This is a genomic window from Litchfieldia sinesaloumensis, from assembly GCF_900156865.1.
Taxonomy (GTDB): domain Bacteria; phylum Bacillota; class Bacilli; order Bacillales; family Bacillaceae_L; genus Ferdinandcohnia; species Ferdinandcohnia sinesaloumensis.
Genome location: NZ_LT732529.1, coordinates 1,266,504 through 1,324,174 on the forward strand (window position 1 = coordinate 1,266,504; position 57,671 = coordinate 1,324,174).

The 57,671-nt window shown below is 37.9% G+C and carries 60 protein-coding genes (2 of these 60 cut by a window edge); 13 read left to right on the forward strand and 47 right to left on the reverse strand.

From position 1 onward, the window contains the following. Positions 1-18, forward strand: the end of a protein-coding gene (locus CZ490_RS06175; RefSeq protein WP_077618081.1) for a cupredoxin domain-containing protein. 429 nt of this gene lie to the left of the window's left edge; the window shows 18 of its 447 coding nt (coding positions 430-447); its start codon lies off the left edge, out of view; the stop codon is at positions 16-18. Between the two features lie 54 nt (positions 19-72). Here CZ490_RS06175 and CZ490_RS06180 read toward each other — a convergent pair whose 3' ends face one another. The 5 genes from CZ490_RS06180 to CZ490_RS06195 form a co-directional block, all read right to left on the reverse strand. After that, on the reverse strand, positions 73-504 hold the full coding sequence (locus CZ490_RS06180) for a hypothetical protein (RefSeq protein WP_234987176.1): 432 nt from the start codon (positions 502-504) through the stop codon (positions 73-75). A gap of 98 nt (positions 505-602) precedes the next feature. Continuing rightward, positions 603-2,519, reverse strand: a complete 1,917-nt coding sequence (locus CZ490_RS06185) for a vWA domain-containing protein (RefSeq protein WP_077618083.1) — start codon at positions 2,517-2,519, stop codon at positions 603-605. Between the two features lie 10 nt (positions 2,520-2,529). Next, positions 2,530-3,414, reverse strand: coding sequence for an ATP-binding protein (locus CZ490_RS06190; protein WP_142255339.1), 885 nt, complete (start codon positions 3,412-3,414; stop codon positions 2,530-2,532). A gap of 263 nt (positions 3,415-3,677) precedes the next feature. Then, the gene (locus CZ490_RS23085; RefSeq protein ID WP_223254366.1) at positions 3,678-3,764 is read right to left on the reverse strand and encodes a putative holin-like toxin; all 87 of its coding nucleotides are present in this window, start codon (positions 3,762-3,764) and stop codon (positions 3,678-3,680) included. Between the two features lie 114 nt (positions 3,765-3,878). Further along, entirely contained in the window at positions 3,879-5,117 is a 1,239-nt protein-coding gene (locus tag CZ490_RS06195; RefSeq protein ID WP_077618084.1) for a DHH family phosphoesterase, read from the reverse strand. Positions 5,118-5,300: 183 nt separating this feature from the next. Between CZ490_RS06195 and CZ490_RS06200 the strand changes: the two genes are divergently transcribed. After that, the gene (locus CZ490_RS06200; protein ID WP_077618085.1) at positions 5,301-6,665 is read left to right on the forward strand and encodes an MATE family efflux transporter; all 1,365 of its coding nucleotides are present in this window, start codon (positions 5,301-5,303) and stop codon (positions 6,663-6,665) included. 183 nt (positions 6,666-6,848) lie between these two features. On the opposite strand, the gene CZ490_RS06205 is transcribed toward CZ490_RS06200, so the two are convergent. Next, positions 6,849-7,682 (reverse strand): deoxyribonuclease IV, encoded by an 834-nt coding sequence (locus tag CZ490_RS06205; protein WP_077618086.1) that lies wholly within the window; start codon positions 7,680-7,682, stop codon positions 6,849-6,851. A gap of 94 nt (positions 7,683-7,776) precedes the next feature. On the opposite strand from CZ490_RS06205, the gene CZ490_RS22795 reads away from it, so the two are divergent. Then, complete coding sequence (locus tag CZ490_RS22795; protein WP_268762031.1) at positions 7,777-7,905, forward strand: hypothetical protein; 129 nt, start codon at positions 7,777-7,779, stop codon at positions 7,903-7,905. 47 nt (positions 7,906-7,952) lie between these two features. Here the strand turns inward: CZ490_RS22795 and CZ490_RS06210 are convergent, their stop codons facing one another. The 3 genes from CZ490_RS06210 to CZ490_RS06220 are packed head-to-tail and all read right to left on the reverse strand — an operon-like array spanning position 7,953 to position 9,344. Continuing rightward, entirely contained in the window at positions 7,953-8,237 is a 285-nt protein-coding gene (locus tag CZ490_RS06210) for a hypothetical protein (RefSeq protein WP_077618087.1), read from the reverse strand. Positions 8,238-8,283: 46 nt separating this feature from the next. Then, positions 8,284-8,949 (reverse strand): bacillithiol biosynthesis deacetylase BshB2, encoded by a 666-nt coding sequence (gene bshB2 / locus CZ490_RS06215; RefSeq protein WP_077618088.1) that lies wholly within the window; start codon positions 8,947-8,949, stop codon positions 8,284-8,286. A gap of 44 nt (positions 8,950-8,993) precedes the next feature. Then, positions 8,994-9,344 carry a YojF family protein gene (locus CZ490_RS06220; RefSeq protein ID WP_077618089.1) on the reverse strand — a complete coding sequence of 117 codons (351 nt, stop codon included), beginning with the start codon at positions 9,342-9,344 and terminating at the stop codon, positions 8,994-8,996. A 168-nt stretch (positions 9,345-9,512) separates the two neighbouring features. On the opposite strand from CZ490_RS06220, the gene CZ490_RS06225 reads away from it, so the two are divergent. After that, positions 9,513-9,749: a hypothetical protein gene (locus CZ490_RS06225; protein WP_077618090.1), complete on the forward strand. Its 237-nt coding sequence runs from the start codon at positions 9,513-9,515 to the stop codon at positions 9,747-9,749. A 41-nt stretch (positions 9,750-9,790) separates the two neighbouring features. On the opposite strand, the gene CZ490_RS06230 is transcribed toward CZ490_RS06225, so the two are convergent. From CZ490_RS06230 to deoD, 5 genes are all read right to left on the reverse strand, one after another. Then, complete coding sequence (locus CZ490_RS06230) at positions 9,791-10,057, reverse strand: phosphocarrier protein HPr (protein WP_077618091.1); 267 nt, start codon at positions 10,055-10,057, stop codon at positions 9,791-9,793. Between the two features lie 72 nt (positions 10,058-10,129). Further along, the gene (mutM, locus tag CZ490_RS06235; RefSeq protein WP_077618092.1) at positions 10,130-10,939 is read right to left on the reverse strand and encodes a DNA-formamidopyrimidine glycosylase; all 810 of its coding nucleotides are present in this window, start codon (positions 10,937-10,939) and stop codon (positions 10,130-10,132) included. A 96-nt stretch (positions 10,940-11,035) separates the two neighbouring features. After that, positions 11,036-11,275, reverse strand: a complete 240-nt coding sequence (locus CZ490_RS06240) for a hypothetical protein (protein ID WP_077618093.1) — start codon at positions 11,273-11,275, stop codon at positions 11,036-11,038. 83 nt (positions 11,276-11,358) lie between these two features. Continuing rightward, positions 11,359-12,171 carry a hypothetical protein gene (locus CZ490_RS06245; protein ID WP_077618094.1) on the reverse strand — a complete coding sequence of 271 codons (813 nt, stop codon included), beginning with the start codon at positions 12,169-12,171 and terminating at the stop codon, positions 11,359-11,361. A 63-nt stretch (positions 12,172-12,234) separates the two neighbouring features. Next, complete coding sequence (gene deoD / locus CZ490_RS06250) at positions 12,235-12,939, reverse strand: purine-nucleoside phosphorylase (RefSeq protein ID WP_077618095.1); 705 nt, start codon at positions 12,937-12,939, stop codon at positions 12,235-12,237. Between the two features lie 131 nt (positions 12,940-13,070). Here deoD and CZ490_RS22800 point away from each other — a divergent pair, with 131 nt between their 5' ends. Together CZ490_RS22800 and CZ490_RS22475 are read left to right on the forward strand one after the other, a co-directional pair. Further along, entirely contained in the window at positions 13,071-13,205 is a 135-nt protein-coding gene (locus tag CZ490_RS22800; protein WP_268762033.1) for a hypothetical protein, read from the forward strand. 15 nt (positions 13,206-13,220) lie between these two features. Continuing rightward, a complete protein-coding gene (locus tag CZ490_RS22475) occupies positions 13,221-13,367 on the forward strand; it encodes a hypothetical protein (RefSeq protein ID WP_010281467.1) in 147 nt (48 codons plus the stop codon). 41 nt (positions 13,368-13,408) lie between these two features. Here CZ490_RS22475 and CZ490_RS06255 read toward each other — a convergent pair whose 3' ends face one another. Together CZ490_RS06255 and CZ490_RS06260 are read right to left on the reverse strand one after the other, a co-directional pair. Then, entirely contained in the window at positions 13,409-14,179 is a 771-nt protein-coding gene (locus CZ490_RS06255; RefSeq protein ID WP_077618096.1) for a sporulation protein, read from the reverse strand. Positions 14,180-14,284: 105 nt separating this feature from the next. Beyond that, complete coding sequence (locus CZ490_RS06260) at positions 14,285-14,452, reverse strand: YozD family protein (RefSeq protein WP_077620958.1); 168 nt, start codon at positions 14,450-14,452, stop codon at positions 14,285-14,287. A 145-nt stretch (positions 14,453-14,597) separates the two neighbouring features. Here CZ490_RS06260 and CZ490_RS06265 point away from each other — a divergent pair, with 145 nt between their 5' ends. After that, complete coding sequence (locus CZ490_RS06265) at positions 14,598-14,795, forward strand: hypothetical protein (protein ID WP_077618097.1); 198 nt, start codon at positions 14,598-14,600, stop codon at positions 14,793-14,795. On the opposite strand, the gene CZ490_RS06270 is transcribed toward CZ490_RS06265, so the two are convergent. The 12 genes from CZ490_RS06270 to CZ490_RS06325 form a co-directional block, all read right to left on the reverse strand. Continuing rightward, on the reverse strand, positions 14,792-15,484 hold the full coding sequence (locus CZ490_RS06270; RefSeq protein ID WP_077618098.1) for a hypothetical protein: 693 nt from the start codon (positions 15,482-15,484) through the stop codon (positions 14,792-14,794). The genes CZ490_RS06265 and CZ490_RS06270 overlap by 4 nt on opposite strands. A 304-nt stretch (positions 15,485-15,788) precedes the next feature. Next, the gene (locus tag CZ490_RS06275; RefSeq protein ID WP_077618099.1) at positions 15,789-16,007 is read right to left on the reverse strand and encodes a YozE family protein; all 219 of its coding nucleotides are present in this window, start codon (positions 16,005-16,007) and stop codon (positions 15,789-15,791) included. Between the two features lie 77 nt (positions 16,008-16,084). After that, positions 16,085-16,357: a YokU family protein gene (locus CZ490_RS06280; protein ID WP_077618100.1), complete on the reverse strand. Its 273-nt coding sequence runs from the start codon at positions 16,355-16,357 to the stop codon at positions 16,085-16,087. Between the two features lie 15 nt (positions 16,358-16,372). Continuing rightward, positions 16,373-17,785 (reverse strand): lysine 2,3-aminomutase, encoded by a 1,413-nt coding sequence (gene kamA / locus CZ490_RS06285; protein WP_077618101.1) that lies wholly within the window; start codon positions 17,783-17,785, stop codon positions 16,373-16,375. A gap of 83 nt (positions 17,786-17,868) precedes the next feature. Beyond that, on the reverse strand, positions 17,869-19,236 hold the full coding sequence (locus CZ490_RS06290) for a sigma-54 interaction domain-containing protein (RefSeq protein WP_077618102.1): 1,368 nt from the start codon (positions 19,234-19,236) through the stop codon (positions 17,869-17,871). A 51-nt stretch (positions 19,237-19,287) separates the two neighbouring features. After that, a complete protein-coding gene (ablB, locus tag CZ490_RS06295) occupies positions 19,288-20,142 on the reverse strand; it encodes a putative beta-lysine N-acetyltransferase (RefSeq protein WP_234987177.1) in 855 nt (284 codons plus the stop codon). A 2-nt stretch (positions 20,143-20,144) separates the two neighbouring features. After that, positions 20,145-21,425: a peptidase gene (locus tag CZ490_RS06300; RefSeq protein WP_077618104.1), complete on the reverse strand. Its 1,281-nt coding sequence runs from the start codon at positions 21,423-21,425 to the stop codon at positions 20,145-20,147. Between the two features lie 20 nt (positions 21,426-21,445). Next, a complete protein-coding gene (locus CZ490_RS06305; protein ID WP_077618105.1) occupies positions 21,446-22,108 on the reverse strand; it encodes a 3-oxoacid CoA-transferase subunit B in 663 nt (220 codons plus the stop codon). After that, complete coding sequence (locus CZ490_RS06310; protein ID WP_077620959.1) at positions 22,093-22,785, reverse strand: CoA transferase subunit A; 693 nt, start codon at positions 22,783-22,785, stop codon at positions 22,093-22,095. Before CZ490_RS06310 ends, CZ490_RS06305 begins: the two co-directional genes overlap by 16 nt. Before the next feature lie 20 nt (positions 22,786-22,805). After that, entirely contained in the window at positions 22,806-24,161 is a 1,356-nt protein-coding gene (locus CZ490_RS06315; RefSeq protein WP_077618106.1) for an aspartate aminotransferase family protein, read from the reverse strand. A gap of 1,057 nt (positions 24,162-25,218) precedes the next feature. Next, positions 25,219-26,130: an NAD(P)/FAD-dependent oxidoreductase gene (locus CZ490_RS06320; protein WP_077618107.1), complete on the reverse strand. Its 912-nt coding sequence runs from the start codon at positions 26,128-26,130 to the stop codon at positions 25,219-25,221. 157 nt (positions 26,131-26,287) lie between these two features. Further along, positions 26,288-26,416: a YjcZ family sporulation protein gene (locus tag CZ490_RS06325; protein WP_077618108.1), complete on the reverse strand. Its 129-nt coding sequence runs from the start codon at positions 26,414-26,416 to the stop codon at positions 26,288-26,290. A gap of 211 nt (positions 26,417-26,627) precedes the next feature. Here CZ490_RS06325 and CZ490_RS06330 point away from each other — a divergent pair, with 211 nt between their 5' ends. Further along, a complete protein-coding gene (locus CZ490_RS06330) occupies positions 26,628-27,794 on the forward strand; it encodes a M20 family metallopeptidase (RefSeq protein ID WP_077618109.1) in 1,167 nt (388 codons plus the stop codon). A 217-nt stretch (positions 27,795-28,011) separates the two neighbouring features. Continuing rightward, complete coding sequence (locus CZ490_RS06335) at positions 28,012-28,710, forward strand: cell wall hydrolase (RefSeq protein WP_077618110.1); 699 nt, start codon at positions 28,012-28,014, stop codon at positions 28,708-28,710. 133 nt (positions 28,711-28,843) lie between these two features. Here the strand turns inward: CZ490_RS06335 and CZ490_RS06340 are convergent, their stop codons facing one another. From CZ490_RS06340 to CZ490_RS06400, 13 genes are all read right to left on the reverse strand, one after another. Continuing rightward, positions 28,844-29,596, reverse strand: a complete 753-nt coding sequence (locus CZ490_RS06340; protein ID WP_077618111.1) for an ABC transporter permease — start codon at positions 29,594-29,596, stop codon at positions 28,844-28,846. Further along, positions 29,593-30,321: an ABC transporter ATP-binding protein gene (locus tag CZ490_RS06345; protein WP_077618112.1), complete on the reverse strand. Its 729-nt coding sequence runs from the start codon at positions 30,319-30,321 to the stop codon at positions 29,593-29,595. Before CZ490_RS06345 ends, CZ490_RS06340 begins: the two co-directional genes overlap by 4 nt. Before the next feature lie 230 nt (positions 30,322-30,551). Continuing rightward, positions 30,552-31,106 carry a hypothetical protein gene (locus tag CZ490_RS06350; RefSeq protein WP_142255340.1) on the reverse strand — a complete coding sequence of 185 codons (555 nt, stop codon included), beginning with the start codon at positions 31,104-31,106 and terminating at the stop codon, positions 30,552-30,554. Between the two features lie 174 nt (positions 31,107-31,280). Next, positions 31,281-32,846, reverse strand: coding sequence for a DUF3435 domain-containing protein (locus tag CZ490_RS06355; protein WP_077618114.1), 1,566 nt, complete (start codon positions 32,844-32,846; stop codon positions 31,281-31,283). 15 nt (positions 32,847-32,861) lie between these two features. Further along, positions 32,862-34,703: a glycoside hydrolase family protein gene (locus CZ490_RS06360; RefSeq protein WP_077618115.1), complete on the reverse strand. Its 1,842-nt coding sequence runs from the start codon at positions 34,701-34,703 to the stop codon at positions 32,862-32,864. A gap of 13 nt (positions 34,704-34,716) precedes the next feature. Beyond that, positions 34,717-36,294: an FAD-dependent oxidoreductase gene (locus CZ490_RS06365; RefSeq protein WP_077618116.1), complete on the reverse strand. Its 1,578-nt coding sequence runs from the start codon at positions 36,292-36,294 to the stop codon at positions 34,717-34,719. 148 nt (positions 36,295-36,442) lie between these two features. Beyond that, positions 36,443-37,417, reverse strand: a complete 975-nt coding sequence (locus tag CZ490_RS06370; protein WP_077618117.1) for a Gfo/Idh/MocA family protein — start codon at positions 37,415-37,417, stop codon at positions 36,443-36,445. Position 37,418: 1 nt separating this feature from the next. Further along, positions 37,419-38,423, reverse strand: a complete 1,005-nt coding sequence (locus tag CZ490_RS06375) for a Gfo/Idh/MocA family protein (RefSeq protein ID WP_077618118.1) — start codon at positions 38,421-38,423, stop codon at positions 37,419-37,421. A 124-nt stretch (positions 38,424-38,547) separates the two neighbouring features. Then, positions 38,548-40,431 (reverse strand): beta-N-acetylhexosaminidase, encoded by a 1,884-nt coding sequence (locus CZ490_RS06380; protein ID WP_077618119.1) that lies wholly within the window; start codon positions 40,429-40,431, stop codon positions 38,548-38,550. 54 nt (positions 40,432-40,485) lie between these two features. Then, on the reverse strand, positions 40,486-41,643 hold the full coding sequence (gene nagA / locus CZ490_RS06385; RefSeq protein WP_077618120.1) for an N-acetylglucosamine-6-phosphate deacetylase: 1,158 nt from the start codon (positions 41,641-41,643) through the stop codon (positions 40,486-40,488). A 39-nt stretch (positions 41,644-41,682) separates the two neighbouring features. Continuing rightward, positions 41,683-42,687 (reverse strand): zinc-dependent alcohol dehydrogenase, encoded by a 1,005-nt coding sequence (locus CZ490_RS06390; protein WP_077618121.1) that lies wholly within the window; start codon positions 42,685-42,687, stop codon positions 41,683-41,685. A 21-nt stretch (positions 42,688-42,708) separates the two neighbouring features. Next, positions 42,709-43,764, reverse strand: a complete 1,056-nt coding sequence (locus CZ490_RS06395; protein ID WP_077618122.1) for a dihydrodipicolinate synthase family protein — start codon at positions 43,762-43,764, stop codon at positions 42,709-42,711. Beyond that, positions 43,764-44,780, reverse strand: a complete 1,017-nt coding sequence (locus CZ490_RS06400; protein ID WP_077618123.1) for an NAD-dependent epimerase/dehydratase family protein — start codon at positions 44,778-44,780, stop codon at positions 43,764-43,766. The genes CZ490_RS06395 and CZ490_RS06400 overlap by 1 nt, the downstream gene beginning before the upstream one ends. Positions 44,781-45,004: 224 nt before the next feature. Here CZ490_RS06400 and CZ490_RS06405 point away from each other — a divergent pair, with 224 nt between their 5' ends. After that, positions 45,005-46,360 (forward strand): helix-turn-helix domain-containing protein, encoded by a 1,356-nt coding sequence (locus CZ490_RS06405; protein ID WP_077618124.1) that lies wholly within the window; start codon positions 45,005-45,007, stop codon positions 46,358-46,360. A gap of 64 nt (positions 46,361-46,424) precedes the next feature. On the opposite strand, the gene CZ490_RS06410 is transcribed toward CZ490_RS06405, so the two are convergent. The 5 genes from CZ490_RS06410 to CZ490_RS06430 all read right to left on the reverse strand — a co-directional run bounded on the left by CZ490_RS06410 (position 46,425) and on the right by CZ490_RS06430 (position 51,852). Further along, positions 46,425-47,324: a Gfo/Idh/MocA family protein gene (locus tag CZ490_RS06410; protein WP_077618125.1), complete on the reverse strand. Its 900-nt coding sequence runs from the start codon at positions 47,322-47,324 to the stop codon at positions 46,425-46,427. Positions 47,325-47,356: 32 nt separating this feature from the next. Next, positions 47,357-48,163 carry a carbohydrate ABC transporter permease gene (locus CZ490_RS06415; RefSeq protein WP_077618126.1) on the reverse strand — a complete coding sequence of 269 codons (807 nt, stop codon included), beginning with the start codon at positions 48,161-48,163 and terminating at the stop codon, positions 47,357-47,359. 30 nt (positions 48,164-48,193) lie between these two features. Continuing rightward, positions 48,194-49,150, reverse strand: a complete 957-nt coding sequence (locus CZ490_RS06420; protein WP_234987178.1) for a carbohydrate ABC transporter permease — start codon at positions 49,148-49,150, stop codon at positions 48,194-48,196. 99 nt (positions 49,151-49,249) lie between these two features. Further along, entirely contained in the window at positions 49,250-50,512 is a 1,263-nt protein-coding gene (locus CZ490_RS06425; RefSeq protein WP_077618127.1) for a sugar ABC transporter substrate-binding protein, read from the reverse strand. Between the two features lie 269 nt (positions 50,513-50,781). Then, positions 50,782-51,852 (reverse strand): GNAT family N-acetyltransferase, encoded by a 1,071-nt coding sequence (locus CZ490_RS06430; RefSeq protein WP_077618128.1) that lies wholly within the window; start codon positions 51,850-51,852, stop codon positions 50,782-50,784. A 169-nt stretch (positions 51,853-52,021) separates the two neighbouring features. Between CZ490_RS06430 and CZ490_RS06435 the strand changes: the two genes are divergently transcribed. From CZ490_RS06435 to CZ490_RS06445, 3 genes are all read left to right on the forward strand, one after another. Beyond that, positions 52,022-52,681, forward strand: a complete 660-nt coding sequence (locus CZ490_RS06435) for a YesL family protein (protein ID WP_234987179.1) — start codon at positions 52,022-52,024, stop codon at positions 52,679-52,681. 231 nt (positions 52,682-52,912) lie between these two features. Next, positions 52,913-54,508, forward strand: a complete 1,596-nt coding sequence (locus CZ490_RS06440; protein WP_077618129.1) for an FAD-dependent oxidoreductase — start codon at positions 52,913-52,915, stop codon at positions 54,506-54,508. A 33-nt stretch (positions 54,509-54,541) separates the two neighbouring features. Beyond that, a complete protein-coding gene (locus CZ490_RS06445; RefSeq protein ID WP_077618130.1) occupies positions 54,542-56,548 on the forward strand; it encodes an NHL repeat-containing protein in 2,007 nt (668 codons plus the stop codon). Between the two features lie 144 nt (positions 56,549-56,692). Here the strand turns inward: CZ490_RS06445 and CZ490_RS22480 are convergent, their stop codons facing one another. Then, on the reverse strand, positions 56,693-57,671 hold the end of the coding sequence (locus CZ490_RS22480; RefSeq protein WP_200801554.1) for a carbohydrate binding domain-containing protein. It continues 2,438 nt past the right edge of the window; 979 of the gene's 3,417 nt are visible here — the last part of the coding sequence; its start codon lies beyond the right edge, outside the window; the stop codon is at positions 56,693-56,695.

Sequence of the window (57,671 nt, forward strand, 5' to 3'; positions counted from 1 at the left end):
TATATTGTCGTAGATTAATTTTTAGTGTAGCTAGGAAAAATGCCAAACAGGAGAATTTCTTCTCCTGTTTTTTTAGATTTTTTTTACTGTAATGGCATTCGTTGTTTTTTTGACAATACAATCTTCAATATCTGCTTGTCCAAGGAGACCAAGAGTTATGGCGGCTTCTATTTTCTGTTGGTCGGGCTGCTTTGTAATTTGAATGCAGTCAACAAGATTTAATTCTTCTAATCTCTGAACCATCTTCTCGTTGTGATAGCCTTCTGAGGAACGAATAATGCGTTGAATTTTGTAATCCCCTACTACTGATTCCCCTTTTTCATGCTTACCAACTGTTTCATCGAAATACGAATTAAAAGCCTTTTTTAATTCCTTCAGTTCCTTCTCAATCTCCTTCGCCTTTTCACTTAATGTGAAATATCTTGTAATCAGTTCTTCTCGTAGCTGTGTAAAAGACGTTGAATCTTGCATATGGTTCACCCCATTTTTTTTTTGATACTTCATCATATGTTTGGGGATGGAAGAACATTCTTTTCACTAATATAGAAAAAACAAAGGAGCAAGACTTTATGCAAGCTTTGCTCCTCCCTTTTGGCCACTCTTTATATGCTCTTGTATAACAGCTTCTTCAGTAATGGAAATAGTACATCTGGTAATTGCTCGATGTTTGGAACTAAGATGCTGTATTTTCCATAGATATTTTGGATTGTTGTTTGTTGGCCTTCATCAATCTCTCCATTTGATAAGAAGACATTGATAACTTCGATGCCATGTTTTCTTGCTTTTAGAACCGCTTCGTGTGTGTCTATAATTCCATTTTGCTCATAATCAAATGCTGCTGGTTCGCCATCTGAAAAGACGAGAAGGAATTTTTGTTTTTCGGTTCGTTGTAATAATTTTTTCGTTTGCAAGCGGATTGAAAAACCGTCGCGGTTGTCCTCCTCAGGCTCGAGTTGCATCATTTCCGCCCCGTAGTTTCTCTTTAAGCTTGAATCAAAATCAATAACGGTTTGCATGTAGTTTGGTTGTTTCGTACTATCTGCATCATTTGTATCTTCCCAGAAACCTGTAACATCATGAGGAACCTGGACGGACTTTAATGCTTCATGAAAAAGGGCAATCCCGAGCTTTGTTTGATCCATTTTATCGTACATTGATGCCGAGCAATCGACTAACAGTGAGAACACAGCATCAATCTGATGGGATGGCTGCTCTTTTTTATAAAAGAGTCTGGGATTGTCGTCCGTAAAAATGCGTAACAGTTTTTTATTTAAGCGTCCAAAGTGCAAGTCTCCTCTGGGGAGGTTCTTTTTATGCTCCAAGGTTTTTAGAATCATTTGCTTTAATTTTTTTTGATAAGGAGCAATGATAGCTTTGTTCTTTTCGTACTGAATAACCTCAGCATCCGTTGGTTTTCGAGCTTTCTTAAAGACGGGATAAGCAAAACGATTTTCTTTTCCAAATTCGGATTCTGCAGATCCTTCTTTGTCCGTATGGACTAATTCCATCGCTTCAAGCTTTGAATAATCGCTGTTTTTACTTTTTCGAGACGAACCTTGGGCAATTCCTAGCGCTTGGTCACCCTCTTCGCCTTCTCTCGCGCCCTCGCCCATTAGATTAGTTTTAGAGCCTTGTTCTAAATCAAATTGTAAAAAGCTTTTGGTAGGTGTGCTTGTTTCTCGATGCCACGTCTCGAATTTTTCCTCATGGATGTCCTCGTCGCCTTTTTTTACATCATCAAGCTCATCGTTATTTTTCAGTTTATCTTTCCGTTTCAGGTCATCAATTGTTAAGCCTTCCTCAAGCCGTTCATAATCCAGCTCAGGCAAATGAAAATACGTATTTAACATGTCTTCGTCAAGGACATCTTCTAAAACGTCAACAATCTCTCGACAAAGAGAACCAATCTCTTTTGTTGATTTTGCGTCGAATACTTTTTCAATTTGTCTTCGAAGAAACGGAACCACAAGATCAATCTTTTCCTGAATCGGAGGAATATCTTCAAGTGGTGATTGTGCTGTTAAAAGTATAAATAGCGCATTAAATAAAGCATCCGTTGGTACACTTTTGACCATATTTACATGGAGTTGGTCTTGATAGTACTTACGGTATATACGACGTCGCTCCGTAAACGATTTTCGAGTTCCTGGACGTTCTTTAGTGCAAAGCTCTTCGAGACGAAAGTCTTCAAAAAGCATCAATAATTGCTTTGCAAACTTCGGTAGTTCAGAGCTTTTGCAGAATGTTAAATATCGGTCGATTTCTTTAAAATCCGTGTATTTTATACTGCCAATTGTTCGTAAAAACACATCGCTAAGTAATCCGTTTCGTTTGTCATTCGCTGGTCGATTATCCCAAAAATGGCTAATGATGATTTTTTGTTGAATCGGGTCCAGGTATGACTTGTAGCCTAACTCAATTTCAAGTTCGGGATTTTTTGAGATTGTTTTGGCAAGGTCTGATAACTCCATGAACAAGAAGGAGTCTACCTTCTTATCATTAAATTGAATAAATCTCATTGTTAAAACCTCACTCAAACAGTGTTTCTGCTATATTTTTAACCGCTGCTTTCTCCCGATCGTCCTCAAGTTTTTCAATAATGCCACGTTCGATTGCTCGTAGTGGCGGCATGTACATTGCCAAATCACATGTGTCAATTAATGCACGTATTGACGCAGCTTCTTCTGAAAGCATACCCCCACGCACCTGGGTAATTAAATCGGATGACAAGGATACAAATTTATTGATTAAATTCTCATCCTGTAATTGGGTTTGTGTATGAAGAACTTCCCTCAGCGTTTCGCCTTGAATATAGGGAACATCAATAACGACAAAGCGGTTTTTAAGTGCTTCATTCAATGGAACAGTTCCTACATAGCCTTCATTGATAGCGGCAATAACACCAAAGCCATTTTCTGCACGAACGACTTCAGCTGTAAACGGATTTGTAATCATTTTCCGGTAATCAAGAACTCCATTTAAGATTGGAAGTGTTTCCGGCTTCGCCATATTAATTTCATCAATGTAAAGCAAGTAGCCTTTCTTCATTGCATTGATGACAGGGCCTGACACAAATTCAATTTTCATTTTCCCATCATGTTCTTGGATCGTTTTATAGCCTAGTAAAGCTTCAGCATCCAGGTCGACTGAACAGTTGATGCTGTACATTGGTTGTGCAAATAATTGGGAAATGGTTTCGGCAAGCTTTGTTTTTCCAGATCCAGTTGGACCTTTTAGTAGCACATTCTTTCCGATACTTAATGCAATGACCGCATCACGAATAATATTGATATCAGAAGGAGTGTACCCTCCTTTACCGATTAATAACTCATCACCCGAAACGCGGCTCTTTCTATTTGAAATATCTGTTTGTATAGTAGCTGGTAAGTTTAAATCTTCAAGTTGAATTGTCATGAAGCATCAAATCCTCTCGTATATATCTAATATCCACCCGTATTTTACAGAAGTTTGAACGGCGTCGCAATGAATTCACCTTAATTTCATCTATTTGTGACTTTTTTGGTGAAGATATGGTATGATTATTGTAAATACTCGTAAAATACAAATAGACCGCAGATGTTGGCAGCATCTACGGTCTAGCAATAGATTGGTCCCACTAAGAGGATCAGCCTAAGATGAAATAGACCTCACCCGATTTTTAGCGGAAAAAGGGAGGTCTATTTTTTATTGTTGTCAAAAGATAAAATCGCAACAACAAGCGACGCGAACGAAAGCATAATCACTAGACTTTCATAAATCGTCATATAGGCATCACCCCCTTTCTCTGGGAGCTTAGCCGACCACCCTTATGGACAACCTATTGCATATTAATTATAGCACATTTTACCATACGAACACACGTTTCATTTTGAGAAACACTAAAATTGGTTCTTTATACTCATAAGTGCACCATCAAGATTGGCTTTAATAGCATCCTCTTTCTTATTGAGATGATCACCAATATACGATACAAGTTCATTATCGAAAGCTAAACCACTTGCAAATTGACGTTTGATAAAACGCTCAGCCTCTTCAAACGATGAAAACTTTGCATCCATTGTTTTCTTATCATGGTGAATCACCCATTTGTCCTCTTTCTTAAATACAAATGACTTTTCCCCTTTACGATTCACAAAAAGTGTTCCGTTTTCGTTTTCTTTTACGTTCAGCTGATTTTCAGGAGCGTCATGTCGAATTGCATATAATGGGAATGTGTTCTTTACAAAAAGCTCAAAAGCAGAATCGCCTATTGAACATCCAGATGCCTTTGGATGTCCCCCACCACCATACCGTTTCGCAAATTCTGAGACATCTACATCATCGTGTATTGTACGAAGCCCGATTTTTTTTGTGCCCACATTCAGAATCGCAATTAAGTCCAGATGTGGATTTAGTTTTCCAAGCGCATTTCCTAGTTCAGAAATATATTGCTCCGCATGGACTACTCCAACACAATATTCTTCAACAAACGTTTGTACAATCTGTCGATTCTTTGAATTAATGTAGCGCTCAATTTTTTTATCCTCAGTATCTAATAGGAATTCTTCGCCCTCTGTTAACTCAAAGGAATCACGATTTTTTTGAAGTCTATCAAGCATTTTAGCTTCGAATTCTTCAATCCCAATGATAAAAAATAAATCATTTAATCGCTTCGCACGGACTTGGTTTTCTGACTCCCATTCCCACGTATCATAAAGTCTAACTAGCTCAATAAATTCTTCTAATCCTTTATGTTCGGCTATCAGATTTTTTTCCCGAAGAAACTCATAATATAGGGAAGTTGCACATGTTTTCTTACCTGAATCATATTCAGCTTGTACAAAACCCCAATCATATTTATTAAAATGCATCGCCGTTTTATGATGGTCAACCATCTGTATGTAGTGCCCTGCTTTATGACGCTTTTCTAATGCTTTTTCATTTTTGTCATTAACAGCCAAATCAGTTATGTAGATCTTTGCTTGATTGTGTTCAGTATTTTCAATATATTTTTCTACACGCTCGTTTAAATTACGATAAGAGCAATAGGAAACATCAACTTCTTCACCAAAAGCAAGTTTGGCTACTAGTCCACATCCTACTCCATCTAAATCACTATCTGAAAATAACTTTATCAAGTCGAATTCCCCCTTTACTCCTAGTTTCGATTACAATTACGTTTTTCATACACATTTACTACTTTACACTAAAAAGGTAAAAAGAACGAGTCCCCAATTCTACTGATAAAATTTCGCATTCAACGTGGTCATTTTTGTGATATAATCCATTAATCTAAGATGGAAGGTAAAAGGAAAGATACTATGAATCAAACATTTAATCTAAAAGAGAAAAATAAGTTATTTTTTCAAATTCTCTTCCCGATTCTCGTAACCCAAATCGGATTAAATCTAATGAATTTTGTTGATACAATGATGTCAGGTCGTGCTGGCGCATATGATCTTGCTGGCGTTGCAATAGGTTCAAGTTTGTGGGTTCCGGTGTATACAGGCTTAACGGGAATCCTATTGGCAATTACACCGATTATTGCGCAATATGTTGGTGCAAAACAACGGGATAAGGTTCCGTATTCCGTCATGCAAGGAGTCTATATTTCAGTCGTTATTGCATTAGTTGTTACTGTAATTGGTGGATTTTTGTTAAATCCGATATTAGATTTAATGAAGCTTGAATCAGAGGTTCGTGAAATCGCAAAAGAATACTTAATCGGACTGTCATTTGGAATTGTGCCACTTTTTATTTATTCTGTATTGAGGTCATTCATTGATGCCCTTGGTCATACTCGTGTAACGATGATTATTACGCTGTCTTCACTACCGATAAATGTGATATTCAATTATCTATTGATTTTTGGAAAGTTTGGCTTTCCTGAACTGGGTGGTGCTGGGGCCGGCTATGCAACAGCCATTACGTACTGGCTCATTGTGGTATTATCCATTTGGATTATTTTAAGTAGGACACCGTTTTCGGAATATCGTGTTTTCGGCAAACTCTATTCAGTATCGTTTTCAAGCTGGGGCGAAATCTTAAAGCTCGGGTTACCAATTGGATTTGCGATCTTTTTTGAAACTAGTATTTTCTCTGCAGTGACGTTGCTAATGAGTGAATTTAGTACAATTACAATTGCTGCACACCAAGTAGCGATTAATTTTTCGACTTTACTCTATATGATACCATTAAGCATTTCAATGGCACTTACAATCGTGGTTGGTTATGAGATTGGTGCAAAAAGGTTTAATGACGCTAAACAATACAGTTTACTCGGTATTTGTATTGCGGTGGTGATGGCACTAGTTTGTGCATCAATTATCATAGTTCTTCAAGAGCCAATCGCAAAAATGTATTCGACGGATACTGCTGTAATTGAATTGACAACGCAGTTTTTAATTTATGCCATCTTCTTCCAACTATCTGATGCAATTGCTGCACCTATCCAAGGGGCACTTCGTGGATATAAAGATGTGAATACCACTTTCGTAATGACACTTATCTCTTATTGGGTAATTGGCTTGCCTGTCGGGTATGCACTAGCAAATTTGACGACTCTCGGAGCGTTTGGATATTGGATTGGATTAATTGTTGGTCTAGCAGCTGGCGCAATTACTTTATCGGGTCGATTGCTAAGCGTACAGAGAAAAACTGCAAGGTTGGATTTGGGTACGGAGTAAATGAAACGGGGATGGCCACTATTTGTGGGCATCCCTTTTTTGTTTAAAATCAAACTGGTTATACTTATTAGGAGCTAAACGATATAGCACGCCACCGTGAAACGATAAATGGTATCCCGATTAGGAGCCAAATGATATAGTACGCCACCCCTAAATAGGTATACCGATCACCCCAGTCAAGCGTTACTCCCCCATCAACTCATTCAGATAAGCTATCTCATCCTGGTGGGAGAATCTACTCTCGTGGGGAGTTTCTAGTACAAATGGAATTTCACCAAATATAGAACTCGAGAGGAGCTCTTTAATTTGCTCTACCTTAATTTCTCCGTACGGAATATTGGCGTGGCGGTCCTTCATTGATCTTGTTGGGTATGCAGAATTATTTAAGTGTACGGCTTTTAGATGTTCAAAATACCCAAGCTCTATTCCTTTTGCTTCGACATCACTCCAATTATCACCGGTCCATACACCACTAGCGAACACATGACATGTATCGAGGCAAAAGCCTATTTTATCAGGATAGTCTGTTAGTTGTCTGATTTGGACGAGCTCCTCAATTGTTGTTCCAGTCGGTCCGCTTTTTCCTGCATTATTTTCTAACAACGCCAATGCTTCTCCATCCCACCTCGATAGAACATCATTTAAGGTTTGTATCATTCGCTGATAGCCTTCGAGAGGATTTTCAGTGTTCTTTAAGACGCCAAAATGAACGACTACGCCTATGGATCCGCACTCATTTGCGATCTCTAAATCATTTAGTAGAGAGTCTTGAACAAGCTGAATTTGTTTCTCATCTGCGACTAGGTTTGTTGGATAAGGAGTGTGTGCGATTGTTAGTAAATCGTGTTCCTTGCAAAACTCTGCACATTCTATTGCATCACGTCTATCATATTTTTTTACAGATAAACTTCGAGGATTCTTCGGAAAATATTGAAAAGAGCGTGCACCTATTTTCGTTGCGTGCCGTGCCGCACCTAAGTAGCCATCACGTATACTGATATGACTTCCAAATCTCATATATTCGTCTCCTAATTTACATATACACTTAGATTTTTCAAACAACGTAGGAAATATTCAGTTAGTGGGCATACTAGATTTTGAGGTGGGAAAATTGGAAAAGTTTACATTCAAGGATGAAGTTGTTTTAAATAAGTCAATTGAAGAATTAGAAGAGGAAATGGGTTTGTATATTGTATCCCCAGAAAAGCTTAGTTCAATAGCAGAAGATGATGAACAATAAACAAAGAGCGAAATCCATGTTTCGCTCTTTGTTCTAAATGTATGAGTTTACACGTTTTTTACCTTTTCCATTTCTTCTAGGTAAATGTGCTGGAGACTTAGCTTCTCTTCAATCGGTAAGCTAGAGTCGAATATTCGTTTACATGCCAAAAAAAATTTTTCATATGGCGTTTTGCGGAGTCTCGGGTGGGTTAATTCATCAAGCAGATCTCTTCGAATAGTAAACCGAAGAATATCTTCACTACTTAAGTCCTTTTGCCAAAGTCTCCGATTATTCCAAAGAGACTGATAAGCTTTTAAGAGCTGATCAAAACCTACAGGATAATTCTCCATATTTGTAAGAGCCCCTTTTGTCTAAGAGCCAAACGAGCTCCAAGTATTAATCATCAAATTTATATGTCCAATAGACTTCTTTTCGTAGCCACTCAATCATTTCACTGTCATGACCTTCGACTTTTTGAAGTAAGTTCCCCATTAAACCTTCTGTTTGGGAGCGATGTGCTTTTAATGTTGCAATTTTCTTTTCGAGTACTTCACTTACGTCAAATTCAACATCGTGTTCACCGATTTTTTCGACACGGTTATGGGTAATTGCCTTACAATAAACGACTGGTCGATTTTCTTTCGGAATGCGCTTAACAGCACGGATTGTAGCCTCTCCTGTCGCATCATGGTCTGGATGAACACCGTGACCTGGATAGAACGTAATGACAAGTGAAGGATTCACATCTTTAATGATTTCTTCGATGGTGTCTGCAATATCTTCTGGATCTAAGAATTCCAATGTTTTATCGCGGTAACCTAACATACGTAAATCAGAGATACCGCAGGCTTTACATGCATCTCTTAGCTCTTTTTTGCGTATTTCTGGCAAGGTCTCCCGGGTTGCGAAAAACGGATTACCAAGATTTCTACCCATTTCACCAAGTGTGAGGCAGGCATATGTAACTGGAACCCCTTTTTCTGTATTTAAACTAATTAAACCTGACACACCAAAAGCTTCGTCATCTGGGTGTGGAAGCACGATTAATATATGTCGTTCCATTTTATTACTCCTTTGTTTAAGTGTCTCTAAGCGAACAAGTGACACTAAATTTTAAATGGGGTTGTGCTAATCTGAAGGGCAACAGCCAGCTTTCCTTCTTCATCATGGCCAGCTAGTAATAAACGATCCTCTTCATCTAGTTCCCAATCTGTTAATCCCTCAGCATAAATCCAGCCGATATCCATCTTAAGACCTACACGATACGGGTCGTTACCAACAATTTTCCCTTCTGAATATGTAACAAGGGCATTTCGAATGAAAGCACCTGCAGATGTTTTGCGTGCGCCTGAATGAACAGCATATGCGCCATTTGTTGTTTCAAGGTGAATATAAACGTTTTGATTTGCAAAACGGTTGATTAAATTTTGCACATCTTCTTTTTCAATCGGTTTCAAATGTGAATCCTCCAAACTCTAAAGTATCATATTTAAATATTACCGATTTTATCGATAAAATTCCAATATTGCGTACTACAAATTGAAAATACAACTAAAAAGTGACGAATATGGTATGATTTTCTATGTATTGGGTATATTACCTATGTGAAGAAGGTGGTGAACAAATTGGCTGCTAGAGAAAATATTGAATTAGTGAATAATATGGAATTCGGCATTACGTCTAAATTCGTTCCAAATTTATGTGAAGCAAAGACTTTAAAAGTTGTTGAGATAAATAATACATCTGTCCGTATTGAACTAGAGTCGAAGCAAAAAGGGGTTTTTCCACTCTCCCATTTTCAATACTTAATTCGTCATGGGGCCTTAGTCGTTTCCAAGGATGAAGGAGAAGAAACGGCCTAATAAAAAAACAACCATCACGAGGATGGTTGTTTTTTGTTGGATTATTCCCCTAAGTTTTCTTCTTTTAATACAGATTCAAGACCTTCGATTGCTGCATCAGCATCGTTACCTTCAGCTTGAATTACGATTGAAGAACCTTTTGGTACGCCTAGAGACATTACGCCCATAATTGATTTAAGGTTGACTGACTTAGAATTGAAAGTAAGTGTAATTTCTGATTGGTATTGGCTTGCTTTATGTACTAACTTGGTAGCCGGTCTTGCGTGTAATCCAGCATCGCTTGTAATAGTAAATGTTTTTTCTGCCATTAGTATCCCTCTTTCTATTATTCTTCTTCTATAGAATAGCCATTAATGCCCATGATAATCAAGTATATTTTTTTAGATTTGGCAATTTGGACAAAAAAAAGTTTTCCTCGATGACACATCTTTCTTAACAATAGTCGAACCACAACGTACACAGGGTTCACCTTCACGGTCATAGATTTTGCACTTTTCATCATAACCACCAGTTAATTGATCGTCCTTAAAAAGGGGCTGCTCCATATATCCACCGAACCGAAGCGCTTCTTGAAAAACATTTTGTATCGACTGATATAAGCGTTGAATTTCCTCGCCGCTAAGAGTATCAAATGTTTGAGTTGGTAGAAGCTCTGCAGCAAAGCAGATTTCATCGGAATAACAATTTCCGATACCTGCGATGAAATGTTGATCGACTAGAGTTGTTTTGAGCATTCCCCTTTTGTTGTCGACTAATCTTTCAAACTCCTGAAGTGTAAAATTAGGTTGAAGTGGTTCAGGGCCTAAATCTGCTAATTCGGCTTCAACTTCCTGAGGGGTAAGCAGGTGGAGATAGCCTAATCGGAGACCGATAAAGCAAAGTCGATGCCCTCCAAAATTAAGAATTACTTGCTTTGTCCTTGATATAGTCGACTCATCAGTCTCAATATACATTAGACCACCGAGCATAAGATGAAGTAACAATTGTTTTCCGCTAGCAAGTTCAAAGATAAGATGCTTTCCTCTACGTTGAATCTGAGTAATCTTATTTTCAATAAGCTCCTTTGTAAACTCGGAGACCGAGGTATTGATCGATTTTTCGCGGTTAACCTCGACGGACTTAATTGAGTATCCTGCAATTTTTAATTGGAGTAGATTTTTATAGGTTTCCATTTCAGGTAGTTCCGGCATGATGAATCCTCCGCTAAATGTTTTCGTTTAGGATAAACATTTAGCGCACAAAACATGTATGTAAATAGCCACGAAGGATTTCCTCCGTGGCCAGTGTTAATGTAATTTTTCAATTTCATTTTGTAGTTGTTTGGTTCGTTTTGCATTACCTTCTGCGAAATTCGCTAGTCGTTCTTTGAGGTCACCGTCATGATGAATTCGTTCAGCAGTAATCAAATATCGTCGCATTAACTCGGATTCGGCATTATAGGCTGTCTCGAGTATTTCTCTTAACGTAGTATCAGTGAGCATATCTTCACGATCTTGATCACGGTCATAATCCTTCTCATGATTCATAGTTCATCACCTCTTTAAAAGTATCTTCTTTTTAGGGGTGTTTAAACTGTAAATATCAGTAAAATCTATTTTTCATGAACAATTTATTTATATTCGTATACTTTTATTTCAAGTTTGTCTTTATCTGATTTAAATCCGACAAGCTCTTCACCATCAAATAAAAATTTATCACCACTAAACTTTTTGATTTGAGTGGTTTCATTCGTAGCTAATTGATGAACATATGCTGATACTTTGCCTTTTTCTTTAATCGTATAAACAAGATATTCAAGCTCTGGATTTGCGTCAACCCAGTCAATCGAGGCATCTTTAGATGGAAGGTCGACCTTAAGCAAGATCGTTTGAGAGTTGAATTCTGGTGTATTAAAGATGATCTGACCAATATGCTCTTCCCTACTTGTTTTAGCGTATAGCATACCCTCCATATAGCCATTTTTAAATTTAATATTGCTAATTTCTGCTGCATTCTCGAAGGACATTTCAGACAATTTTTGTTTTGTCGCGATATTAATAAACTCAATAAAATTGCTGTCATCTTCTTTTTTTCCATATAAATATAATAAGTGCGCATCCGGATTGACCTCAACACCCTGATATCTTTTGACAGAGCTTTTAGGCACTTGAAAATCAGCCCATGGCTTTAAATTATCAATAGTTGCTTGTTGATGGTCACCAATATAAAGCTTTCTCTCTCCTTCTTCCTCAAGTAATGCAAGAACTTGATTCCCATAAAATGTGATTCCTTCCATCTTAAAACCATTTACAATTAACTCACCTTTAAGTTCTTCATCCGTGTTCGTGTACTGTTCTGTTGGTGTGAAAAATTTCGAACTATAAAAAACAGCAAACAATACAATTGCGAACGTCACGCCATATCTTGCAATTCGACTCATCATCATTAATCACCCTAATAAAAGAGGAAAAAATCTCGAAAACCGAAATCTTTTCCCCCTTTTGCTTTACTCTTTTAATGCTGCTTCTAATGCAACCTCAATCATCTCATTAAATGTTGTTTGACGTTCTTCAGCTGTTGTTTCTTCCCCAGTTAAAATATGATCACTTACCGTTAAAACGGATAATGCATTGCGACCAAATTTAGCTGCCAGTGTATAGAGAGCAGTTGTCTCCATTTCCACTGCAAGTATTCCATACTGTGCCCATTTCTCTAATTCGGCATTTTCATTGTAAAACACATCACTTGTAAATACATTACCTACTTTTAATTTAAGACCTTTTTCAGTTCCAGCATCGTATGCTTTTCGAAGTAAATCAAAAGATGCAGTCGGTGCGAAGTCGACAGTACCAAAGTTAATGCGATTCATTTGGGAGTTTGTTGATGATGTCATCGCTAAGATAACATCACGAACCTTAACATCCTTTTGAATAGCACCACATGTACCAACGCGTATTAAGTTTTGGACACCATACTCATTCATTAATTCATGTATGTAGATTGAAATGGAAGGAACCCCCATTCCTGTACCTTGTACAGAAACACGCTTTCCTTTATATGTACCAGTAAATCCAAGCATTCCACGAACTTCATTATAGCAAGTTACATTTTCAAAAAAGTTTTCAGCAATATATTTTGCACGTAATGGGTCTCCTGGAAGTAATATTGTTTCAGCGATATCCCCTTGTTTGGCACCAATATGTGTACTCATTTATGATCCTCCTATGTAGTAAATTACACCAATTTTATGTTACCACAATTATATTCTACTTAAAATCGTTCATTAACGCAAAAATATGGGGAAAGCTAAGTCTGTAACATTTCTAAGGGAGGTGTTCGTCCATGGCTAAAGAAAAGATGAGTAAAAAATTAAGACAAGCTGTTGACTATGCAAATGCAACTAACACAACAAAAGGTGTTGGAAACCCACCAAATACATCGAAAACTGAAAAAGATGGCTTTATGCAGCCTAAATAAGAGGAGTGAATAAAAATGGGTAAGAAAAATCGTAATCGTATAAATGCACCTAAAAAAAATAACCATACACCACCAGAAGCAATTGAAGCAGAACAAATCGCGCATGGAAAAGAATTCTCTGCAGCCGGTGGCCGTAAAAACGGACCCGGGCATAATGAATAAAGAAACGAAGGGGCGTCCTATAACAGGACACCCCTTTTCAATCAGCTATAACGGCCAATGATTTGATTTATTTTAGATTTTATATTCGGTAGATCATCAGTAGTAATCGTGAAATTAACAAAGGATTCATCCATGTCTAATGCCTCTGCTAAGAAACTACTTAATCCTCGGGCACGTCTATCCACTTGCATCATGACTTCCATGCGATTTGTAGATTGCGGAAAGAACATGACCTCAACCTCGTCTAATCGTCCACGATACTCCCCACTCGTTGGCACAAACTCAAATTCCTGAACAAACGGTAATCGTTTTCTTAGTCGATATGGCGCAGCCTCACATTCAACTTTACGAAGGCTGAATCCTAAATCATATATCGCATTTAATACACCTGCAGCTAATGGCGATGGTGCTACTGAGATATAATCTTTATCCGATGGATCCACAGCATTTTTAATATCTAAGCCAGTTTGAATCCACACTCTTGTTTTCCCAAGGGTAGCCGGTGTATCAATTGGTAAAACAAATGAAAACGGAATTTCTCGTTTTTCGTTGTTTCCAATCGTAAAGCGTTCTACAATTTTAACTTTTTCAATCGTTACTTGTCTGCTCACTTTTCTGTCGTTCACTTCTTTTAAATAATTCGTAACCAAGGAAAGATAGATTTCATCAATTTGCTGTTCTGTATTTCCACCAATTATCTCGACAACGCCAGATACTTGTTCTCCTGCTTTTAACTTATCTGTTGTAAGCTTTGTATCCACTCTTGCACTGCCAATTCCAATACTCGAAAAAATTTTATTGAATAAAGACATCGTAAAATTCCCCCTAAAGGTTGATATAGAAATATACGAGTTAGGGTACAAAAAGTTTCTTTTTTTACGAAAAAAACGACGGGGGTTTCCCGTCGCCATATGTACCTATTCGTTCTCTTCGTCGATGACGCATTTATAGAGTAAGTATTCGAATGTGATATCCGCTAGTTCCTCTAGCTCTTCCTCACCTGGGGCAAATCCCCTTTGGACAAGTTCGTTATAGAAAAACTCAGCAATTTCCTCCGTATCGATAACAACCTCAATTTCCTTCAGCATGATCGCCCCCTTTACTTAAGTTTTATGTTCATAGAACTCCACCTATGTCAATTTCATATGTATTTAATTTTTTGGTCATGAAATGAAAAGTTCATACATAGGATGGTTATAAATAGTGGACAAGCCTAATGGAGGGGTTCTCATGACGAAGCAAGCCGTAATTGTAAAATTTCCAGTAAAAGAACAAGTTAATCAGACAAACAAAATCCTCGAGTTTGTTGATGGAGACGGGTTTGACAAAGTATTAGGAAAAGTAACAAAAGGATTATTTTCTGCTATTTTGTTTTTTGGGATCCCATATTTCATTTATGTGTTAATCCAAGCTCTATTCATTGGTTAGTCGTTACCTTTCCTAGACTCAAGTTTTTGTAAGTTTTTCATTGCTAAATCCATCACTTCTTTATATTTAGGGTCCTGGAACATTTCGTACAGGATCTTATAGTCGTTGTACACATCAAGTAAGCCATCTATAATTTCTTGTTTTTCTTTTTTGACACGCATTTGATCTTTCTCGGATTTACGATAGATATCCATATTTTCATACATCCCCACGTTTTTGTTTTTCTTATTGACAAAATACTTCAACGAATATTTTTGAAGGAATGTTTCGGCTTGATCAAAATCTGCAAGTAGAGTGAGCTCATCTTCTCCCGCTTCGAGCCACTCACCGTCTGTCACTCGCGCTAGTTCGTAAATCACATCCTCCCATGCACCCTCTTTATATCTCCATATTTCCGTGTGTATGCCGACAATTTTAAATACATCATTGTCATATCCTTGCACAAAGACAAGGTCCCCGAAATAATACTTATATTCAATATCTATTCGTTCAACTTCCATCGGCTTTGCTTTGTACTCGGCAAGCAAAGTTAGTGCGGATTCTGAGTAAAATACCTCGCCTTTATTTACTTTATATAGGTAATTTCCGTCGAGTTGGCGGATATCCGATATTGACCCTACTGTTCCATATAACGTAACGACAACGATATCACCAATCTTGTATTTGGGCTTCTTCCGTTTACCATCCATATTGTCATCCCTCTGCTTTGCTGTCGATTTAAAGGGTGTGAAATAGTATATGCAAGTCTTTTGCAAAACGGCATTGGTTTAAGGCGTGTGAAGAAAGAAAAATTGAGGAGTGCCGAGCCTAAAGTTTATGGGGGTAGAGTGTTCGATTTAAAGGTCTATTTTGATTTTGAAGAGTGGAGTTTTTATGTTAGTGGCAGTAAATCGTTCTAGTGACAGTATTTTCGAATTAGCGACAGTATTTCTACCTATTACTAGTCAAAGTGTAAAATACCACCGAGAATTTGCGTCTCGGTGGTAAAAAAAGCTAGGCTTCGTTTTCGTATAGCTCCCAAGCTTTGTCAAAAATACTCATGCTTTTTAAATAATGCCCGTTAAGTTCCAAATATGAACTTAATTCGTCATAGTCTTTCGAGTAAATTGGAAAGCTGTGATCCAAATACATATCATTCGCTAATTGACTGATCTCATCCTTCGCTTTAGCTGCACGAAACTTCACAATATAATGATAAAATGACTTCCCCAAAACAACCACATCCTAGTCTTATGAAGCGTTTTTAGGTCATTTTATCACGTAATGAGGACATGTCAAATGGAAAATAGTTAGAATCGGAAGTAGTTTTGCTTTAAAAAACGAGGAATCTCCATGAGTTTCTTGTACTCAATTGTTTTTAGCAGTTTTTTTGTATCAATTAACAAAAGCTGATCCTCAATTTCATTAATGATTTGCTCTTCTTGATATTCCATCCCGCATTCTTCACACTTGATGCTGGGTGTATCTATTATTTCAATTGCGCGTGTTCCATCTGGCAACTCCCAAAATACACTGTTCCTTGCTTCATGCGCTTTATCAGAATCACACCACATACAATTCAACCTTAATACCTCCCCTCAATTTGGTTTATCGTCTTCGTTCTTACCTTGCATTTTTTTCAAAGTCGATTGAAACTTTTTCTCTTTTAGTTCATCACGTTTATCTCGTTTGTCTTTCAATGTGCTGTGAGTTGGATCTTCATTGTACTTCTTTCTACGTGAAATACGGTTAATCCCCTCTGGTACTAGGTTGAAGCCATCACCAAGTAGGCCAGCAATACCCGCTGTTGATTTTTTATCATCAAGAGAGCCAACATGCTCTGTAAAGTAAGCATCCGCACGACCAGGTATATAGTTCTCTGGCTCTGGGTAGGTCGTAATCACACCTTCAAAGTTACGCAACACCACTTTTTCCGGACTTTGTGAAATCAGATAATTCGGCTGAACGGCAATTTTTCCGCCTCCACCAGGAGCGTCGACGACAAAAGTTGGAACAGCATAGCCCGATGTATGACCTCGCAATCCTTCGATAATCTCTAACCCTTTTGAAACTGGCGCTCTAAAATGGCCGATACCCTCTGATAAATCACATTGATATATATAATAAGGACGTACTCTGATTTTGACTAAATCATGCATGAGCTTTTTCATGATTTCAACGCTGTCATTAATACCTGCTAAAATAACAGATTGGTTCCCTACAGGAACACCACTATTGACAAGCATTTCACACGCTTCTTTCGCTTCTTCAGTGATTTCTATCGACGTGTTGAAATGAGTGTTTAACCAGACGGGATGATACTTCTTTAAAATAGTACAGAGATTTTCCGTAATCCGCTGTGGAAATACAACTGGCGCTCTTGTTCCAATACGGATGATTTCTACATGCGGGATGGCACGTAAATTTTTCAAAATATACTCAAGGATGTTGTCGTTGATGAGCAACCCATCACCTCCAGAAATTAAAACATCACGTACTTCTGGAGTATTCGCGATATAATTGATTGCTGCATCAAGTTGTTTCTTCGGTACACCCATTCCAATTTGTCCGGAAAATCGTCTCCTTGTACAATAGCGACAATACATCGAGCATTGGTTTGTAACTAAAAAAAGAACGCGATCAGGATAACGGTGGGTTAACCCTGGCACTGGTGAATCCTCATCCTCTTCAAGTGGATCCTCAAGATCATACTTTGTTTTATAAATTTCTTTACCAATTGGTACCGATTGCATCCGAATCGGGCAACGTGGATCATCTGGATTCATTAACGACGCATAGTAAGGCGTTATATTTAAAGGGATTGTCTTTGTTGAAATTAAGACACCGTCTTCTTCCTCTGGGGTTAGGTTGATTACCTTACGCAAATCATCAATAGTCCGAATGGTATTGGTTAACTGCCAAATCCAATCATTCCATTGTTCTTCTGTGACATCTTTCCATAATTCGATATCCTTCCAATGACGCTTAGGTTTATATAAGTTCATCTGCATAATAAATCTCCTCCCTACTTAATTAACATGCAAGTCGCATGCCAACATTTCAATAGAGAGGAGATTTTAGCAAAAATGGGCTATTATTTTATTTTTTGTAGTTTATATTGTAGAGTTTGACGTGGTATTTCTAGGAGTTTTGCTGCTTGATTGATATTTCCACCTGATTGCTTCAATGCAGTCATAATTAAGGCATTTTCAGTCTCCTGTACGACTTGGCGTAATGGCCTTAATCTATTGGTTGATGTTGCCTTATTCTCATTTAAGTGTTGGGGAAGTAAGTCCTTTGTAAGGGAATCTCCTTCTGCCATAATCATCGCATGCTCAATAATATGCTTTAACTCACGTACATTCCCTGGCCAGTGGTAGCTAGAAAACAAGTGTAATACCTCATCATCCACCGTTGAGACATTTTTTTGAAAGCTGCGATTATAGACAGCTACCAAGTGTTCCACTAAATATGGAATGTCATCAATCCGGTCACGCAATGGTGGGATTGCCAACGAAAAAACATTCAATCGATAATATAAATCGGGCCTTAGTTCGCCGTCTTTCACACAATCTGATGGATATTTATTTAAAGCCACAATCACGCGAACATCAACCTGAAGTGCCTTTGCACTGCCGATTCTTCGGACCATGCCATCCTCAAGCACACGTAACAATCTGGATTGAAGTTCAAGCGGCATCGAATTAATCTCGTCTAAAAAAAGAGTTCCCCCATGTGCAATTTCAAATAAACCAGCACGATCAACGGCACCTGTGTAGCTTCCTTTTACCGTTCCAAATAAAATACTTTCTAATAAACTTTCCGGTAGTGCCCCACAGTTTTGGGCAATAAAAGGTGCCTTACGGCGTTGCGATGCATTATGAATTGCTTGAACGAGCAACTCCTTTCCTGTTCCAGTTTCTCCGTATACTAGAACAGTTGACGATGAACTCGCCACCTTCTTCGCCTGCTGTTTAACAGCCTTGAAGCGCTCATTTTTCGTCAGGATGTCATGGAAGGTGTATTTAGCACCGTAAATTTCGTGAGGTTTTTTCGACACACTGCGCACCTTAGATTGTAGGTCCATCAGTTTAGTTGATAAATCTTTTATCTTTGAATAATCTTTTCCGATCTCAACCGCACCAATGAAAGTTCCATTTATCGTTATCGGAAGTGTCGTATTCACCGTATCAATAAGCATTCCCCATTTATTTTTATAGGTTTGGGGAAGATGGTAAATCGGCTGTCTTGTGCGTATGACCTTTAAAAGTGTACTTGAATCCTCATTCAAAGAGGGAAAAACCTCGAGAAGGTGCTTTCCAAGGACCTCCTCTCTTCTTAGTCCATCATGCTCTGCTGCAACCTGATTATAGAAGATGGTGATGCCTTCTTTGTTTACAACATGTATGGCTTCATCAATACTGTCTAAAATGGCAATAACTAATTCTTCACCGATTTGCACCTATCTCCACCTCCCAATCATGATAAAAATTCGGCGGTTGCTGCCGAAAATTCAGCACCTTGATAAATCCTTCATCCATACATTCATATCTTCAATCTTATCAAAAATATAGCAATTGTTTGTCAGTCTGCCAGAATACGAGTATCCTAACTGATAAAAGCTTTTGTTCATTCCATATGAGAGCGCCCTTGCAATTGAAAAAGCACAATAGATGCCATTTGTAACAAGCTCTTTTTCGAGCTCAATCAGAAGCTTTTTCATTAAGCCATGCTTTCGGTATGCATCTAAAGTTGCACAATCGGTCAACTCCGCATGAAAAAATGTATAATCTATGTCTGCTGAAGCGCTACTGACAATCACATCATCATCAACAGCAACATAAAATATCGTCGAATCCAGCATCACTTTCTTGATATAATCGGGATCATTCAATGGAGTTGGATAAATTTGAAACACGGAATCATATAGAGTTGCAAGCTGCTGTGCATCCTCTGGTGTTGCTTTTCGAATTAAAAATGTGGTGTCAGTTGGTTGACTGTCTTGTGGACCCTTAAAAATGTCACTGATAATTTTATCTTCTTCCATCCATTTTTCACTATTTCTTCTTTCGTTTGTAAAATATTTCGTGACAAAATAAGCATCACTACCATTAAAGTATTTCTCAATCATCGCTTCAATCATGTAACCACGGGCCATGAAATGGACAAGATCTTCATATTTCGCCATGCAAATTATTTTTTCGAATGAGTGTTGTACGGCAATCTCGTTTACTTTATCTAGCAATGAAAATAGATTTCCTCGGTATGCTAGCATTCTTAATCGTAGGTTGAAATAATCGACAACGATGGTTGCTTGATATGTAGCTGCTTGTAATTGTATTTGTTCACTGTATGGTTGTTTTGGCAACATCACTCCTCCTCATCTTCTGACACTTCACACCATGTTAAAATCGTTTCGGCAATAATTTCCGCCGCTTCAAATAGTTTATCAAGCTCTACATATTCATTCGGATAATGAGCAACCTCGGTTGTACCAGGTCCAAATACAATGGTTGGAATATTGCCAACTGCTGTTAACAGTCCACCATCCGTCCCCCAAGGTGATGCCTCAATCACCGGTTCTTTCCCTTTCACCTTTTTAAAGCTATCTTTTAAAATATTCATAAGTTCATGGTCTGGATCAATTGTTCCAGGTACCCAGCGTGCCCCAAACCATTCTAATCCAACAGGATGTTCCTCAAACCATGGATCCTTCTCAGGCAATTTATTAAGCCATTGTTGCATTTCAGATTTTGCGTGCTCGATGGTTTCATCCGGAGCGACACCCATTCTTCCTTCTATCGTAACAACGTCTGGAACAGATGAAGGCCATGTTCCACCGTTGATTTTTCCAATATTTATTGGTACCGGGATTGGGGTGTTTTTATAGAGTGGATCATTAATTGCACCGTTGCGAATCATTTCGAGCTTTAACAGATGTTCGATGACGATCATGCTTTTTTCAATTGCACTCACACCTTCATATCTTGTACCACCATGTGCAATCCGACCGTAAATCTCAATTTTGAACCACATTGAACCTTGCTGTTTTGGGAAAATTTTCATACCTGTCGGCTCTGGAATAATCGCCCCGTCTGCTTTATAGCCTTTTAGAATTGTAGCGAGGGTTCCTGCCCCACCACTTTCTTCTTCTATGACACTTTGAAAAATAATGTCTCCTTTTAACTTAATACCAGTTTCCTTAATGGCCTGTATCGCCATAATCAGTGCGACATTCCCACCCTTCATATCGGTGGAGCCTCGTCCATATAACCTTCCATTCTTTATTTCAGCAGAGTACGGGTCCATTTCCCACTGTGTTATATCTCCTTCTGGAACGACATCAATATGACCATTTAAAAGAAGTGATTTTCCTCCCCCTGTACCCTTTAGAACAGCAACTACATTAGGACTGTCTGTGAAATTCGTTCGTGGTGAAACGAAATAAGGATGCTTAAGGAGCTCGGTTCCATTTGGTTCCCAAATATCAATTACCATTCCGAGTTGTCGACACTTTTCAATGACTATCGCTTGTGAAGATCGTTCGTTGCCCTGAAGGCTGGGTTCTTGGACAAGTTTTTTCAGTAGTCGAATGCCCTTATTTTTGTTTGCTTCTATCCAGCTTTTTATTTTCGTCGTATTATCACTCACACACTTCCCCTCCCTTAAAGTTAAGATAGTTGAGTAATCGTTTTATCCCATTTCAATTCAGCGCTTGTATTAGTAAGGATATCTTCCACTGTAAAGGGACTCATGACTTCTAACAGGTGAAGCCCATCCTCCATCACCTTAATGACTGCCATATCCGTAATAATGAGATCCACACAGTTTTTTGAAGTTAACGGTAGTGTGCATTCTTTTACAATTTTGGAGTTTCCATGTTTGTCGAGATGATTCATCAACACAATTACCTTTTTTGCTTTTTGCGCAAGCTCCATCGCGCCACCCATGCCAGGGACGCGTTTACCAGGAACAATCCAGTTGGCAAGGTCACCTTTTTCACTCACTTGAAGGGAGCCAAGTATTGTTATATCGATATATCCGCGGCGAATCATTCCGAAAGCTATTGAACTATCAAAATAGGACGAACCTGAAACCGTTGTTACAGGATAGCCAGCTGCATTGCAAAGATTTTCGTCCTCTTTTCCTTTTCCTGGGCTTGGTCCGATTCCGATAATTCCGTTTTCTGCATGAATCATTACATTTATCCCATCTGGAAGGTGATTTGGAACAAGGGATGGGATGCCAATACCCAGGTTCACAATCATCCCATCATTGATTTCCTGTGCAGCACGTCTCGCAATTCGATTGCGTATATCTATTCCCATACCCATTTCCAATTCACCCCTTTAGTCTTAACGATCATGTCAACATAAACCCCCGGTGTAATTATTTCTTCTGGGTCAAGCTCTCCTAAAGGTACAATCTCTTCTACTTCGGCAATCGTAAATTTCCCTGCCATTGCAACTAGTGGGTTCATGTTTCGCGCGCTCTTGTCATAGACAAGGTTTCCAAATGGGTCTGCTTTTTTAGCGAAAATAATCGATATTTCTGCTGTTAATGGTTTTTCTAAAAGATATTTAGTTCCATCCACTTCAATAATTTCTTTTCCATTCGCTACAATATCATTATCAATTCCTACATCGACTAAAATACCACCTAGGCCAACGCCACCTGCGCGTATACGTTCAGCAAGTGTTCCTTGTGGGGAAAATTCAATTTCCATTTTTCCTTCTGTCATCAACTGTCCTGCTACGGGGTTAGAACCAATATGGGACACGATACATTTTTTTGCATGACCACGACTTACGAGTTTTCCGATTCCAATGTTCGGAAAACCTGTATCATTTCCTATTAAGGTTAAATCTTTTACATTTTTCGCTATTAATCCATCAATTAGAGTTGGGGGACTTCCTATCCCACCGAATCCCCCAAACATGATCGTTGTGCCATCATTAATCCGTAAGAGTGCCTCGTCTAGAGTTGAAATTTTATGATAACGATTTTCTATCAATCTATTACACCTCCACATCAAGCAGTAATAATACCTTTATTTCTCAGCACTGTTTCAACTTCTGTTAATGTTTGGTCTAGAAGAACAATAACTTCATCAATTTGCTGAGGTGTGATGGTTAATGGAGGAGCTACTAAAATCGCGTCTCCTCCTACTCCTTCAATTCCTGCTGCAGCCGGATAGAGTAAGAGACCATTTTTTTGCGCCTGACTCACAACAAGTGAGGTTAGGTCAATTTCCTTTCTAAAAGGAAACTTTGTGAACCTATCGGATATAAATTCGACCCCACACATCATCCCTTTTCCACGAACATCTCCTATGATGGTGTGTCCTTTTTGCAATTCTTGTAATTTAGTAAGAAGATAGTTTCCGTTTTTCTCAGATTTTTCAACGAGATTATGAGTTTCAATATAATCAACGACCGCCAACGCAATTGCTGCCGATTGAGGGTTTGCACTATATGTGTGTCCACTCATAATTAGTTTAGACCCTTGTTGAATAGGTTCCATGACCTTTTCGCTGACAAGTGTCGCGGCTATTGGAGTATATCCAGCACTCATCCCTTTTCCAAGGGCAATGATATCAGCTTGTGTATCCCAATGTTCAAGGCCAAACATTTTGCCCGTTCGCCCCAAACCCGTCATCACTTCATCCGCGATAAATAAAATTTGATACTTTTCACAGATTTTTTTAATAACCTGGTAATAGCCCGGTGGCGGGACAATCGCACCACCTGCTGCACCGATAATGGGCTCAGCGATAAAGGCCGCAATATGTTCTGCCCCTATCCGGTTGATCGCTTGTTCGAGCTCTGTAGCACACATATGTTTACAGTTAGGATAAGAGGCGTTAAACGGACATCGGTAACAATACGGCGGTTGAATGGTTGGGTAGTCCTCTAATAATTGAACAAATCGCGCTCTTCGCCCTGTATGACCAGACATTGAGAGTGCACCAATTGTGATCCCATGATAGCTCATCCAGCGCGACAGAATTTTATTTTTACCTTTAATCCCTTTTTCTTGCCAATGTTGAATGGCGATTTTCATAGCGGTTTCTGTTGCTTCAGAGCCGCTATTCACAAAAAAAGACCAGTATTCACCGCCTTTTGCTAGGTCACTTAGTTTTTTTGCTAATTTCTCAGCAGGCTCACTTGTGAATTGCGACCTGTATACAAACGAAATTTTATGAGCTTGTTTCTCTATGGTTTGAACGATTTCTTTTACGCCATGCCCAATGCTTGCGGTAATTGCTCCAGAGGAGCCATCGATGTACTTTTTTCCGTCGGTATCATATAAATAGATTCCATCCCCATGGCTGATCATTGGATAGTCCTTATCCAATAAAGGTTTAATTAAGCGGGTTTCGTCCAATGCGAACCCCCTCCTCGCCAAATTGGTAGTAAGGATGCTTTCTAAGGCAATCCAGATCTGAGGTATATGTGTGTGTGTTCGGTTTAAAAGTGACACTGAAAATAGGCTTATGTTTGTTACATGAAGGACCGAACAAAGCGGGATTTGCTTCGTTTGGTTCTTCATAGCGCTGATGAAGGACTGAAACAGTCGGAATCAGCTTCATATAGGTCTTCATAGCATGGGTGAAAACCTGAAGCAGGTGGAATCGGCTTCGTACAGGTCTTCATAGCAGTGATGAAGGCCCGAACGAATTGGAAACTGCTTCATATGGGTCTTCATAGTACCGATGAAGGCCCGAACCAATTGGAAACTGCTTCGTATGGGTCTTCATAGCAGTGATGAAGGTCCGAAACAGTTGGAAATTGCTTCATATGGGTCTTCATAGTACCGATGAAGACCTGAAACAGTTGGAATCGGCTTCGTACAGGTCTTCATAGTACCGATGAAGACCTGAAACAGTTGGAATCGGCTTCGTACAGGTCTTCATAGTACCGATGAAGACCTGAAACAGTTGGAATTGGCTTCGTACAGGTCTTCATAGCGCCGATGAAGACCCGAAACAGTTGGAAACTTCTTCGTACAGGTCTTCATAGCGCCGATGAAGACCTGAAACAGTTGGAAACTTCTTCGTACAGGTCTTCATAGCGCCGATGAAGACCTGAAACAATTTAAATCTGCTTCGTATGGGTCTTCATAGTGCTGAAGTGCCGATGAAAAGGAAAACTCCTTAAACTCCTCGCCTGAATCCCCTTCATAAGCATGATGAAGAGGAAAACTCTTTAAACACCTCGCCCGAATCCCTTTCATAGTCGTGTTGAAGAGGAAAACCGCTTAGAATCTTTGCCTAATTCCTCTTCATTCCCCGAAAAGAGTAAAATAATGTACACCGTAACGACATGAACTTTATGCCTGTAAAAAATCTAGAAATAATTTAAAAATGTAAATTCTTCAAACTTAAAAATGCCTACTATTACATCATATGTATGTAAAGAATAATATTTTCGTTATTCGTAGGTTATTTTTCATCTAAGAGGCTTTTGTGAATCCAAATGGCTGCCTGCATTCCATCTCCCATCGCAATCGTGGTTTGTTCAGAATGCACTGCAATATCTCCTGCCGCCCATACATGTTCAACATTCGTCCTCTTTGTCCGAGGATCTACAATGATATGTTTGTTTTCTGTTCGTTCAATCCCAAGTTGTGTGGCCAGCTCTGAACGTACTTCGTTTCCACCAAAGCCTAGAAATCCCCGATCCCCATCGATAATTTCTCCAGTTTTTAATCGTACACCTTTAAAATCTTCGGAATCCTCTCTAAGTAAGACCTCTTCTACATCATCCTGAATATAAGTAATTCCCTTCTGTTTTAACTTTTCCATCGTTTCACTATCAAGCTGTTTCCAATCATGATTGATAAGCGTTATATTTTTTGTAAAATAAGAAAGTGTCAATGCCATATTAGCTCCAGGCATACTTGAACCAATAACAATCACATGTTTGTCAACAACTTCGTAACCATCACAATCAGGACATACATAAATGGTTAAGCCGAGGCATTTATAAATATTTTTAATAGCGGGGATATTGTCCTTCACACCTGTAGCAAGTAGTAAACGTTTTGCAGTAAATGTGTCCCCACCACGACAATACAATGTAAATCTAATTTCCGCTTTTTCAACCTTAATCACTTCATTTTGAATAAAAGAAACTCCATAACGTTCGGCATGTTGTTTTCCTAACTCTCGTAAGGTTTGTCCACTCACACCATCAGGCCAGCCTAGAATATTGTGATAGCATCTGCATATTGTGGATCGACCGTCATTTGAATCAATCACACCTATCTTGTGTTTGTAGCGCCCAAGTTGAATGGCTGCTTGTAAACCAGCAATTCCTCCTCCGATGATAATGACTTCAAATTGATTACTCATACATTCACCTCATTAAAGACATATACTTTATAGGATTTGTTTTTTAGGATGAGTTCTATTCAGAATTAGCATAAGTTAACATAATAAAAATTACGATAAACAAAAGGGGCTCCCTTCACACGAATTGTGAAAGAACCCCTTTGCTTTGTATTATTATTTATCGAATGTAAGAAGCACCAACAATGATTAATAAGATAAACAGCACAACGATTAATACAAAGCTGTTGTTATATCCAAATCCACCGCCATACCCATATCCGCAATGATCCTGATATCCGTAATGCATAGTGTCATCTCCCTTTCTTTTTCATTACACTGTTAAGATATGAGCCTATGGGTTGTACTGTATGTGCTCTTGCCTATTTTTTGAGTTTTTTTATTTTCCCTTTACTTATTATAGAAATATAGTATCGCAGACTAATAATTTGATTGAATTTTTATACATATTCATTTATAATAATTCAATATAAACGTATAAAATGAAAGCAGGGTTAAGTATGAAAGCAGAAATACTGGCAGCAATTGAAGATTATAAAGAACGCTTTTACGAAATTAGTACATATATAGGAGCAAATCCAGAGCTAGGTCATGAGGAGTTCAAAGCTTGTAAAATATTAACGGATGAGCTTAAAAACCACAATTTTAATGTTGAAATTGGAACAGCTGGGCTTCCCACAGCATTTGAAGCTACGTTTGACAGCGGAAAACCTGGTGCAACGATTGGAATCATGTCAGAGTATGATGCTCTACCGGAGTTGGGACATGCGTGCGGACATAATTTAATTGGAACCATGGGGATTGCAGCTGGAATTGGATTATCGAAAGTTCTTTCTTCTACTGGTGGAAAAGTAGTCGTTTATGGTACACCCGCCGAGGAAACAAAAGGTGGAAAAGTTACCATGGCGGAGCAAGGCATCTTTGACCACCTTGATGTAGCGATGATGGTCCATCCGCTTAGCCAATATGAAAAAAGTGGTAAATCGCTTGCGATGGACGCGATTCAATTTGAATTCTTTGGTCGAGCGGCACATGCAGCGGCATCTCCACATGAAGGAATCAACGCTCTTGATGCCGTTATTCAAACATTTAATAGTATCAATGCTTTAAGACAACATATTACACCAGATGCACGTATTCACGGGATTATTTCTGAAGGTGGAAAAGCCGCCAACATTGTTCCCGATTTCGCAGTAGCTCAATTTTATGTCCGTGCTGCTTCTCGTTCTTACTTGAACGAGCTCTTGGAGAAGGTGAAAAAATGTGCACAAGGCGCTGCCCTACAGACAGGTGCAACGATGGAGTGGTCTTTTTATGAATTCTCCTATGATGATATGATCACAAATGAGTCTTTATCGAATGCTTTTAATGATACATTAATTGAACTGGGTGTTAATTCGGAAGACATCAATGAACGTTCAGAAGGAACGGGTTCACTTGATATGGGAAATGTTAGCCAGGTGGTCCCTTCTATTCATCCCTATGTAAAAATATGTGATGAGCCATTTGCATGTCATACTCATGGTTTTCGTGAAGCTGCACTGAGTGATCAAGGAAAAGAAGCTATGATCTTGGGTGCTAAAACAATGGCATTAACAGGTTATAAAATCCTAACAGATTCCCAATTACTAGAAAAGATTAAAGAGGAATTTGCTGCAAATAAATAAGATATGCTAGAGACGGTTTAACTCAAATGGATGAGCAAACCGTCTATTTTTGTGTTCATAGCTACTCTATCTTCTATCCTATTTTTTCCATTTATATAACAAAGGACATGTGTAACCAAGCTGTAATATAACTGTAATACTATTCTATTTATTTTTTTCATAGAAATGAGTCATAGAGAGTTACCCAGAACTTAAATTGACTAGGAGGACTATTACGATGAAAAAAATACTATTTGGAATAGCGATTTTTATAGCATCTCTATTTTTTGCGGATTCGGCGTTTGCTTATACAGTTCAAAAAGGTGACACTATGTCAGAAATAGCTCGAAAGCACAGTATGTCATTACAGGAACTAGCAGGTATTAACCCACAAATAGATGATTTAGACCTGATTATCGTCGGTCAAGAAATAAATACAGAAATGAATCATAATGCCCCAAAACTTACTGAAGGATTGAATGTAGTTAAGCAAGAAAAGGTCGAGGTTGCAAGTGTAGAAACTGTAAAAGAAGAGAAAGTTGTTACTGAGGTTAAAAGTGCTTCAACAAATCATCAATTATCAGATGCTGACTTTGACTTGTTAGCAAGAATTGTACGAGCTGAGGCTCAAACAGAACCATTTGAAGGAAAAGTAGCAGTTGCAGCTGTTGTGTTAAATCGAGTAGAAAGCCCTAAATTCCCTGATACGATTCGAGGCGTTATCTATCAACGTGGCCAATTTCAACCTGTAATGAATGGTCAAATCAATAAAGCGGCGGATGAAGAGTCTAAAAAAGCGGTGAGTGCCGCACTTACCGATATGAGAGAAATTGCGAAAGATGCATTGTTCTTTTATAATCCAACTATTGCCACAAGTCGATGGTTAGATTCAAGAGCCACTGCCGTACAAATAGGCCGACATGTGTTTAAATATTAAAAGATAATGCGAGGCTTCACTAACTTTGAAAATAATAGAGGTAACTAATCACTTATGATTGGTACCTGTGAAAAATATAATAAATGCCTGAGCCCTTAAAAATATGGGTTCAGGCATTTTTGATTTTTGGTTCTTACCTTATCTTAAAAAACTGCATACGTTGGTTGAATAGTGTTGGATAGGATAAGAATCCAAGCATGATGCTAGTAACGGCTGCAGTTGTTAAAAGTAAAAAGAGTACGAGTAATTGGAATTGAACAGCTTGAACTGGACTAGCACCGGCAATGATTTGACCACTCATCATGCCTGGGAGTTGAACAAGACCGATTGTCTTTTGACTCTCAATCGTAGGAATCATACTTGCCTTGATTGACGTAATTAACTGCGTATGAATCGCTTGTTTTGGTGTCCCTCCTAAAGAAAGGATGAGCTCGGTCTGATCTTGATGTGTATCAACCTCAGCTGTAAATCGATTTAAAAATAAAATCGAAAGCACCATGGAATTACCAACAACCATCCCACTGATTGGAATGATATACTGCGCTGTTGCTGGTATAATCTGAAATCCAAGTAAGATTGCTTGGGTGAGCACTTCCATAAAAATCAATGTTAATGCGATTTTCCATGTGATGCCTTCGATTGCCTTCCCTTTTTTCCTTGCATTTAATGTAGCTGCAATTATCATTACCGCAACCATTAGAAATATATAAATAAGACTTTCCGCATCAAATACAAATTTTAATATATAGCCTACTGCAAATAACTGAATGATGGATCGAACGACCGCAATGGTTGTGTCCTTTTCCAGACCAAGTTTAAATGTTTTAGATAAAAAAATAGGTATCAAAACAAAAATAAGTGCAATGGCTAGCGCAAATGTACTCATTCCATCTCCCCCTTCACAAAATGTTTGACTCGTTCATGAGTAGGAGATTTCAATAATGTACTTTTTCCTGTTTCAACTAATTCCCCTTCCATCATCACCCACACTAGATGACTGATATCAATTGCTTGTTGTAGGTTATGGGTTATCCAGACGATTGTCACCTTGTATTTCTGGTTTATTTTAACGATAAGCTCTTCGATTTCGTGCATTGAAACACGATCAAGTGCAGACGTGATTTCGTCCAGTAACATGATTTTGGGATGGTTAACCAGTGTACGAGCAATGGATACCTTTTGACGTTGACCACCTGATAAATCACGAACATCTCTATTCATATATTCCTCTTCTAAACCAACATCTTCTAATAAATCCAGTGCTGTCTTTTCTTCTAGTTTTTTCCCTTGAAGTGTCATAGGTAAAGCTAAATTTTGAAAGACAGTTCCGTTTACCATTGGTGCGTTTTGTAAACCAATTCCAACCGCACGTCGTAATTCAACAGGCTCGTATGTATTGATGTTTTTGTCTTTTACATAAATCTCACCGGAACTAGGTGATAATAGGCCGTTACATAGTTTCAGCAGTGTTGATTTACCAGCTCCTGATGGTCCAACTAATGACGTAATTGTTCCTTCATAAAAAGAACCTGTTATATTTTTTAGAATATGTTTGTCATCCGCACGAAAATGAACTCGGTTAAAATGAATGGCTGGACTTAGAGTTTGCATATCTTCACTTCCTTTAACGCGATACCTACAATTTACCATAACAATTCTGTTCGTAAATACAATTTGATTTGCTTTTGTATATTATGTACTGATTTTACGATAGTCATTTTAAAATTTTTTAGGTAGGAAAATTCGCTTGTAGCTAGAGGATAGGTAGCTACACAGCTGATGAAGGAAATTGAAGGTTTAAGAAAAATGGAGGTTGTAATAAAATCACAACCTCCGTTAGATTATCCTTGGACAACAATCCCGTTAAGTTCTTCATGATAAATCCATGCATTTTGTTCGGGTGTCGTCGCTCCGATCCAGACAAACAGTGGGTCTGGTCCGTGAGAGCCATTGAAAGTCACGACAAGGTGCTTATAGGCTTTAAGAGTTTTCTCCTCTTCTTCTCGAAAGAAGGAAAGCTGCGGATTGTATAATCGATTCCCTTCTGTGTATTCATTCCGGTATTCACTGTATTCAGGTAAATCTTCCGGGCGTTTTACTTGGCTAAACGTCACGACAATTTTTCGGGTTTCAAAAAAGAGTGATACGTATTCATAGGATAGCCCTGCAGTACGTATTTCAGGCGTTACATTCAATTCTGGATGTTGATTCGCTAATGAGTAGACGGAGTCGAAAACATAAGAGGCACGTTGTCTGGAGATGAAGTTTCTTTCGGTAACAAGGTTTGGCTTTCCGTCTCTATCACTATAAAAACGCTCTAACCCTTCTCTTATCCCTTTAATAATTAATTGTCGTTCAGCACTACTTAAATAAAATTCGTGATTTGAATCTAGCAACATTCGAACCTCCCTATTAATACGTTTTCATTATTATACCTTCAAGGGGTTGTCGAAAAGTGTTAGATTGTGGATGGAGTCTATTTAAGATCTATTAAAAAGAGTAAGCTTATAGACTTTTTAAGCTTACTCACTCTTTCTTTTCTATATTTAGTTCCATCTAAATTACAAGATTCACACTTTTTCCTTCCATGTATGTAGGAGATCCTCTAGTTTTTCACACAGATAAAAAACAAAATAGGATAATAGGCTGTTTGGATCCTCAATATCAGATATGGAATTGACTTTATAGGGTTCGAGCTCTCTTTTCCAATGGGTTAAGTCATTCATAATCACACTTATTTCTTCATGATTCACTATATTTTCAGGATCAATCACTCGATGTGGAAACAGTGGCACATTCCACTTCGAGACTTCCGAAAGGACAGATTCCAATTTGTCAAACATATCCTTCACACTCGTCTGCTGTTCGTCAAAGATTGAATAAAAGTCATCTTCAACTTCCTGGTAATCATCGCCCCAAGTCAACCGCGCAAAATAATAACTGTTCATTAATTGTAACGATTTCCATGGAAAATGAAGTCCCAATGTACTCTCAGCTTCTTTTGGAATAAAAGGCACAATTAGATTAACCATTGAATTGATTCCTAACGTAGAGTACACGTTAATGTCCTCATGAATTCTGTGAAATAAAGGAGGAAATAAATCACCTAACATATAATGATCACTATAATATTCAAAAATGGTAATTTCCTGCTGATTTTTTTTTGTTATTTGACACCATGTTTGTAAAGCCTTAAAAGCTCTTTCTTCATTCTCAAACGATTGCTGATAGTTCCTTCCCCAATACGCAAATAACGTATTTACCTTATTAGAGCCACTTAATCCACATTTAAGTTCTAACATATCCCACGATAAGCCTGCATTGTAGGCGATATGCTCTACTTCTATAGCGGGTATCTTACATTTTAAGAGATCAGTGAATTCAATATAACGAGCTAAAAAATCGTGGTCATCATTTATAGCAACATCAGCTGGCCATAAGGATAAGCGTTTAATGGATGGTGTTTTTTCACTATAGCTTTTTATTTTATCAATTAGTGTAAACTTCCAGCTATCATCTGAAAAATCAATCTGTCTTTTTTCAGAAACAGTGGGATCCATTAATAAATAATGCATGCTATGTCCGCCAATTGTAATCGACAGGCCTCGTTTCTCTATCTCATCTTCTACTACATGCCTTACTTTATCCCAAAGCATAAATGTAAAAAATAGTTCATTTATATAATGCTTCGCAGCCCAATCGATAAGTTGTATTAAAAAAGGAATATCATCGTAATTTTCAATTACGAGCCCTCTTCTTACCATTTTTCCGCTATAGAATTTAGTAGGTATAAGACTAAAAACCTTGTGTTCTATTTTTTCGTTTGATAAAAAATGAACCCATCTGTACCCAAACATTTTTTTACAAATATGATATACGCCATAAAGAACCGACCTATCATTGGTGCCAATAACGTATATTTCGCGTTCCTTTTGTACGAAATGAAAACCATCAACAGAAGAATCATTGCTCAAGTAAGTCTGTTCGACTAAGCCTTTATCTATAAACTCTTGACCTAAGCCCAAAAAAAAAGAATATGGTAAAGGATCTTGAACATGTTGTGTATACTTTAGCAACTCATTTTTAGCAAATTCGGTTACTGACCTATTATTAAGGGTTATACATCTGACCGACATTTGGTCACCTCCTTATTAGTCTAATAAAGATTGATTTAATTCTTTCAAGATAAATCCTGAAAGTATAATGGCATTCGTCCAGCCACTTTCAATGACATATGCTCCCCAACCAGTGTCACCGTTATTTCCAAAGTATTCCCTGCTATCCAAATGGAAGGAACGCATCCAGCCTCCATCAAATTCCTGTTTATGCGACGAAATTTGGATAGACGTTAAAAATGGTATCAATTTATCAATCATCTCTTTTAAAACCGGGTCACTCGTTGCCTTCCAAGCTTCCCATGCATTCATGAGTAAAAAGTTATTGGTATATAATTGGTCAGCAATACCCTCCCCATTCATACGGAATACACCTGTATCTTCGGTCCCATAGCGCCCCGGATCCGGATTATCACTTTCCTCAATAGCACCTAACTCATGTTGCTTGTCTGCAAGGTAGAAAACGACTTCATATAAACCGTTCAGGATACGATCATCTTTTGTGACAGCATACGTTTGGGCTAAAGCTAGTAAAAATCGACTGTACCCTGCCGTCTTGCTATACATGAATGTTAGCTCATTTTTATTCTCAAGCATGTACAATGTCCCTTTTTTAGCAGTCTGTAAAAAACGTTCATCTTTCGAAACATGATAGGCGTGTATAAAAGCAGCATGAACGATGGATTCAAAGTGGGGATTCATACTGGCTAAGGTAGACGTTTGAAAATAACCATTTCCTTTGTCAAGTAGTTCTTGTTCACGAATGCACTCTGGCCGTAATCCATTTAGATTTTGCGTGTTTAGTAGAGCATACGCTGTTAACAAGCCTCTTTTTTTATACTCTTCGTTACCTGTTTTGCGATATAAGTATAATAACACCAGCGCAACCCAGCTATTGTCATCGGAGAATATTTGGTCCGGCTTGCTTTTTGGACTTTGAAACCATTTCCAAAAGCCGTATGTAACGGAAGTTGGGTCAGTATCTTGATAACCCGCTTCAAACAAATAGGTGAGTAAATTGCTAGACCTCTCCCACCACGTTTGATCCTTTGAATATTCTCCATACAAGTAAAATAGCAATGCACTATGAGCATGACAATCTGGCCGATAATCCCTACTAATATCACTTCGAATCGAATGGACATTTTCATAAATTCCTAGCGTTCCATCATCCTTTGGAAGAATCCCTGAATGCAAAAACCAATTCATGCCGTGTTCAATTGTCTTTTTGCTATCATTTTCCATTGAAGGTTTAATTACCTGAGGAAGGAATTGGATGGGCAACTCATAGTCTTGTTGGAGCCATTCAATAACGTTATTCCAAAGCCAATTCGGTCGTAATGTCCAGTTCTGATCATTCCCTAAAAAGGAGAACGTGGAATAAACGGCCGTTCCTTTACCGTATTTCTTCACGACAATACCAGGATATTTCCCTTTTTCTTCTGTTCTATGAGTTTCTTTAAAAAGGCCAACATCCAATAACCTCTTTGTATCAAAGGTAAAACCCGTTATAAACGGCCCCTGCCATTCGAGTACCTGCCCTATTTTACAAAAGGGATTATCCGTTGATATGACTGCTTTTTCGAGACGACGGTTAGTAACTGCAAAGTCTTGCTTGAAACCGAATAGACGTGAGGATGGAAAGTCTTCACAATTAAGTAGTTCTCCATACAATGTCCCACCCTGTTCAACAAAGACCCAGAGTTTTTCGAGCAATTCGTAGTCTAACTTCATCGGTACCCCATTGTTGTTACCATTTATGAAAATGGAGTGATACTGGAGGAGATCTTCATCTAGTAGTTGAGTTGGATCAGAAAAATAATGTGTATAGTTCACAAGTCTTTTCATGTTCTTACTTTTGTCTACGACAGCAATCATTGCTATTTTCACCTCATACCTTGTGAATTTTCGGCCACTCTAGTTCAATTCCGGCTAACACTAATTGTGCTTGAAAATCTTTTAGATGTTGTTCATTGTTTCTCACCTCATGTGGAACAAGACCATGGTCGATGCAATAAGATGCTAAATGTCCCGCTGCTTCCCCGATGTTCCATTCAACAGGGTGAAGGCGATAGCATCCATTTGTTATATGTGTAGTCCCGATATTTTTGCTAGCCGGCAAAAGGTTTTGAACTCGTATGGGTATCAAGCTACCAAGTGGAATTTGAAAAGGATGAGCCGAAAAATCGATATACGTGTTCATTCCTGTACTAGGATGAAGGTCGAGACGATAACAACCAATTCCTATACTATCTTTAAAATAGGTGGCACTCTCTTTTCCTTCTATTTCTCCGCTTATATGTTGTTCTTTCACGGTGAATTCTGCTTTAATTCTTCGTGATTCACGGATATATGGGTACATAGCCAATCCATCTTCTGTTCCCAAAACGTCCTTTCGCAACCGAATCCCTGGATAACCGAATCCCCCATCTGGACGAGGTGCTTCCGTCTGCATCCAATAAAGAAGTGATAAACTTAATTGTTTAGCATTATATAAATGCTTCGCTTTGTCTTCCTCTGAAACATCTATAATTGGACCTAGCCAGTAATCGTTTTGTGGCCAATTCACTATAGTAATATCACTTTGATATGTACCCTTTTCAAAATTACTGCTATCTACGATTCTTCGATAATTCCATAATGAAAACGTGTCTGGTTCGTAAAAAAAGGAATATTTAACTGGCTCCAAGGTATGGGGGACCAGTCCCCACCAGCTTAACTGCTTTGCTGGCCAAAAGTCAGCTTGATAGTTTTTCCAAAAGTCATATTGAGCTGGCTTTTCAATTTTATGGTCTTCTCCGTCAATATAATCAATGGCAAAACAATAGGTAAAAGCCTGCATATTAAATGGCTCTTCCTCTTTAGCTGCATGGTCTTCACCTGTTTCTGCTTGTGATTCAGCACCGGTCACATATTCTACATTTGCAAGAGGTAACACATCTCCAACTTCTGTTGCGTCTAAAAAATACTTTCCTATTAATATATAAGTTAAATCTGTATTATAGTGCTGAACAGTAACAGACCGCACTTGATCATCATCTGTTTCCGCATTCACAATTTTGTGTTCTAATAACAATGTAAGTTTCCCATTTGAAAGATAAGGAGCTAACATATCGTATAGTACACGTAATGCTACTCTTGGTTCATGACTAATGGTACTCACTATTGCATGCCCCGGATTAAATTGATTATTGAACCTTTGCGTTGTCGTTACTGGATAATTGGTTGTATAGTATTCTCGTATTTTGTTTCGGAATGTTCGATAGTTTCTTGTTGCACCAAAGCTTTCAATCCAAGGGTGTTCATCTGGCGGTACACCTTGGCTCGTAATTTGACCACCAATCCATTTTGTTTCTTCGGTCATCAAGACCGTTTTTCCAGTCTGTAGGGCAGAAAGTGCAGCAGCACATCCTCCTAGACCTCCACCTATAATCACCAAATCTGCATGTAATTCTTGAGAAACTGTCAATGTTTCACCCCGCTACTAGTGTGTTCTTTCTTCTCTATCAAAAACACGTACTACTATAAAACACTACTCTCACCATTTCTGGTTGATTCTTTATAATTAGCTCCCACCGATACGATGTGGGAGCATATTTTACTGTTATACATTCTTTTTATTTCAATTTTACAGGTGCTTTATTCCCAAAGGATTGATAGGCTGCTAAAGCTACTTCGACTGCTTTCAAGCCTGCGTGCCCGGTTGCAAGCGGTGATCTTCCTTCTCTTATACTTGCTACAAAATCCTCAATCAACCCTGCGTCCATATCGTCTCCCCAGCCAATCCATTTGACACCGTCTTGATTGGAATATAAATCGATTTTCTGTGAAAAAGCATCAATTTTTAACGTTCCTTTTGATCCGATTATTTCCATGGTTACATCGCCCCATGTTGGATAATAATCATTTCTTGACCAACTACAATCCAACGTAGCAATCATTCCATTTGTAAATTCCATGCTGAGAATACCGCTATCATCAATTGGATGATCAATATATAGATTGCCAATTTCTGCATAGACTTCTTTCACTTCGGCTCCTGTAAACCATCTCATAATATCGACAACATGGACCGTGTGATCAAGAACGGCTCCCCCACCGGATTTCTCTTTATCAATAAACCAGCCTCCTGGATTGGTACCACGATTTGTACCTTTTATCGCTAAAATATCTCCTAAGATACCTTGCTCCAACAATTTTTTCGCTTGTTGAACAGGTGTGTTAAATCGAACAGGAAACGCGGTTCCTAATAAAACTCGATTCTGTTCACAAACACGGATCATTTCTTCCATATCTTGTAGATTAGTAGCTAATGGTTTCTCGCAAAGTACATGCTTCCCAGCATTGGCTGCGGCAACCACATGCTGATGATGAAGAGTGTTTTCAGATGTGACAATGACGGCATCTATATCAGAATCAAGCAACTCGTGATAGTTTTTATAAAAAGTTGTTTCAAAAAGCTGGGCATATTTCTGACCTCGATCTTCATTATCATCAGCAATTCCAGCTAACGTAACACCTTTCATCTTCTTTAGAACAGACGCATAGCTAGTGGCATGCATATGGGCGAAACTAATAATTCCAATTTTCATATTAGTTCTCCCCCTCTTGATTTAGATATACAGGTACCCCTGTTTTTAACGATTGAAGAGCTGCGACTGATATTTCTAGAGCTTTATATGCATCTTCAGCTGTGACAGTTGGTGTTTCATTTGTCTTTAAACAAGTTAAAAAGTGTTCCAGCTCGATAAAATAAGGTGAATTCTTCAATGGGCTCTGAGGTATCGCAACACCAGCCTTTGTTTCATTACTTTGTTTTAGCGAAAGTAAAACAGGCTCTTCTTTTAAGCTATCATATTCAATAATTCCATTTTTTCCGGCAAATTCATACTGAGTAGAAAATCTCTCATGTGCCCATGAACCTTCAACATGTGCAATGACACCTGATTTGAAAACCAATGTCACGATTGCATAATCGAGATGATCCATATTTTTTTCTGCTAGACCTTTTGCATAGACTCGCTCAACTTCCCCAAACGTCCAACGAAGAAAATCAAAATCATGAATAATTAAATCAAGAATCACTCCACCGCTTTTCTCGTGATCTGCATACCAATTGTTCCAGCCAGGAGGAAAATTCCCTCCACGTCTCGTTCGAACAACCCCAATATCACCGATTGCTCCATTCGTAACAAGCTGTTTTGCTTCTGAATATTGAGGAAAAAAACGTACAACATGGCCAACATATAACTTCACATTTTTGTCATTACAATAGTCAATCATTTCTCTCGCATCTTGAAGTGTGTAGGCTAAAGGTTTTTCACAAATGACATCAATGCCATAATCTGCAGCTTTCATTACATACTCCATATGGAGGAAGGTAGGAACACAAATATCAATGACGTCGATACGTTCCAGTCCGTTAACTGCCTCTTCTAGACTTGGAAATATTTTTGTATCACAATCTCCTATTATTTTCTTTGCTTGCTCTGTTCGTATATCTACAATACCGACTACATGAACATCTTCCATTTGATAATAGGAGGTAGCATGTTCCATACCCATCGTTCCCGCACCAATCAATAACACATTTTGCATATGATCAATCCTCTATTCTTTAATTTTTCTTGAACTGTATGTTCTGGTAACGGAAAGGAGTTACTCCTCTCCCGTGCTCCCTAATATCTCTTTTTGATAACCCTAGGCTATTACACTCATTAAGTCACATGTGAAAATTTCCTGCTGTTGCAATTCGATGGTAGAAATGATTACCAAGAGTTCCTTCAGGAATACCGTTTGGACCATCATGAACTAATCTCTTTTCTTCCAATTCCTCCAGTCGGTCAATACTACCATCGAGCCACTGTTGAATTCGCAATTGGATTGTTTCGAATCGAGCAATAAGTCCTCCGTAACGGAATTCAATTATCTCCCATCCAAAAGGTTTGTTTAATGAGAACCATATCTCTCGATGTTTGCAATGTAGGACGGAAATTTCTTTGGCCAATTCTTTGAATTCTTCTAGTAAAGTTGCCATATTTCCTTTATCTTGTTGGTCATAGGCAGCCTTCAGTTGGATTCCTATCTCTGCTTTTACACTTAAAACGCGAGCAAGCTGTTCATAAAACTCAAATACTTGAGATGCGTGAGGATTTCGTTCCTTCGCGGCCTGTAATTGAGGAACTAGCTCTTGGTAATGATTATTCATATTTAGTCCACGGATGTTTTCATCAAATAGTCCTATTAACGGATCCTGCCATAATAAAAACTTTGATGCGTTTGAAGACTTAAGATTATTTTTCATCACCCCAGGCGTCTCGTCTAATTGATTGAGAATAAGAAAATCATCTAAATGATTGCCGGTACAGAAATGAAAACGTTGGGATAAGTGTTCCTTTGTGACTGTTTCATGGTAGGTATGCTCCGCATAAAGCTGAATGACAGGTAGTGCTGTCGTAAGTGGTGTTTCTGCACCATTGTCACCCCATAATGTGGTAAAGACTTCCGGTAAGCCGTCTTTTTTACACGCAGCTAAAGCAGCCTCTGTTGTCTCAAATGCTCTTCCGTAATTTGGTGAAATTCCATTCCATGTCCATGCTCCACCAGCAAAAAGGGTGTCTTTACCAAGCTCCTTATGCTTTTGAATATAAGATCTATAAAATTCCTCATCATCATGATAATAGTCCCAATAGACAAGTTGAATATTTTCAGGGATTGATTCAATTGCTTCTTTTGGAATAACTAAATTCTCATCATAGTATTCACCGTGTTTTGAACCGAGTCGGAAATACATATCGCTCCAAATCATAGGTTTCAATCCATAACGCTCTGCAATCGAAACGACTTGATCTAAGTGGCGATTCATAATGTCAAATCGGTTCTCATAGCCATTCAAATCCAAATACCGTCCTAGGCCAAGTTGATGTGCTTCATCCATTCCAATATGAATGCGGTTTGATTTGAAAGGTTTTGAAGCAGCCTTTATCATATTTTCAATAAATTCGTATGTTTTTGATTCTCCAACTAGTAAAATATCAGCTGTATCACGTATGTCTTTTGCGTAGCCCCATTTTAATGCCATTGATAGATGGGCAAGCGTTTGAATACATGGAATCATTTCGATACCAAATGTGTCCGCATATGCATCACATACCTTTAGTTCGGCTTCTGTATACCTCCCACGCATATACCCAAAATACGGATAATCAGGTACTTCGTATGTATCTTCGGTGTAAAGCATAACCACATTTAATCCCATTACCGCCATTTTTCTTAACAGAACTTTAACTTCCTCTACTTTAAGTACGGCATTTCTTGAAACATCAAGCATCACGCCACTTGTTTGAAATTGGGGTTGTTCCGTTACGTCAAATTCACCACTTTTGGTATAATTCTCTACCCAAACACCTATAGCACGATAGAAATGGATTTTTTCTTCATAGAAGATCTCACCTTTTCCGTCTTTATTACTCACTTGAATAGGACCAACTCTCTGCGTAACATTTATGGAATATCCCTCTTTATGTAATTGAATGTTCAAATCATCAGTTAAAAGCTGCAATCCCTCTATAATCGAGTTTGTATCACCCAGTAAATTAATTCTCATATTGCACCTCCATAATTACTATATTCATATTTTTTAAGATAAACCTTAGTAGTTTCAACGGTATACAAATTCACCTTTTATAATGGTGCTTTTCACTTCTAGATCACGCGATAAGATAACTATATCCGCATCATATCCATTAGCAATTCGCCCCTTGCGATCACTGACACCAGATACGATAGATGGATTAAAAGAAGCCATATATACAGCCTCCTCAATCGGTATTCCACACCTATTAACAAGAAATTGCACGGCTTTATCTAAAGTTAAAGAGCTTCCAGCAAGACTACCATTCTCCAACATTACTTTTCCATCTTGTTTGTAGACTGTTTTTCCACCAATTTGATGACAACCATCTTGTAATTGGTTCGTCCCGGTGCAATCGGATACCAAGGTTATGTTATCCGTACCTTTAATCTGGTGCAGCCATTCAATCATTTTGGGATGGACATGAAAGCCATCTGCTATAACCTCACAATGCAATGCGTCTATGTCGAGTGCAGCAAAAGCTGCGGTTAATGTCCGATGAGAAATTGGTGCCATTCCATTAAAGCAATGTGTCACTCTTGAAAGACCGTATCTCATTGCTTCCTCGATTTCTTCATAGTTCGCTCCTGTATGTCCAGCTGATATCATAATCTTTCTATTATGTAAAAATGAAATTATTTCTTTCGTATTTGGTAGCTCGGGTGCTAATGTGATAATACGAACGAGATTTTCATCCAAATGAAGCACCGATTGTACGTCTTTCATCGTTGGATTTAGGATGAATTCCGATTGTTGTGCGCCTTTATACTGCTTACTAATCCAAGGTCCTTCTAAGTGAACGCCAACTAGTTGGGCCCCAGGATGTTTCTCTAGCGCGACCTCTTTACTTAACAAAAGGAAGGTTTTAATATCCTCTAATGGAGCAGCCCTTGATGTTGACAAATAACTTGTCACACCAAATTGAGGGAGCCCATTTTGAATATGATAAAAACCTTCCTTCTTACAGTCCATAAAATCTGCACCATTCAGACCGTGAATATGAGTATCAATAAAACCAGGACAGATCCACCCCTCTATTTGGTAGAAGGGCAGATCCTTTAATTTCTTTTTAGATTTGTCACCAACGAAAATGATCTTTCCGTCTTTGATTTCCACAAGCGTATTTTCAAAGATTTTCTTGTCCGTAACAACATTTCCATTTACGTAAAAGTGGTTACACATCATAGACTTCCATTTCCTTTCCGTTTGTTACCTAACTTTCTTCTATATAAAAGAAATTAATTTTGTAAGTGTTGTAGATTCCTTATTTAGTAATTTTTCAAATTCCTGTGGAGCATCCTCGAATTCTACAACGTCTGTTAAAAAGGGAGAAACGTCAATTCGCTTTTCCTTAACAAGACGAATATATTCTTCTAGATTCCTGCCTTCTGTCCATCGTACATATTCATAAGGGTAATCAATGGCTTCTTTTTCATAGACACTGTCATATCTACCAGGCCCACCGGCTCGAGAAATAAGAAGCTGTGCCTCTTTCCCAAACATGAGATTTCTAGGAAAATCAGGTTCAATATCACCCACAATGACCGCTTTTCCCTTGTTGCGAATCCAGTTCAAGCATTCATGAGTAAGCGGAGATCGTTTTCCTCCTACACACAAAAGAACAGCATCGGCACCACGAGATTTTGTTTCAATCCTAATTGCCTCTTCCATGGCTTCAACAGTGGCAAATGATTTAATGTTGTCTTCCTTCATCATATTTACTCGACCTTCGTGAAGGTCAAATGCAATCACATTATAGGAAGCAGCATTGGCAATTTTTGTAATTAATTGTCCGAGAACTCCAAGGCCGACAATAACCACGGTTTCACCAAATTGAAGGTTAGCTATGCGAAGGGCGTGAATCGCTATTGCCCCTAGTCCACCAAGAGCAGCCTCTTTTGGAGCAACGGATTCTGGAACCTTAGCAAAAAGTGTTTTTGGTACTCGCAAATATTCATCATGATGTACGTATGGTGCACCATAACAAGCAACCAAATCACCTTTTTCGACATCAGTGATATCAGTAGAGACCTCAATCACTTCACCCATTGCACTGTAACCTAGATGAAATTGCTTATTCTCACTCTGTGACAGCATGGAAAGTTCTGTTCCAGGTGAAATAACTGAATATAATGTTTTGACGAGAACATATGATGCTCTTCCCTCTAGGCTTGGCATTTCATCTTCAATGATTTCAACTTTCTTGTTGTGCGCAACTAATCTTTTCATTTGAAATCCTTCTTCCGTCGATTATTTCGCAAACCACTTTGATAAATTTGCTTTTACAAACTCATCATCATGTAGATGTGGATAGCTCGCATAAATCCGATCTAATTCATCTGACTGGCCCGAACTAAGCACTTCGCGATCAACTAAACACCAATTTCCTTGTAACAATCCTTGTCTTGCTAAAATTTCATTAATTCCAGCTATACTTCCTTTAAAACCGTTACGAGAATCGAATATTGCTGCATTTGCATCAGTTATTTGTTGTCCAAGTGTTAATAGCCCATTTGGAATCGATTTCTGACCTCTCACCATTTTTATTTCCTTAAATGTATCTACAACCGTCTTTGTCCAAACAGACCAATGTCCAAGTAAACCACCAACAATTTGCTTTTCAACTTTCTGATCACCGACCGTAAATTCAAAGGTTGTTACTAAATCATTAATGATGTTATCGTCATTCCCTGTGTAAAGAGCGATTTCCTCATTACGAGGTGAATGGCAAACGGCACGAACAACGTCAATCGAACAATAACGATCAAAAGGAGCAGTCTTTATCGCATGAACATTTGGAATCGAAGCAAATCGTTCCCAAAACTCATATGTAAAAATCCGTCCCCCAACTGCTGGCTGTAAATAGAAACCGAAGACCGGTATAATTTCAGCAACTTTTTCAGTGCGCTCTAATAATTCATCTTCAGATAAGTGATTCAAACCACCCATACTCAGTAGTCCTAAATCATAGCCTACCTTTTTACTAAATGTTGCTTCCTTAATGGCCTGTTCAGTAGGTCCACAAATGCCAGCGACTTTAATAAAATCATCTGGAACATTGGCGCGCTTTGTTTCCTCAATGGCGATGGATAACACTTGTTCATATAGGTTAAACTCAGGATCACGAATTTCAAATTGAGTGGTATGAACTCCTACTGCAATCCCACCTACACCAGCATCAATATAGTAACGAGTAAGTGCTCGTTGACCAGCTTCATCAAGCTGTCTGTTTTCAGTTAACGCTAAAGGATGGGCTGGTATGACTGTTCCTTCATGAAGTTTTCTCTTAACAGCCTCTTTTAGCATTAAAATGCACCTTCTCTTTCTTGGAAATGTGTTGGTTTATTGATTGTCTGTCCATCACTCACAACCCAATGAGCAATCATATCAATCATTTGTTGAACCGTTACTTTTGGATAGCCAAACAGTTTATGAGCATGCGAAGCATTATTTAATAACGCAGTCGGGTCTTCGCTGTTCACAAACACAGGTTCTTTGTCCATTCGCTTTCCAAACTCTTTTGCGAGCCATCTAACTGACAATGTTTCAGGTCCTGTAACATTGATGATTTTCGGTGGATAATTAGTATGTAACAAGGAACGAATTGCATATTCGTTTGCATCCCCCTGCCAGATTACATTGACATTCCCCATCGTTAAATCAATTGGATTTCCTTTGTGTACAGATTTCGCAATCTCGAGTAAAACTCCATAGCGGAGGTCAATCGCATAATTTAATCGAAAATGAACGATTGGTGTTTGATTTTTATGAGAAAAATAAGTAAGTACTCGTTCTCTACCTAAGCAGGATTGTGCATACTCACCAATTGGATTAGGTGGTACATCCTCAGTACAGCCATTACTTAATACAGAAGTCAGTGGATATACATTTCCGGTTGAAAAAGATACAATTCGTGAGTCTTTAAACTTTTCTGCGATGCGACCTGGTAAATAAGCGTTCATAGCCCATGTACGATGTTCATTTCCGACGGTTCCAAATTTTGTACCAGCCATAAAGATAATGTTCTTCACATTTGGAAGGTTTTGAAGGTCATTTTCATTTAAAAAGTCCGCTTTGATTGTATCAATTCCACATGCTTCTAATTCATCTATTAAACTCTCATCTGAGAATCTTGCAACACCAATTACTTTTTTAGTTTGACCCGACTGATCAACAGCCCTCTTCGCTAATTTCGCTAAAGTAGGTCCCATCTTGCCACTTACACCTAAAATCATAATATCTCCATCAAGCTTTTGGAGATCCTTTATTAATTCTGTGCTAGGTGTTGACATAAAATCCTCTAATTCTGCAATCGTTTCCATCTGAATCCTCCTAGTACCGTAGTATAGTTGTTTCTACAACATAAAACATTTGATAATTCTGAATTACCTTTATTTTATCGATGACATTTTTAAAAGACAAGTCACTTAATGGTCTTTTAATAATCACGTAAAATTTATTGACATTTCTAAAAATTGCTTTTACTCTAGTAGTAAGATTATTTAAAGACATTTCTTTAATATGTCTTTAAACTGGAGATGAAATAATGAAAACTAGTCAATTATCAGAACAGGATACCGAAATTATTATTGGTATTGTTAGTCCTGAAGCACTTGAAAAAGAAATAATGAAAGCGCTTGAAGCATTCCCGAATTTTCAGCCAGTTTTTCTACATACGACCCCTTCTTCTATTGATATAGAGGTTATGACTACCTTGATCAGTAAAGTGGAAGTTCTTTTGTTTATGGAATTTCCGACATATTTAAAAGCTAAACAACTTATCAATTTTTCGATTCCAGCTCACTATGTCCCCATAATGGGAACTGGGCTTTATCGGTCTTTATTCCTTATTAAAAATCAATACGATAGTAAACATTTCTCTATTGATACGGTTGAAGAAAAATATATTCGCCGGATCCTTTATGAATTAGACGAATCGAACTATGAATGTACATCATACCCTAATTATAGTCAGCCTGATTGTTTCGAGGATATTGTCCAGTTTCACCAAGACAACTATAATAAGCTAGGCTCTTTCGCTATAACCGGTGTTCAGGAAATTGCACGAAGGCTTTCGGAATTGTCTATACCTTTTGAATGGGTTACACCCACCTATCAAGATCTAATTGTTTCTCTTGAACGTGCATTACTCGCAACGGAAGCTCGTAAACATAAAGAATCTCAAATTGTTTTTGGGATCATTGATATTGACAAGTTTGATAAAGCTACAGAAAAATACACAACAGAACATGAAGTACAATTATTTAAACTTAAATTCCAACAAATAATGTTAAATTACACAAAGCTCCTTGATGGTCATTTGATTAATTCAGGAGGAGAAGAATTTTCATTTATCACCACACGTGGCATATTCGAAAGAGAAACACGCGGTTATAAATTCATTCCTTTATTAAATTCAGTTAAAACCGAGCTAGGTGTATCCATTAGTATCGGTGTTGGTTTTGGTCTCTCAGCTGCAGAAGCTGGAAACCACGCAAGACTTGCACTCCGCCAATCAAAGGAATTAGGAGGCAATGTTTGCTACATCGTTCGTGAAGACCAGAGTGTAATCGGGCCAGTGGATATGATAACTGATACTCAATATGAAAAATATGATTTATCGATAACAGATGCTGAACTTCTCCATAAGGCAGAAAAGGCAGGAATGTCTGCTGCCTATATGACAAAGCTTATGGCAAGAGTAGCACGCCATAAGAAATTTGATTATACAGCCCAAGAGTTAGCAGATACTTTAAACATTACAACAAGAAGTGCCCATCGAATACTTTTAAAATGGATGGATGCTAATTTAGTAGATATTGTCGGCGAAGAAAAAATCACCTACAAAGGAAGACCAAGGCGAATATATAGACTAAGCTTCATCATAGATGAAAACGAATAATCAATATCAAGAATAAAATGGCGGGTAAACGAAATTTACCCGCTTATACTTTAGATTCGAAACCTTATACATAGACCCGTTCCCCTGTATCCCTACTTTTATTAGCTGCTTCGATAAATTGGATAATTTCTACTGTTTCATGTAGTGGAACACCAGAACTTCCGCCCTCAAAGAAAAGCATAATTTCTTCTAATAAACTAGCATAGAACGGTTTTGTGTGATTCGAAATCGAGACAAGGTGATTCCCTTTTTCAAAATGAATAGTCGCTCCAAATTCACCATTCCCTCTCCTATTCCCTCTTGCCGTACCGATTCTGCCATCCTGCCATTGTGAAACAATTAAGTCAGAATCATTAGTGGATATTGAAGTAACATGTTGCGCCCCTTTACCTAAAATAGTAAAAAGCATCTCAATCGTATGTATCCCATACCAAAAATAGCCTGGTTGCGTGTTGACCATCTCCATCGGTCCAAAGCAGTCTACTCCAATGATTGCTCCTTTATCGTGAATTGAAAGAGCTTGTTTTACTTCTTCTGCAAAACGTAAAGCAGAGGAGCTCATAATTGGAGTACCGTATTTTTCAGATAGGTTTACCATTTGAATTGCCTCTGAAGAAGAAAGCGCAAATGGTTTGTCGACAAATATAGGTTTTCGATACTCCACGAGTTTACTAACTTGTTCAAGATGAACACGTCCGTCTACAGACTCTAAGAGAATCGCGTCACTTTGCTCTGCTACTTCATCAATCGTATGAACTAGTTGAACACCATATTGTTGTACTTCTTTCGTTATCCCCCCTATCCGAGAATAACTTAACTCAAAATCAGATGATCCGACCGGATATGCTACAGTTACCTCTCCCCCTTTTATATAAAAAGGGTTGGTCGGATCGTTTAACAATTTTGTAAAAGCAGATGCATGGGATGTATCTAAGCCGATTATTCCAATCTTCAAATCCCTCATATCTTAGCTCCTCAATAAAAATTTTTATTCGATTATTTAAGTCCCGATAGTTGGATACCTTCTGTAAAATACTTCTGGAAGAACAAGAAGATAAGAAACGTTGGGATAAATGAAATCGTTGACCCTGCCATTTCAATTCCAAAGTTCCCTTCTTTACTTAAGGTTGAGGCTAATCCAACTGTGATTGGATACATTTTTTCATTTGTCATATAAATAAGGGGTTGGAATAAATCGTTCCAGTTACTTACGAATGCGAACGTTCCAACTGTAGCAATGGACGGAAACGCCAAAGGCATATAAATTTTTCGGAACACATGAAAATCATTGGCTCCGTCCATCCTTGCTGCCTCATCTAATTCCATAGGAATACCCTGCATAAATTGACGTACTAAAAACACACCCATAATGGCCCATAGTTCTGGAACAATCAATGCTTGATATTCATTAATCCAACCGAACTTTGAGAACATGATAAATTTCGGTATGATTAATAATTGTGACGGTATCATGATAACGGCCATGAATGTCCAGAAAACAAATTCCCTTCCAACGAATTGTTTTCTAGCAAAAATATAACCTAATAATCCAGCAAAAAACATTTGTGAAAAAACAGGAATAACAGTTACGATAATAGAGTTCATAATCCATCGTAAGAAGTTGTCATTCCGGAATAGATACGTGAAGTTATTGATAGACGGATCACTTGGAATCCAAAATAATGGATCCATTGCCGCAAAAGTTGTTTCTTTAAAAGAACTTAATACCATAATTAAAAATGGAAGGAGAAAGCAAAATCCTAAGAAAATCGTGACAATGTATTTTAGTAGTTTAGTAAGCAAGTATGTTCATCTCCCTTCAACTCTCGAGCTTTAATAGATCCCTTGATCTTTACCAAAATATTTTCTTTGAATAAGCGATATCAGTAAAATTATCGCGAATAATACGTAGGATAAAACAGCTGCATAGCTGAAATTCAAATTCGTAAATCCGATTTGATAAAGATAAAACACAATAGTACTTGTCGAGAAGTTTGGTCCTCCATTTGTTAATAAGAATGCCGAGTCAAAAATTTGAAACGAACCAATTGTCGTAATGATTAACACATAGAAATGGATTGGTTTTAATAATGGGAATGTAATCAACCAAAATGATTTTAAAGGTGAAGCACCATCGATTTTCGCCGCTTCGTACATGTCTTTTGGGATGGACTGTAGTCCTGCAAAATAATAAATCATCGTACTACCTGATACTTTGAAAATACTCAACCCAGCCAATACAATAAGTGCTTGGGAAGCATCAGATAAGAATAATTGTGAGTCTATACCAACAAAGCTTAATAAATAGTTGATAAAACCTGATTCCGTTCCTGAAAACAGCCATTCCCAGATTCCTGCTACAACAACAAACGATGTAACAACTGGTAGGAAAAAGATTCCTTTAAAAATTTTCGTAAAACGAATTCCTGATTTTATGACAAGCGCTAAAATCAAACCAAGTGCCATTGTAGGAAGAATATAATAGAAGGAAAATAATACAGTGTTCCAAATTGATTTTATAGCAATATCATCTTGAAATAATTGCTTCCAGTTTCGTAATCCAACAAACTCAGATGTACCGATGATTCGGAAATTGAGAAACGTTAATATGAAACTATAAATAAATGGAATGACTTGAAATATTAAAAAATGAATCAGAACTGGAGTAAGTACAATATAAACAATAGCATTTCTTCTTAACTCAGCTTTAATCCTATTTTTTAAAGGAGGCTTGACCTTTTTGACAGTGTTTAGGGGTACTTTGTTATGAGTTTCTACGACCTTTTCCAAGCTATCACCTTATTTCGTAAGTAATAAATAAAAACTTTAATAAACAGAGAGTCTTATTCACGAAGGAATAAAACTCTCTTAATATAAGAAGCTATTCGTTTACGGCTTTGCTAACTCAGCTTCAATTGCTTCAGCTGCTGCATCTGCTGCTTCTTGAGGAGTTTTATCTCCTGCCATCATTGTTTGTATTTCAGCTTGAATAAATGGCATGATTGCACGACCTTTTGGATGAATAACACCTGGTAATGCAAATTGAGTATATGTTGCAAGTTGGCTCATATATTTGTTCGAATCAAAAATGTCTTTCGCCTCTTCTTGAGTAGGGATATACTGAGTTACTGTATTAAAGATACGTTGGTTTTCTGCATTCGTAACAGCTTTTACAAATTCTGCTGCTGCTTCTGGGTTATCACTATTAGATGGGACCACGAACATACCTGTTGTTCCGTATGTTAGCTGTTTTTCACCAGTTAAAGGTGCTCCAATCGCAAAATCAAATGTACCCTCTTTTTCTAGTTGTGTAACACTAATTCCAGATCCAAGAACTGCCAACATTTTTCCACCAAACCAGATTTCATCTTGGGTAGTTGAGGTAATTGAATCTTCAGGGATATATCCCTTTTGATACATGTTATTCACGTATTCAAACGCTTTTACACTCTCTGGGCTATTAATTAATACTTTGTTGTCTTCTGTAACAACATCACCACCAGCTTGCCAAATCCAAGGATAGATTGTTCCGTTCATGGAACCGCCACCTAGATATGATAATGCATAGAAGTCTTTTTCTTTCGCTTTTGCTGCCCATGCATCGAATTCTTCCCAAGTTGTGGGAAGGTTTGCTGGATCTTCTCCGATTTCTTTCACTACATCTAAATTATAGAAAAACGTATAAGCTTCTTGAAGAATTGGTAGTCCGTATTTTTTATCCTTCCAAGTTGTAGAAACTAATGAGGACTCTACGAATCCATCAAGATCACCATCTTTTAAGTATGGATCTAATTCTAGTAGCATGCCTACATCTGCATATTGTGGCATTTGGTCAGGAATTGCATAGAATACATCCGGTCCGTTGTTAGCCGCTAAAGCAGTTAGAACTTTTTGGTCACGATTCGCCCACGGAATTGTTTCGATATTTACCTCTACATCTGGAAACTCTTCATTGTAATTTGCAGTGATTTCTTTCCACATTTCCTCTTCTTTCTTAGCATCACCTGTATAAGGATGTACCCACACAGTGATTTCACCATCAACTTTTCCATCTTCTTTCTTAGGATCTGTGCTTGAGTCATTACTACAAGCAGATAAAAGTAAGCTACCTGAAAGCAAAAGTGCCATGAACGAAAAACGTTTCTTTTTCATCTACGAATTACCCCCTATTAAGTTCAAAAATAAAATCTTACAGACTAACAAATAACCTCATATTCTTTTTATCCATCCCCCCTTTTATTATTTAACTGAAAATACTAATAATTGAAAGCCTATACATTTGTTGTTAAAAAATTTTCTGCAATTTCTAACACTTTACTTCTCTTATTCTAGTTCCTCTGTATTATTGTGACAAGTCTATAAAGTGTCTTTAATAATATATGGTATTTAATTTAGTACCTATACAAAATGAAGAGTAGTGATTACACATAGTTCAAACCCTGTGGAAACGGAAACGGAATTGGAAAAATAGAATTCCCTGTATTATTTCCTTTTACGATTAGTTCTTCCAGTTCAGCATTACTGATAAGTACGGACTCATTCTTATATATAATCTTTCTCGTGTGTTCGTCTACCTTCGAAATCTGTAGCTTCTCATTAAAATATGGTGTAAGTTGTTGCAATAATAAATCGAGATTCATAATTTTCATGGTACCCGGAAACAGTTGTTCTTTCTTCTCAAGAACGATACCAAGCTTTTGGACCATGTCTTTTTCATAGTTTGGTAAATTGAATAATAACGTTTGTATCCCATAAGTAAATGCTTCTGCGATCAAACTTTGAATGGCTTCGGGGTCTCCTCCCCATTCAATAATTCGTGAGTCGACGTTTTCTTGTTCATGATAAGGTACCGCGAAGACTAAAAATGCTTTCACTTTATTATTTTCTTCTGCTAGGAGAACTTTGTGCTTCATTTTAAAAATACTCGCAAATCCGGCAGATGCATTAAGTTGTGCGATTTCATATATGCTTTGTTCATAACGGATTGAGCGACCACGACTAAGTTTTCTCATAGTAAACAAGTCGGTAGGTTGTAGTTCGCGAACCGTATAAGTCTTTTCAGGTTTCAACTCACCTTGATGAATTGTATATTGATTCATCTTCCCATAAAATGTACATCCTTGTTTCAAGTAAAGTGGTAAATCACCAGAAACAAAGAGGACGGATGCACCAGACTTGTTAGCATGATCAAAAATCATTTGTAAAAGTCTGTTAGCGAACCCTTTCTTTCGGTAAGCCGGATCCGTACAAACCGCACCAATGGAATAAGCTTGAACCTCAGCATCTTCAATATGTAGTACAGAGGGAACTAACCCAATAAAAGAAACTAATTTTCCATCTACAAATGCACCGTATGATTGATGGAGTGCTGACGAGAAAACCTGTGGAAAGGCAATCCCCATGGATACATGACCTTCTTTACGAAAAACTTTATCTGCTAATTCAATTGCCTGTTTAAGGTCATTTTCTTCTAGTAGTCTGTATTCGACCATTCGTTTCACCTCAACTTCTTTTTTCTTTTTATAAACTTCATATTTCGTACTGTGAAAAATGTAATCGCTAACACTTTGAATCGTGTTATAATACAATTAAACTTTCTGAACTTACTTTCTATTTTATTCGAATTTTATAAAGTGACAAGTCTATTAAGTGTCTTTAATTATGCATTACAATTTTAAAAAACGTATCGAGGTGTATCTATTGAGTGGTTGGGAAAAGTTTAATAGCTATGCAATATGGATGTTGAAAGTGGCATATGTGAATTTACTGTGGATTGGCTTTACGATCGCAGGTTTAGGAGTATTTGGACTATTTCCGGCGACTGGTGCAATGTTTGTGATTGTACAAAAATGGCTCCGTGACGAACCAGTCGATCGTATCTTTCATTCCTTTTGGAAAACCTTTCGAAAAGAGTTTATCTCACTTAATAAATTTGGACTGTTTTTTATCCTAATTGGTTATGTACTTGTCTATGATTTTCTGTTTGTTTATCAGAATGTGGACAAGCTAAAATTGCTGTTTCCTGTTCTCCTATTTTTAGCAATTTGTTATTTGGTAGCGTTACTCTATTTCTTCCCTGTCTACACGCAATTTGAGATGAAGTTCTTTCAATATATAAAACAATCATTTTTAATTGGGGCTAGCTCTTTGTTGGAGACCATACTCATGTTAACAGCTTGTATGCTTCTTGGGATTATCATCAACTTAATCCCTGGGATCATCCCGTTGTTTACTGGAAGTGTACTTGCTGTAGCTATTACATACTGTAGCAATAGATCCATTGTAAAAATTAAAAACAAAAAAAAGAGCATGGTCTTCTAAATTAGATTTGTCCTTCAACCGATTTGAAGGACTTCTTTTGTTATTAGCTATTCCAGTGCCTCCTCCTCTATTTACCTCTAACACCTCCTGACCCTAGCACTCTTAACTTTCTTCATCAATTTTCTCCCTACTAATTAAAGACCGTTAAAAGTCTTGATTATTCCTACTATTCTTTTACACTTTATATAAGTTTAATGGATTATTAGTGTATCACCTAAGGAGGATCACAAAATGGACTTCAGTAAACTTTATTATTATTCGCCTACTCCCAAAGCAAATGAACCAAAGGTTTTTACAAGAGATTTAATCGTGTATGGAGCAACTCCTGCTGGAATAACCGCAGCCATACAGGCAAAGCGAATGGGTCTTTCAGTCATTATTGCTGAATTTGGTAGACATATTGGTGGGATTACAGCAAGTGGATTGGGAGCCTCAGATGTTGGTGCAAAAGAAGCAATTGGTGGGTTATCTAGACAATTTTTTCAGGAACTAGGAAACTATTACAATAAGGAAGAACAATGGACTTTCGAACCTAAGGCTGCTTCCTATGTATTTGAAAAGATGCTAAACGAATATAAAATAGAAATTGTCTTTAATCAACACGTTGTAGACGTAAAAACAGAGAATAAAAGTATTAAAGAATTACAAATGGAAGATGGCACGATTTATAGAGGTGCTTTTTTTATCGATTCAAGCTACGAAGGTGACGTCATGGCAAAAGCCGGTGTTACCTATACTGTGGGACGAGAATCAAATTCGACCTATAAAGAGACATATAATGGTGTGCAATTTGGTCATCCTCATCATCAATTTGAAAAATGGATTGATCCGTATGTAGTTGAAGGTGACCCTTCAAGTGGGGTATTACCCGGTATCACTGAAACATCTAATGAAACTTTGGGTTATCAAGGACAAGGTGACAAGCGAATTCAAGCCTATAATTTTCGTATTTGTCTAACCAAAAATAAGGATAATCGTGTACCATTTCCGAAGCCTCCCTTCTATAACCGCGATCGCTATGCATTGTTACTACGATACATTCATGCGGGAGTCTGGGATGTGATGAATCTACATACATTATTACCCAACGGAAAAACGGACTTAAATAACTATGGAGGATTCTCTACGGATAATATTGGGATGAATTATGAATGGGCTGATGGTGATTACGAGACTCGTGAACGTATTTTCCAAGACCATTTTACATATAATCTTGGCTTACTCTACTTTTTAGCCAATGATGAACACGTTCCAAATACGATTCGGGACGAGGTATCTCAATGGGGATTAGCTCGAGATGAATTTAAAGAAACTGGACATTGGCCACATCAACTCTATATTCGAGAAGCGAGAAGAATGATAGCTGATTATGTGATGACAGATCACAATTGTTTAGGAGATCGTAAAGTGGAAGACTCAATTGGTTTAGCATCCTATCAAATGGATTCCCATCATGTTAGACGATTGATTATTGATGGTCGTGTCTACAATGAAGGTGATGTTGAAATACCAATTTCGCCGTATCCAATCTCTTATCGTTCCATCCGTCCCAAAGCTGAAGAATGCACCAATTTACTCGTCCCTGTTTGTTTATCAAGTTCACATATTGCTTATGGTTCAATACGAATGGAGCCTGTATTCATGATAGTTGGCCAATCAGCTGGAGCTGCCGCTGCTTTAGCACTTAGGAATAAAACAACCGTACAAGCCGTATCTTATGAGCAGCTAAAAGAAGAATTACTCTCTTACGGTCAAGTACTCGAATGGGACGATTCCATTGAAGATGACCCCGTGTTACGAATGAAAGAAACATTTGGGAATAAATAAAGAGAATAAATTCGAATGCAGGAGGTACATAGTTTGAAAGAAAAATTCTATGAAGATGATAAGTTATCAAAGAAAGAATCAAATAGCTTACAATTTCCGAATGTATACGGCAGTGCTATTAATTATGGTCCTGCTGCATTAGATGCTAAATCTCAAGGAGTTGCGATTGGAGATGGTGAACTCTACTATGCAACAAATGGTTTACCATCGACGTTTTATGCTGCTGATGCTATAACAGGTGAAAAACTATTTTCCGAAGATTTACCTGGAAGTGATGTTGTTTGGGCAATGATTATAGGTACAGATGGTAATGTCTATTTTTCAGGTACCTATAATGGAATTTTATATAGATATGTAGTGAACGAAAAACGTATTGAAAATCTTGGGGAAAATCCGTCAGATAATTGGGTTTGGCAGCTAAAGTCATCACACGATGGCAAAATCTACGGAGCAACCTATCCACGTTCAAAAGTATTTGAATACGATATTGAAACAGCGCAATTTAAAGATTTAGGCACATTTTACGAGGGACAACAATATGCACGGGGACTTGGGATTACAGAAGATAGTTTATATGTTGGAATAGGTACGTCAGCTTATTTAATGAAGATGGACCTTGCAACAGGGAATAGAACAGAAATTCAATTACCAATCACTGGTGAATCCATCTCAATTTCGAATATTTGGGAATACGGTAATCATATCTTTGTTGCCTATGGAACTTCACTGCTCACAATTAACAAAACAACAGGCGAAGAAATGAATACAATGAATTTGCATGATGAGCACAACTTTGATGGGCTTATATCACCACCCTCCCCTTATGATGAAAATATACTTTATTACATTAATAGAAATACTCAGCAACTATGGACCTATGATATGACAACACATACAACTACGAAAGTAGAACCGACAGTTCAACTCCCTCCTTCTCCATCAAAAGCAATGCGTTGGATTAAGGATGACAGCGGCAAAGACGTGTTAGCCATTTTACATCATAAAATCGAATTTTCGATTTATGACCCTTCTACAAATACTGTAAAAGTTAATTATCCCGAAGTAGAAATGCAAGGACTTTTAATGCAAAGTTTAGAAATTGGTGAAGATCAAAAAATTTATATGGGTGGCTATCAAGGTTCCTTTGGGATCTTTGATACAACTATTGATCAGTACGTCCTTCAGGAACGTGACCCACACCAAATTGAAGGGATAGGTTTTCTGAATGGAGAAGTTTATCTAGGGACATATGGAGGAGCTAGAATCTATAAATATAATCCTAACCAACCGTATAACTTCTCGGGTGGTAAAAGCGGCGAAAATCCTGAGTTGGTGCAAGAAATTGAGGATGCTCAAAGCAGACCTTTCACATTTACTTCAGGTGAAAACAAGCTCTTTATTGGAACCATTTCTGATTATGGTGAATTAGGTGGAGCACTTACTGTCTTTGATGCTACTACGAATAAATGGAATACAATACGAAATATCGTAGAAAATCAAAGTATCATTGGATTAGCCTATCATAACGGAAAAGTATTTGGTGGTTCAACGATTGCTGGTGGTCTAGGTATAGACCCAACTGAACCAAAGGCAAAAATGTTTGAATATGATGTAATAACGGGCAACCATGAAGCTTTCGCCCTTGGAGTAGATGAATTTGAAAAGCCAGAAATGATTGGTGAGTTATCTGTTGGCCCCGATGGAAACATCTGGGGAGTTGCATGGGGATTTGATAAGGTGGATTCCTGTTACTCTGTGATTTTCGCCATGAATCCAGATAATCGGAAAATCGTGAAAACTACACAATTATACAAAGGCATTGACCGCGGAAGCAAATGGAGACCTTTCTTTATTCGATGGGATAACAATGGATATTTATACACAACTGCTGCTCGAAGATTAACTGTTATTGATCCAGAAACAATGAAAAGTAAGCAATTGGTTACAGGCATTGTTGATTTAATGGATGTAGATAAGGAAGGAAATATATATTATTCCTCCGATCATAATCTTTATAAGCTACCTGTAAACAAACAATAGTGCATCTAGAGGGATTTCGTCTTAACCCAATAAATAGCAACAGCAATTGCGAACAAGCGTATGGCTATTAATAAAGTCAAGCAATAAGGTCTTCTTTTTCATACAGAAGACCTTTTTGTCAACTTTAAAACATACTTTTAATATCTAGTCTTGAATACTAGGTTTGTTTGGTTTACCTGGTTTCCCAGGTTTGTCAGGTTTACCCGGCTTATCTGGTTTTCCAGGTTTGTCAGGTTTACCCGGCTTATCTGGTTTTCCGGGTTTATCTGGTTTACCCGGTTTGTCAGGCTTTCCAGGCTTACCTGGTTTCCCAGGTTCATCTGGGTTAGTAGGCTCATCCACCCAATTTATTGTATACACCAATGTTGATTTTCCATCTGTTCCGGTGACAGTAATTTCTGTTACGTTGGTTGAATGTGTGATTTCAAAAGTTGCACCAGCTTGAGTAGTTTCCACCACAATATTTTCTGTCTGGTTAGCATGTACTGTATAGTGCAAGTCCCCAGGCTGGAATTCAACAAGAGTTTTTCCATCAATTGAAATGGATTTTAAGGTTGCATCCGTTTCAGCAACTGGAATTTTATATAGCATACTTTCATGTGCATAATAGATGCTACCATCTACCCCTACTGTCATACTGTTCATGAAATCTTCTACAAGCACCTTGTAATTAAGTGTTTCTGGGTCAATGGCAACTAGACTACGAGATAACGTTGTATAGAGCATGCCATCTGGACCCCATTGAAGACGATATGGGAACCATTTACTGCTGTTGTATAAACTTGGTCGAATCATTCTACTGTCAACAACTTCATAGGTTTCTGGATTCATTTTAAAAATAGTTCCTTCAACAGCACCCCATAAGTAACCATCTGGCCCGATTGATAAATCACCAATCATGCGTGGTGTAACGTCAATTCCCGGAATCTCCGGTGTGAATTCCGCAATCTTTTCACCTTTTTCAACATCCCATACGAAAATTTTAGCTTCCGTCGCTTTCGGGTCGACTCCTAAACCACCCCATACCGAAGTACCACCGAAAACTTTTCCATCATGATAAGCTAAACTAATTATACTTTGGTCTTGAACAACATTTCGTTGTTGGAACCATTCGCCTGAATTC

Coding starts and splice junctions, on each gene's coding strand:
- CZ490_RS06330 (WP_077618109.1), top strand. CDS start 26,628: ATGAAAGCAGAAATACTGGCAGCAATTGAAGATTATAAAGAACGCTTT.
- CZ490_RS06240 (WP_077618093.1), bottom strand. CDS start 11,275: ATGAATCATGAGAAGGATTATGACCGTGATCAAGATCGTGAAGATATG.
- CZ490_RS06360 (WP_077618115.1), bottom strand. CDS start 34,703: ATGATTGCTGTCGTAGACAAAAGTAAGAACATGAAAAGACTTGTGAAC.
- deoD (WP_077618095.1), bottom strand. CDS start 12,939: ATGAGTACACATATTGGTGCCAAACAAGGGGATATCGCTGAAACAATA.
- CZ490_RS06230 (WP_077618091.1), bottom strand. CDS start 10,057: ATGGCAGAAAAAACATTTACTATTACAAGCGATGCTGGATTACACGCA.
- CZ490_RS06320 (WP_077618107.1), bottom strand. CDS start 26,130: ATGAGTAATCAATTTGAAGTCATTATCATCGGAGGAGGAATTGCTGGT.
- CZ490_RS06245 (WP_077618094.1), bottom strand. CDS start 12,171: ATGATGAGTCGAATTGCAAGATATGGCGTGACGTTCGCAATTGTATTG.
- CZ490_RS06210 (WP_077618087.1), bottom strand. CDS start 8,237: ATGGAGAATTATCCTGTAGGTTTTGATCAGCTCTTAAAAGCTTATCAG.
- CZ490_RS22475 (WP_010281467.1), top strand. CDS start 13,221: ATGGGTAAGAAAAATCGTAATCGTATAAATGCACCTAAAAAAAATAAC.
- CZ490_RS06325 (WP_077618108.1), bottom strand. CDS start 26,416: ATGCATTACGGATATCAGGATCATTGCGGATATGGGTATGGCGGTGGA.
- kamA (WP_077618101.1), bottom strand. CDS start 17,785: ATGCAGATGAACTTATATAAACCTAAGCGTCATTGGAAGGATATCGAA.
- CZ490_RS06380 (WP_077618119.1), bottom strand. CDS start 40,431: ATGAGAATTAATTTACTGGGTGATACAAACTCGATTATAGAGGGATTG.
- CZ490_RS23085 (WP_223254366.1), bottom strand. CDS start 3,764: ATGACGATTTATGAAAGTCTAGTGATTATGCTTTCGTTCGCGTCGCTT.
- CZ490_RS06355 (WP_077618114.1), bottom strand. CDS start 32,846: ATGTCGGTCAGATGTATAACCCTTAATAATAGGTCAGTAACCGAATTT.
- CZ490_RS22800 (WP_268762033.1), top strand. CDS start 13,071: ATGGCTAAAGAAAAGATGAGTAAAAAATTAAGACAAGCTGTTGACTAT.
- CZ490_RS06440 (WP_077618129.1), top strand. CDS start 52,913: ATGGACTTCAGTAAACTTTATTATTATTCGCCTACTCCCAAAGCAAAT.
- CZ490_RS06305 (WP_077618105.1), bottom strand. CDS start 22,108: ATGGGTATGGGAATAGATATACGCAATCGAATTGCGAGACGTGCTGCA.
- nagA (WP_077618120.1), bottom strand. CDS start 41,643: ATGATGTGTAACCACTTTTACGTAAATGGAAATGTTGTTACGGACAAG.
- CZ490_RS06370 (WP_077618117.1), bottom strand. CDS start 37,417: ATGAAAATTGGAATTATTAGTTTCGCCCATATGCATGCCACTAGCTAT.
- CZ490_RS06205 (WP_077618086.1), bottom strand. CDS start 7,682: ATGAGATTTGGAAGTCATATCAGTATACGTGATGGCTACTTAGGTGCG.
- CZ490_RS06395 (WP_077618122.1), bottom strand. CDS start 43,764: ATGCTAAAAGAGGCTGTTAAGAGAAAACTTCATGAAGGAACAGTCATA.
- CZ490_RS06390 (WP_077618121.1), bottom strand. CDS start 42,687: ATGAAAAGATTAGTTGCGCACAACAAGAAAGTTGAAATCATTGAAGAT.
- CZ490_RS06435 (WP_234987179.1), top strand. CDS start 52,022: ATGCATTACAATTTTAAAAAACGTATCGAGGTGTATCTATTGAGTGGT.
- CZ490_RS06255 (WP_077618096.1), bottom strand. CDS start 14,179: ATGTCTTTATTCAATAAAATTTTTTCGAGTATTGGAATTGGCAGTGCA.
- CZ490_RS06335 (WP_077618110.1), top strand. CDS start 28,012: ATGAAAAAAATACTATTTGGAATAGCGATTTTTATAGCATCTCTATTT.
- CZ490_RS06425 (WP_077618127.1), bottom strand. CDS start 50,512: ATGAAAAAGAAACGTTTTTCGTTCATGGCACTTTTGCTTTCAGGTAGC.
- CZ490_RS06180 (WP_234987176.1), bottom strand. CDS start 504: ATGAAGTATCAAAAAAAAAATGGGGTGAACCATATGCAAGATTCAACG.
- CZ490_RS06400 (WP_077618123.1), bottom strand. CDS start 44,780: ATGGAAACGATTGCAGAATTAGAGGATTTTATGTCAACACCTAGCACA.
- CZ490_RS06190 (WP_142255339.1), bottom strand. CDS start 3,414: ATGACAATTCAACTTGAAGATTTAAACTTACCAGCTACTATACAAACA.
- CZ490_RS06430 (WP_077618128.1), bottom strand. CDS start 51,852: ATGGTCGAATACAGACTACTAGAAGAAAATGACCTTAAACAGGCAATT.
- bshB2 (WP_077618088.1), bottom strand. CDS start 8,949: ATGGAACGACATATATTAATCGTGCTTCCACACCCAGATGACGAAGCT.
- CZ490_RS06375 (WP_077618118.1), bottom strand. CDS start 38,423: ATGCAAAATGTGTTATTGATTGGTGCGGGAACGATGGGTATGGAACAT.
- mutM (WP_077618092.1), bottom strand. CDS start 10,939: ATGCCGGAACTACCTGAAATGGAAACCTATAAAAATCTACTCCAATTA.
- CZ490_RS06270 (WP_077618098.1), bottom strand. CDS start 15,484: ATGGATGGTAAACGGAAGAAGCCCAAATACAAGATTGGTGATATCGTT.
- CZ490_RS06340 (WP_077618111.1), bottom strand. CDS start 29,596: ATGAGTACATTTGCGCTAGCCATTGCACTTATTTTTGTTTTGATACCT.
- CZ490_RS06265 (WP_077618097.1), top strand. CDS start 14,598: ATGACGAAGCAAGCCGTAATTGTAAAATTTCCAGTAAAAGAACAAGTT.
- CZ490_RS06345 (WP_077618112.1), bottom strand. CDS start 30,321: ATGCAAACTCTAAGTCCAGCCATTCATTTTAACCGAGTTCATTTTCGT.
- CZ490_RS06405 (WP_077618124.1), top strand. CDS start 45,005: ATGAAAACTAGTCAATTATCAGAACAGGATACCGAAATTATTATTGGT.
- CZ490_RS06200 (WP_077618085.1), top strand. CDS start 5,301: ATGAATCAAACATTTAATCTAAAAGAGAAAAATAAGTTATTTTTTCAA.
- CZ490_RS06410 (WP_077618125.1), bottom strand. CDS start 47,324: ATGAGGGATTTGAAGATTGGAATAATCGGCTTAGATACATCCCATGCA.
- CZ490_RS06185 (WP_077618083.1), bottom strand. CDS start 2,519: ATGAGATTTATTCAATTTAATGATAAGAAGGTAGACTCCTTCTTGTTC.